Origin of the sequence: Duganella vulcania, assembly GCF_009857655.1 — a bacterium.
GTDB classification, from domain to species: domain Bacteria; phylum Pseudomonadota; class Gammaproteobacteria; order Burkholderiales; family Burkholderiaceae_D; genus Rugamonas; species Rugamonas vulcania.
Window position 1 is genome coordinate 1 of record NZ_WWCX01000047.1, and the last position, 54,038, is coordinate 54,038.

General features: G+C 64.1%; 34 protein-coding genes, 4 tRNA genes, 1 pseudogene and 1 riboswitch. Of the genes and pseudogenes, 12 read left to right on the forward strand and 27 right to left on the reverse strand.

The features are described from left to right. On the forward strand, positions 1-1,390 hold a 1,390-nt coding region (locus GTP90_RS21835; protein ID WP_161085519.1), incomplete at its 5' end, for a GGDEF domain-containing protein. A 1-nt stretch (position 1,391) separates the two neighbouring features. Here the strand turns inward: GTP90_RS21835 and GTP90_RS21840 are convergent. The 4 genes from GTP90_RS21840 to GTP90_RS21855 all read right to left on the reverse strand — a co-directional run bounded on the left by GTP90_RS21840 (position 1,392) and on the right by GTP90_RS21855 (position 6,282). Beyond that, positions 1,392-2,309, reverse strand: coding sequence for a hypothetical protein (locus GTP90_RS21840; RefSeq protein ID WP_161085520.1), 918 nt, complete (start codon positions 2,307-2,309; stop codon positions 1,392-1,394). Continuing rightward, positions 2,306-2,761, reverse strand: coding sequence for a DUF6932 family protein (locus GTP90_RS21845; protein WP_161085521.1), 456 nt, complete (start codon positions 2,759-2,761; stop codon positions 2,306-2,308). Before GTP90_RS21845 ends, GTP90_RS21840 begins: the two co-directional genes overlap by 4 nt. Before the next feature lie 87 nt (positions 2,762-2,848). Then, complete coding sequence (locus GTP90_RS21850) at positions 2,849-4,435, reverse strand: serine hydrolase (RefSeq protein WP_161085522.1); 1,587 nt, start codon at positions 4,433-4,435, stop codon at positions 2,849-2,851. 2 nt (positions 4,436-4,437) lie between these two features. Continuing rightward, on the reverse strand, positions 4,438-6,282 hold the full coding sequence (locus GTP90_RS21855) for a M1 family metallopeptidase (RefSeq protein ID WP_161085523.1): 1,845 nt from the start codon (positions 6,280-6,282) through the stop codon (positions 4,438-4,440). 90 nt (positions 6,283-6,372) lie between these two features. Continuing rightward, a riboswitch (yybP-ykoY riboswitch) is annotated at positions 6,373-6,558 on the forward strand. Positions 6,559-6,567: 9 nt separating this feature from the next. On the opposite strand from GTP90_RS21855, the gene GTP90_RS21860 reads away from it, so the two are divergent. Beyond that, a complete protein-coding gene (locus GTP90_RS21860) occupies positions 6,568-7,143 on the forward strand; it encodes a TMEM165/GDT1 family protein (RefSeq protein ID WP_161085524.1) in 576 nt (191 codons plus the stop codon). Positions 7,144-7,251: 108 nt separating this feature from the next. Next, entirely contained in the window at positions 7,252-7,518 is a 267-nt protein-coding gene (locus GTP90_RS21865; protein WP_161085543.1) for a PEP-CTERM sorting domain-containing protein, read from the forward strand. Positions 7,519-7,524: 6 nt separating this feature from the next. Here the strand turns inward: GTP90_RS21865 and GTP90_RS21870 are convergent, their stop codons facing one another. The 3 genes from GTP90_RS21870 to GTP90_RS21880 all read right to left on the reverse strand — a co-directional run bounded on the left by GTP90_RS21870 (position 7,525) and on the right by GTP90_RS21880 (position 20,779). Continuing rightward, positions 7,525-9,681: a CehA/McbA family metallohydrolase gene (locus GTP90_RS21870; RefSeq protein WP_161085525.1), complete on the reverse strand. Its 2,157-nt coding sequence runs from the start codon at positions 9,679-9,681 to the stop codon at positions 7,525-7,527. A 206-nt stretch (positions 9,682-9,887) separates the two neighbouring features. Next, positions 9,888-18,560, reverse strand: coding sequence for a glycoside hydrolase family 94 protein (locus tag GTP90_RS21875; protein WP_161085544.1), 8,673 nt, complete (start codon positions 18,558-18,560; stop codon positions 9,888-9,890). Positions 18,561-18,736: 176 nt separating this feature from the next. Further along, on the reverse strand, positions 18,737-20,779 hold the full coding sequence (locus GTP90_RS21880; protein WP_161085526.1) for an aminotransferase class V-fold PLP-dependent enzyme: 2,043 nt from the start codon (positions 20,777-20,779) through the stop codon (positions 18,737-18,739). A 120-nt stretch (positions 20,780-20,899) separates the two neighbouring features. Between GTP90_RS21880 and GTP90_RS21885 the strand changes: the two genes are divergently transcribed. After that, positions 20,900-21,376, forward strand: coding sequence for an Lrp/AsnC family transcriptional regulator (locus GTP90_RS21885; protein WP_161085527.1), 477 nt, complete (start codon positions 20,900-20,902; stop codon positions 21,374-21,376). Positions 21,377-21,429: 53 nt separating this feature from the next. Continuing rightward, complete coding sequence (locus GTP90_RS21890) at positions 21,430-22,593, forward strand: HPP family protein (RefSeq protein ID WP_161085528.1); 1,164 nt, start codon at positions 21,430-21,432, stop codon at positions 22,591-22,593. 59 nt (positions 22,594-22,652) lie between these two features. Here the strand turns inward: GTP90_RS21890 and GTP90_RS37060 are convergent, their stop codons facing one another. Continuing rightward, positions 22,653-23,312: a PEP-CTERM sorting domain-containing protein gene (locus tag GTP90_RS37060; RefSeq protein ID WP_254451990.1), complete on the reverse strand. Its 660-nt coding sequence runs from the start codon at positions 23,310-23,312 to the stop codon at positions 22,653-22,655. Positions 23,313-23,525: 213 nt separating this feature from the next. Here GTP90_RS37060 and GTP90_RS21900 point away from each other — a divergent pair, with 213 nt between their 5' ends. Beyond that, a complete protein-coding gene (locus tag GTP90_RS21900) occupies positions 23,526-25,343 on the forward strand; it encodes a DUF885 domain-containing protein (RefSeq protein WP_161085529.1) in 1,818 nt (605 codons plus the stop codon). A 38-nt stretch (positions 25,344-25,381) separates the two neighbouring features. Here GTP90_RS21900 and GTP90_RS21905 read toward each other — a convergent pair whose 3' ends face one another. Beyond that, a complete protein-coding gene (locus GTP90_RS21905; RefSeq protein ID WP_161085530.1) occupies positions 25,382-25,840 on the reverse strand; it encodes an acyl-CoA thioesterase in 459 nt (152 codons plus the stop codon). Positions 25,841-26,040: 200 nt separating this feature from the next. Between GTP90_RS21905 and GTP90_RS21910 the strand changes: the two genes are divergently transcribed. Then, positions 26,041-27,447, forward strand: a complete 1,407-nt coding sequence (locus tag GTP90_RS21910; protein WP_161085531.1) for a sensor histidine kinase — start codon at positions 26,041-26,043, stop codon at positions 27,445-27,447. On the opposite strand, the gene GTP90_RS21915 is transcribed toward GTP90_RS21910, so the two are convergent. After that, positions 27,444-28,052 (reverse strand): helix-turn-helix domain-containing protein, encoded by a 609-nt coding sequence (locus GTP90_RS21915; RefSeq protein ID WP_117012696.1) that lies wholly within the window; start codon positions 28,050-28,052, stop codon positions 27,444-27,446. The genes GTP90_RS21910 and GTP90_RS21915 overlap by 4 nt on opposite strands. A gap of 168 nt (positions 28,053-28,220) precedes the next feature. On the opposite strand from GTP90_RS21915, the gene GTP90_RS37635 reads away from it, so the two are divergent. Continuing rightward, entirely contained in the window at positions 28,221-28,418 is a 198-nt protein-coding gene (locus GTP90_RS37635) for a DUF433 domain-containing protein (protein WP_161085532.1), read from the forward strand. An 86-nt stretch (positions 28,419-28,504) separates the two neighbouring features. Here the strand turns inward: GTP90_RS37635 and rpoC are convergent, their stop codons facing one another. The 13 genes from rpoC to GTP90_RS21985 form a co-directional block, all read right to left on the reverse strand. Next, the gene (gene rpoC / locus GTP90_RS21925; protein WP_117012695.1) at positions 28,505-32,737 is read right to left on the reverse strand and encodes a DNA-directed RNA polymerase subunit beta'; all 4,233 of its coding nucleotides are present in this window, start codon (positions 32,735-32,737) and stop codon (positions 28,505-28,507) included. A gap of 74 nt (positions 32,738-32,811) precedes the next feature. Continuing rightward, a complete protein-coding gene (gene rpoB / locus GTP90_RS21930; RefSeq protein ID WP_161085533.1) occupies positions 32,812-36,918 on the reverse strand; it encodes a DNA-directed RNA polymerase subunit beta in 4,107 nt (1,368 codons plus the stop codon). A gap of 265 nt (positions 36,919-37,183) precedes the next feature. Next, positions 37,184-37,558: a 50S ribosomal protein L7/L12 gene (rplL, locus tag GTP90_RS21935; RefSeq protein WP_161085534.1), complete on the reverse strand. Its 375-nt coding sequence runs from the start codon at positions 37,556-37,558 to the stop codon at positions 37,184-37,186. Positions 37,559-37,625: 67 nt separating this feature from the next. After that, positions 37,626-38,162, reverse strand: coding sequence for a 50S ribosomal protein L10 (gene rplJ / locus GTP90_RS21940; protein ID WP_161085535.1), 537 nt, complete (start codon positions 38,160-38,162; stop codon positions 37,626-37,628). 261 nt (positions 38,163-38,423) lie between these two features. After that, complete coding sequence (gene rplA, locus GTP90_RS21945) at positions 38,424-39,119, reverse strand: 50S ribosomal protein L1 (RefSeq protein ID WP_117012693.1); 696 nt, start codon at positions 39,117-39,119, stop codon at positions 38,424-38,426. Between the two features lie 2 nt (positions 39,120-39,121). After that, entirely contained in the window at positions 39,122-39,553 is a 432-nt protein-coding gene (rplK, locus tag GTP90_RS21950) for a 50S ribosomal protein L11 (RefSeq protein WP_117012692.1), read from the reverse strand. Positions 39,554-39,673: 120 nt separating this feature from the next. Continuing rightward, entirely contained in the window at positions 39,674-40,288 is a 615-nt protein-coding gene (gene nusG, locus GTP90_RS21955; protein ID WP_117012691.1) for a transcription termination/antitermination protein NusG, read from the reverse strand. After that, positions 40,288-40,671 (reverse strand): preprotein translocase subunit SecE, encoded by a 384-nt coding sequence (gene secE, locus GTP90_RS21960; protein WP_008444107.1) that lies wholly within the window; start codon positions 40,669-40,671, stop codon positions 40,288-40,290. The genes nusG and secE overlap by 1 nt, the downstream gene beginning before the upstream one ends. A 36-nt stretch (positions 40,672-40,707) precedes the next feature. Beyond that, positions 40,708-40,783 (reverse strand) — tRNA-Trp (locus GTP90_RS21965). A gap of 66 nt (positions 40,784-40,849) precedes the next feature. After that, positions 40,850-42,040: an elongation factor Tu gene (gene tuf / locus GTP90_RS21970; protein WP_117012690.1), complete on the reverse strand. Its 1,191-nt coding sequence runs from the start codon at positions 42,038-42,040 to the stop codon at positions 40,850-40,852. Positions 42,041-42,146: 106 nt separating this feature from the next. Then, positions 42,147-42,221: transfer RNA gene (locus tag GTP90_RS21975), tRNA-Thr, on the reverse strand. A gap of 30 nt (positions 42,222-42,251) precedes the next feature. Continuing rightward, a tRNA-Gly gene (locus GTP90_RS21980) sits at positions 42,252-42,325 on the reverse strand. Between the two features lie 69 nt (positions 42,326-42,394). Beyond that, positions 42,395-42,478: transfer RNA gene (locus tag GTP90_RS21985), tRNA-Tyr, on the reverse strand. A 207-nt stretch (positions 42,479-42,685) separates the two neighbouring features. Here GTP90_RS21985 and GTP90_RS21990 point away from each other — a divergent pair. Next, a complete protein-coding gene (locus GTP90_RS21990; protein ID WP_161085536.1) occupies positions 42,686-45,958 on the forward strand; it encodes an EAL domain-containing protein in 3,273 nt (1,090 codons plus the stop codon). Here GTP90_RS21990 and GTP90_RS21995 read toward each other — a convergent pair. Together GTP90_RS21995 and GTP90_RS22000 are read right to left on the reverse strand one after the other, a co-directional pair. Next, a complete protein-coding gene (locus tag GTP90_RS21995) occupies positions 45,945-47,471 on the reverse strand; it encodes an HDOD domain-containing protein (protein WP_161085537.1) in 1,527 nt (508 codons plus the stop codon). The genes GTP90_RS21990 and GTP90_RS21995 overlap by 14 nt on opposite strands. 49 nt (positions 47,472-47,520) lie before the next feature. Then, entirely contained in the window at positions 47,521-49,104 is a 1,584-nt protein-coding gene (locus GTP90_RS22000) for a DUF3369 domain-containing protein (protein ID WP_161085538.1), read from the reverse strand. 240 nt (positions 49,105-49,344) lie between these two features. On the opposite strand from GTP90_RS22000, the gene GTP90_RS22005 reads away from it, so the two are divergent. Both GTP90_RS22005 and GTP90_RS22010 read left to right on the forward strand, forming a co-directional pair. Then, a complete protein-coding gene (locus tag GTP90_RS22005) occupies positions 49,345-49,824 on the forward strand; it encodes a chemotaxis protein CheW (RefSeq protein WP_161085539.1) in 480 nt (159 codons plus the stop codon). Between the two features lie 20 nt (positions 49,825-49,844). Further along, positions 49,845-51,584, forward strand: a complete 1,740-nt coding sequence (locus GTP90_RS22010; protein ID WP_161085540.1) for a methyl-accepting chemotaxis protein — start codon at positions 49,845-49,847, stop codon at positions 51,582-51,584. 3 nt (positions 51,585-51,587) lie between these two features. Here GTP90_RS22010 and GTP90_RS22015 read toward each other — a convergent pair whose 3' ends face one another. Together GTP90_RS22015 and GTP90_RS22020 are read right to left on the reverse strand one after the other, a co-directional pair. Further along, complete coding sequence (locus GTP90_RS22015) at positions 51,588-52,589, reverse strand: J domain-containing protein (RefSeq protein WP_161085541.1); 1,002 nt, start codon at positions 52,587-52,589, stop codon at positions 51,588-51,590. Between the two features lie 115 nt (positions 52,590-52,704). Beyond that, entirely contained in the window at positions 52,705-53,856 is a 1,152-nt protein-coding gene (locus tag GTP90_RS22020) for a class I SAM-dependent methyltransferase (protein WP_161085542.1), read from the reverse strand. A gap of 57 nt (positions 53,857-53,913) precedes the next feature. Here GTP90_RS22020 and GTP90_RS37065 point away from each other — a divergent pair. Further along, positions 53,914-54,038 (forward strand): annotated as a pseudogene (locus GTP90_RS37065) (SDR family oxidoreductase); the annotation flags it as partial.

The following is a 54,038-nucleotide window of genomic DNA, read 5'->3' on the forward strand; positions in this document are numbered from 1 at the left end:
GGCGCCGCTGCACGCTGCGCTGGCGGCGGCGCGTCAGACGGTCGACCAGCTGGCCGCCCTGCCACCGCCCGAGCGCACCCCGGAACGCCTGGACGCGGCGGTCGAGCGCATGTTCGCGCTGGTGCCGCTGGCGCTCGACGCGGTGACCGGCTACACGCGGGCCTCGGAGCAGATCTACCCCAGCATCGCCCGCATCCTGATGAAGGCGCGCCTGACGGTCGAGCTGCGCGAGTACGCGGGCCGCCTCGGCTCGGCGCTGACGGTGCCGCTGGCGGCCGCCCGTCCGCTGGCCGAGGACGACCATGAGCGCCTGCAGTTCCTGCGCGGCCGCATCGAGCAGCTGCGCCAGCTGATCAAGCTTCCCGGCAGCGACATCGACAGCGAGCCGCGCGTGCTGGCGGCGGTGGCGCGCATGGACCAGGTCTACTTCGGCGCCGGCCAGCGGCTGGTGGCCGAGATCGAGCAGGCCAGCCGCGCCGGCCGGCCCTACGGCATGGACACCGGCCAGTTCGCGCAGCGCTATGTGCCGAACATGGCGCCCATCCTGGCACTGCGCGACGTGCTGCTGGACGAGGCGCGGGCCCAGGCCCTGCGCGACTTCGAGACCGCGCGGCGCGAACTGATGCTGGCCGTGATGGTGGGCGCGGCCATCCTGCTGGCGCTCACGCTGCTGCTGCTGATCGTGCGGCGGCGCGTGGTGATCCCGCTGCTGCGCGCCACGCGCGCCGTGGTCCGGCTGGGCAACGGCGACTTCTCACCGCCGCCCACCGGCGCCCGCCGCGACGACGAGATCGGCGACATGCTGCGCGCGCTGGCCACGCTGCGCGCCAACAGCATGGACCGCCAGCGGCTGGAGCAGGAGCGCGTGCGCCTGATCGAGGAGCTCAGGCTGCGCGCCGACACCGACTACCTGACCGGCATCCTGAACCGGCGCGCCTTCACCGCGGCCGGCAACCTGCGCCTGCGCGGCGCGCGCGAGCACAATGAATCGCTGGCGGTGATCCTGTTCGATGTCGACCACTTCAAGTCGGTCAACGACTCCTACGGCCACGACGCCGGCGACCAGGTGCTGATCCGCATCGCCGAAGTGGTGCGCGACAGCCTGCGCGACGGCGAGATCGTGGCGCGCTACGGCGGCGAGGAATTCGTGGTGATGCCGGCGTCCTGCGGCATGGAGGCGGCGCGCACGCTGGCCGAGCGGCTGCGCGAGGCGATCGCGCGCGAGCCGCTGACGCTGAGCGACGGCCATATCCTGCGCGTGACGGCCAGCTTCGGCGTGGCCGTGGCGCACGGCCCGCACGCCGCGCTCGACGACCTGTTCCACGCGGCCGACCTGGCGCTGTACCGCGCCAAGCACAATGGCCGCAACCGCGTCGAGAGCCAGGTCTGAACTACGAATCGGCCAAGCCGATCATCAGCCTCTTGAGCACATCCTTCTTCGTGACGGCGTTCCAGTATTTGGTGGTGCGAACCAACAGCGTCGCCGATTTCCTGATCGCCAAGCGCTGTACCGCTTCGGTTTGATCCAACGGGAACCTGACCTGCACCTTGCCCTGCTGGGTACGGATTTCCAGGCGTCCGGTATCGGTGATGCCGGATACAAAACCAGAAATTTTTTCGTCGTAAATTTCCGGCTCCGCGACGGCATCCAAAAGTACTTTCAAGCGAACAATTTCATCCGTGCTTCCCTGCCAGGTAAAGCACCGCGTTGGCGATTGCCAGGAGAACTCCGCAGATAGCCCGGCCGCTTTAATCGCCTTCATCGCATCGCCAAAATGAGCGGCGGCACGACCGCCCATCGCATCGACCGCATCATAAAAAGTATCATTATCTGCAGCAAGCAGATTGAACGTTTGCGTCAAGGTCGCATGCAGCAGACTCTCACCCGACAAATCAGCGGCTGCGTTTCCGGTTAATGATATTCGGGCGGATCCCCGCGACAATCCGGCCAATTTCAAATTCAAAGTGTCCGCTATCTCGCCGCCTATGCGCCCGTCTACAGCGCCGTGACGGATACGGTAGGCCGCAGCTTTCCAGGCCTTCAACAACGGCTCGGCAATACGAATAAAGGCTTCCAGCGAGATCGCCCCGTCGGCCTGGGGGCCGATAAATCTCAAGTCAAGCAGCTCACCGGCTTGCGCGGCACACGCTAATTGCAAATCCTGCGCAGCGTCCGTGGCGGCCTGCTTCTGATTTCTGGCTGTGGCTTGCAACCAGAAATCAGCGGGGTTCTGAGCCGCCTGCGCCGATGATTCACGCGCGAATCCGGCGAGCGTCTGAGCGTGCTTCTTCAGGAATTCAATGCTCATATGCTTAGCTCCACAAAACCCTTGGCACTCTTACCATCGTGCTGAAAGCCAAATAGTCCGCGCCAATAGGCCTCACGCCCTAATTTTTGGCTCGGTTCCGGGCTTTCCATATAAAAATCGATTCCGAAACGGGCACCAACTCCCACCCGGTCAATCAGCGGCAGGACTTGCTGCTTTTCCATATCGCTTAGCGGCACTGTGAACGAGGGATTCCACATGATGCAGTCGATGTCATCTGGCGCAAACTTGGAAGTCAGGTATGAGCCGTCTATCCACAGTATAGCGCTTACATATTTTGTCTGGAGATTTGAGACCCACTGTTGAAATAGCAGGAAAAGACGCTGTCGCTGGTCGTCATCGGGGAACGGGGAAACAGCCAGTTGCTCCAGTTCCGGAAGCGTCATTCGATGTATGCCGGCGGTCAACAACGGTGGAGAGTCTGGTTTAGGCATGTGGCCTCCTGGCGCGGATAACTTGGACTAGCTTAACCGCGCCAGCGCTCAGGATTTCGTTAAATATCAACCGGTCCTACGCGGTGCCTACTTCGCGGCCGGGTCGGTTTTGGGCGGCTTGACCGGCGTGAAATTCAAATCGCGGAAGTCGTAGCTGAAATCCGTCTCCGTCGAGATGGGCGCCATCTTCATGCGCTCGATGCTGGCGTCGGGATTCAGCGCGAACGTCACGTAGGCGTCGGCGTTGAGGTTGCGCTGCTGCCAGCGCACGATGAAGGTGTCGTGCTGGAAGTGCTCCAGCTCCCCCGTCAGGTCCGGCGTGCGGGTGAAACTCATGATGCGCTTCCTGCCCTCGGCGCGTATCGTCACCTTGCCGTACCACGGGTCCTCGTACTCGCCGTCGTAGGACGCCAGCGGCAGCGACGGCGTCGACTTCGCGGCGCGCGCGCCGGCCTCCTTGCCCTGCCGTTCCAGCTCCTCCTTGTGCGCCGCCGCTTCCTGGTCCGCGTACAACTTGATCCAGTCGCTGGCCGGCACGTCCAGGTACTGGTCCAGGATGCGCCAGTACAGCGACGCCATCGCCGGGCTGTTTTCGGCGTTGGTCAGGATGGCGATGCCCAGCTTCTCTTCCGGCACCATCAGCACCGTCGAATAAAAGCCCTGCAGCGCGCCGCCATGCATGGCGATCTTGCGGCCCTTGTAGTCGCGCAGGCTGAAGCCCAGGCCATACGCCGAGAAGTTAGGCTTGGTCGCGGCCAGCGCAGGTTTCGGTTCGCGGATGCGTATCGGCGTCTGCTCCGACCACATCTCGTTCAACTGCTTGGCGCTGATCAGCTGCGTGCCGTTTTCCAGCTTGCCGCCACCGAGCAGCATCGTCATCCAGCGCGCGATGTCCTCGGCGTTGGTGTTGATGCCGACCGCGCCCACCGCGTTCTCCACCGGCATCGGCTTGACCACCGCAGCCTTGTCGTCGATCTTGCTGTGCGGCGCGGAGTAGTCGCCGCTGGCCAGCATCTCGGCGACGTTGGTGGTGGTGCCGTTCATGCCCAGCGGCGCCAGGATGCGGTCGTGGATGGCCGCGCCCCACGGCTTGCCGGCCTTGGCGGCGACGATCTTGCCGGCCACGATGTAGAGCAGGTTGTCGTAGGCGTAGCTGTTGCGGAAGCTGGTGGCCGGCTTCACGTAGCGCAGCCGCTCGATGATCTCGTCGGTGCTGAAATTGGTGGTCGGCCACCACAGCAGATCGCCCGCGCCCAGACCCAGGCCGCTGCGGTGCGTGAGCAGGTCGCGCACCGTCATCGCGCCGGTGACGTAGGAGTCGTACATCTGGAAGTCCGGCAGGTGCTTGGTGACCGGATCGTCCCAGGCGATCTTGCCCTCGTCGACCAGCATCGCCAGCGCGGCGGCGGTGAAGGCCTTGGAGTTGGAAGCCACTTCGAACAGGGTCTTGCCGTCCACCGGCGTCGGGTCGCCCAGCTTGCGCACGCCGTAACCCTGGGCGGAGATCACCTTGCCGTCCTTGACGATGGCGATCGCCATGCCGGGCACGTCGAAGGTTTTCAGCGCGAGCTTGACGTCGGCGTCGAGGTTGAAGTCCGGCGCGGCGGCCAGCGCCGGGACGGACACCGCCAGCACCAGCAGTGCGGTCGTCAGAGTACGGGAGATTTTCAGCATCGTCATTTTTTAAATTGTTTGTCGACCGATCCCTGGGTGACCGGGTGATAGTGCTCGCGCGCCTTGGCGTAGACCGCATTGGCCCATTCGCGGTCGCCCGGATTCTTCAGCAGCGCGGTGTACAGCGGCACCACGAACTTCTGGCGGCCCACGCTCATCAGGAAGGTGTTGAGCGGCTCGCGCACGTTGTAGCCGGCCTTGATCGAGGCCAGGTAGAAGCGGTAGGCGATTTCATTGTTGCCGCTCTTGCCCAGCGCGAAAGCCTGGTCCAGCTCCTGCAGCTGCGTGGCGTTGGCCTTGCCGTCGATATCGTTCAGGAAGTGCATCCACTCCAGCGCGATCCAGGCCTTGCCGTTCAAGTCCTTGGTCGGCAGCTCGCCCTTGAGCCACGCGGTGCGCTGCGCGTCCAGCGCGGCCAGGCGCGGCGAGGCCGCGTGCTTGGCGCTGGCCGGAATGCCGGTGCCGTACAGCCACTCGTCAAGCTCCGCCTGCGTCATCACGTCCGGATGCGCGTCCAGCAGATTCTTCTTCAGGTAGGCCACGAATTCGTCGGTGGTGGCGGACTTGAACGCGTGCTGGTCGAACCAGCCGCGCAGGAAGGGATCGAACACCTCGCGGCCGGCGCGCTGCTCCAGGGTGCGCAGCAGCCACGCGCCCTTCGGATAAACCAGGCCGCTGTCGGTGTAGCTGGCGGCGCTGGTGTCGGGGTCGCGCGTGACCAGGGCCTGCTTGGCCGCCGGGATGGAAGGCAGCGAGGCCAATGCCTCCTCCTGCTCCACCTGCAGGTTCATCTCCGCCACTTCCTCGCCGTACAGCTTCTCGACGATGCGGGTGGTGACGTAGGTGGTGAAGCCTTCGTTGAGCCAGAAGTGCTTCCACGAGGCGTTGGTCACCAGGTTGCCGGACCAGGAGTGCGCCAGTTCGTGCGCGATCAGGTCGACCAGGCTGCGGTCGCCCGCGATCATGGTCGGCGTGAGGAAGGTCAGGCGCGGGTTCTCCATGCCGCCGATCGGGAACGACGGCGGCAGCACGATCATGTCGTAGCGCTCCCACCGGTACGGGCCGTACAGGCCCTCTGCGGCGCTGATCATTTTCTCGGTGTCGGCCAGCTCGTAGGCGGCGGCGTCGATGCGCGCCGGCTCGGCGTAGACGGCGGAACGCGGGCCGAGATTGCGCACCTCGATCTCGCCGATGGCGATGGCCAGCAGGTACGAAGGAATCGGCTGCGCCATCTTGAACTTCCAGCCGCCGGCGCCGGTCGCGTTCTGGTCGTTCTCGGCGCTCATCACCACGCGCATGCCGGCCGGCGCCTCGATGCGGGCGCTGTAGGTGAAGCGCACCGCAGGCGTGTCCTGCACCGGCGCCCACGAGCGGGCGTTGATCTCCTCGGACTGGCTGAACATGAACGGACGCTTGCCGGACATGGTCTGCTGCGGCGACATCCACTGCAGCGCGGCGGCCGACGGCGCGGTGCGGTAATACACGCGCACCTTCTGCGGCTGGAACGCCAGCGCGATGCGCAGCGCCCGGCCCTTCTCGGCGTCCGGCTTGTCGAGCATGAAGGAGGCGGCGCTCCAGCGGCCGTTCGGGTTGAGCACCTGCACCTTGGCGATATTGAGTTCGTTCGTGTCCAGCACCAGCGTGCGGGCGGAGGGATCGATCCAGTTCAGCGTCAGCTCGGCGTAGCCGGCCAGCGTCTTGTGGCCGAAGTCGGCCTTCAGGTCCAGATACAGGTCGCTGGTGCGCACCTGGTCGTAGCGCGCGTAGCTCAGCGGGTCGGCATGGGCGACGCCCAGCGCCGCGAGGGCGGCCAGGACGAACGCGGACAGTTTTTTCTTGATAGGCATGGCGGTCTTTTCAATGTTGACTGAAGCGCGAAGCAGAATAGCATAGCCATGTATCGGAGATGTGTACATCCGCACACCTATGCTATCATTCGCTCCGTAAGTGGGGAGTAGTCGGCTTGCGCCGTCGCGGCGCAAGAACCTGTGTCAACATAATCGGTCCGCAGACCGTGGTGCAGGTGGTTGAAAAACTTGACGAGACCATGATCGAGGTGCGGCCATGATGGGCCGGAGTCGCGCCTGGATCATTGGTTAATCGTTTCCGGCCCGCGTACTACTAAAAATCCCATGGAAGCCTTCCTCGTCTCTACCGGTATCGTCGCCCTCGCGGAAATCGGTGATAAAACCCAGTTGCTCGCCTTCTGCCTGGCCGCCAAGTTCCGCCGCCCGCTGCCGATTGTCGCCGCGATCTTCGTCGCCACCATCGCCAACCACGCCTTCGCCGCGGCGGTCGGCGCCTGGATCACCAGCCTGCTGGGCCCCGACATCCTGCGCTGGGTGCTGGGCGCTTCGTTCCTGGCGATGGCCGCATGGACGCTGGTGCCGGACAAGATCGACGACGACGACATGCCGCTGGCGAAATACGGCGTGTTCCTGACCACGCTGATCGCCTTCTTCGTCGCCGAGATGGGCGACAAGACGCAAGTGGCCACGGTGGCGCTGGCGGCGCGCTATCACAGCCTGGTGGCGGTGGTGTGCGGCACCACGTTCGGCATGATGCTGGCCAATGTGCCGGCGGTCTACCTGGGCGACCGCATCGCCCACCGCGTCTCGCTCAAGCTGGTGCACGGCATCGCGGCGCTGGTGTTCGCCGTGCTGGGCGTGGCGACGCTGCTGGGCGCGGGGTCGAGCCTGGGCGCGTAAGGTCAAGTTCTTTATGTCCCGCTCCGTGTGTTACCGCACGGATGCGGGGAAATTAACAATCTACTATACTTGCCACTTCATTATTGGCAGGGACAAGGAATGCGATTGATGTGCAAAATTGCGGCGCTGGTGTTGTGCGCCTCCGCGTTGAACGTTCAGGCTTATGCGGCGGAGCCGGCGCCGGTGGCCGCACACGCCACCAGCGGCGCCACCAGCGCTTCCGGTATCGCCAAACCGGCCAAGCCGGCGGCCAAGAAGGCCGACATGGTGTCGGTGCCGGAGCCGGTGAGCTACAAGCTGATCTTGCTGGGCGTCGCGGTGCTGCTGCTGTTCGCGCGCAGCGGCAAGAGGCGCGAACAGCCCTGGACCAAGTAAGCGCGCTTACTGCACGTTCAGCGTGACGTCGTCGATCAGGAACGCGGTCGACACCGTCGAACCTTCCACACCCTCGAAGTAAATCCTCACCGTCTGGCCTTTGTAGGCCGACAGGTCGAAACTCTTCTGCACATACGTGCTGCCCTTGTTCAGATTCGAATACGTCGCCAGCGTCGCCAGCACCGCGTTGGCGCCGCTGCGCACCTGCACCTTGAGCGTGTCGTAGGCGTTAGTGGTGGTGGTCTCGTCGGAGGCCACCTTGAGCCAGAACGCCAGCGTGGCGCTGGTGGCGTCGGCCGGTATCGTCACGGTCTGGTACAGCGTGTCGGTGTGGGCGCTGCCGTAGCCGTCCAGCCAGGCCTTGTAGCTGCCCGCATGCGCGGCCTGGCTCGAGTCGTCGCTGATCACGCCCGACGTCGCGGTCCATGACGCGGCGCCCGACTCGAAGCCGCCGTTGACGATCAGCTGCGTGGCGGTTGGCGGCGTGGTGGTGCCGCCGCCGCTGTTCTGCGTGACCCACACCGGCGCCGACCACAGGATGTTGCCGTCGTTCTGGGTGACCTTGGCGTAGTAGAAGTGTTCGCCCACGGCCGGCGTGATGGTGGTGCTGGCGGTGGCCGACAACTGCGTCACCGTACCGTTGCGGCCGGGGACACCCTCGTACATCTTCACCGACGATACCGTCTTGCCGCTGCTGCTGGCGAAGTTGGCCACCAGGTTCAGGGTGCCGCTGTTGGTGAAGCGCTCGCCCATCACGTGGCCGTTGGCGGTCAGGATCAGCTGCGAGGTCTTGTCCATGGTGGCGAACACGCGGCGCGCCTTGATGGCGGCGATCATGCTGGCGGTGGTCAGCGGGGTGCCGGTCGGCAGCAGCACGCCGGTGCGGTTGGTGTAGGACGCGCCCCAGTTGGCGCAGTGGTTATCCTGGTCGCTGGAGAAGGCGACGTGGTAGCCCGCCTCCAGCGCCTTGTTGCAGGCGCCTTCGTAGGTGCTGCGGCCGGTCTCGGTCTCGCTGGTGTTGGTGGAGAAGGCCGAGGTGTTGAGCACTTCGCACAAGGCCATCGCCTGGTCGCCATCGGCGGTGTAGCCCAGCGCCGTGCCGTTGACCAGGAACTGGCCGGACGATTCCGGATGATTGAACTGGCCGATGTAGCCGCGCTGGCGCATCAGCGTGTACAGCGCGGCGTAGTCGTTCTTCGGCGTCAGCGTGTCGGCGATCAGCTGGCCGCTGCTGTTGCTCTCCCATCCCAGCAGCTCGGTGGTGTTGAAGATGTTCATATGGCCGCCGTTGTTGATCACGCCCCACTCCAGCCCATACATGCCGAGGAAGTTGGCGTGCGCGCTGTTGAAGTTGGCGGCGGCGGTGAGGCCGGACTGGAACAGCGCCTTGGCGGTGGCCGGATCGGCCGAGGCGTTGGTGCCGTCGGAGCCGTCGTACATGTGATTGTGCTCGGAGGCCATCAGGAAATCGAGGCCCTTGTTCATCGCGTACTGGTAGGCGTCGGCCGGTCCAAGGGCCGCGCTTTGCGGCGCCTGCGCGCCGGTGCAGCTGCCCAGCGGGCCGCCGCCGTCGCTGTGGTTGGTCTGGCTGTGCAGGTTGCCGAGGTAGATGGTGTACGGCAGCGACGATGTCGCGGCCACGCTTTGCGCCACCGGGCCGGCCTGGCGCATCGGCCGCGCCCGCGCGGTGTTGGTCGGCAGCGCCTTGAAGGCCGGCATGGCCTGCGCCGGATTGCGGCCCACCGAGATGTCCCAGCTTTGTTCGACCGTCTCGTCACCGGTGGCGGCCTGCATGCGCGCCAGGTAGACGCCGTCGGTCAGGATCAAGCCGTCGGCGCGGCCGTCCCACGCGATGCTGACGTCGACCGGCTTGCCGGCGATGCGCTGCACGCCCTGCCACTGCTGGACCACCACGCCGTCCGGGCTGACCAGCTCCAGGCGCCAGCGCACGTCCTGCTCGCGCTCCAGCAGCGGGAAATCGAAGGCGAGCTTGAAGGTACGGGCTTCCGGCCGGTCCTGGTCGGCGCCATCGGCGGCGAAGGGCGCGTGCAGCGTGGCCTCGAACTCGTGGTGATCGGCCTTGGACGCGTGGACCGCGCCAATCGCGCCGGAGGACAGCATCAACATCATCGCAAGCCGGGACAGCATCTTAGATTTGTTCATCGGGTTCTTTCTCTCTGCGGTTGGGGATCCAAAATATTGGCAACTATGCATGACAGGAAGATGACGAACCAATTCGAATTTGCTTGGCTATTCAGAGGTCTTTGGAATAAATGCGGTGGCCACTGGGCGCGCATGCGACAACGGCGCGAAACTAAATTTTCGCGCCGTTGTAGCGATGATGAAAATGTCCAGAATGGGACACTCTGTTAAGAATTTAACTTGGCCGGCATGAGCAGTTCGACCTTATGGATGCTGGCGGTATCGTGCAGGTCGATCGCCAGCGCCAGCTGGCGCACGCCGTTCACCGTCAGCACCGGCGCGGCGGTTTCCGCCGACTTCACCACGCGGATCACATACGAACCTTCGCCATGGCGGTACGTCAGCGTGAAGTGATCCCACTCGGCCGGCATGCGCGGCGCCAGCGTGATCTGGGTGGCGGTGCGGGTCAGGCCGAGCAGCGACTCCAGGATCAGCCGGTACATCCAGCCGGACGAGCCGGTGTACCAGCTCCAGCCTCCGCGCCCCACGTGCGGCGCCACGGCGTAGACATCGGCCGTGACCACATAGGGCTCGACCTTGTAGCGCGCCATGCCTTCCGGCGTGCCGCCGTGCTGCACCGGGTTGATCATGCGCGCCAGCTCCCACGCGCGGTCGGTCTCGCCCAGGCGGGCGAAGGCCATCGCGGTCCAGATGGCGGCGTGCGTGTACTGGCCGCCGTTCTCGCGCACGCCTGGCACGTAGCCACGGATGTAGCCCGGGTTCGGCCCGGCCTTGTCGAACGGCGGATCGAGCAGCTGGATGATGCCGGAGTCGCGCCGCACCAGGCGCTGGTTGACCTGCTCCATCGCGCCGCGCACCCGCACCGGATCGGCGGCGCCGGACAGCACGCCCCAGCTTTGCGAGATCGAGTCGATCTGGCATTCCTCGTTGGTGTGCGATCCGAGCGGCGTGCCGTCGTCGAAATAGGCGCGGCGGTACCACTGGCCGTCCCACGCGTTCTGCTCGACGTTGTGCGCCAGCTTCTTGGCCTCGCCGCGGCATTCGGTGGCGAAGTCCACGTCCTGCATCAGCTCCGCCACTTCGGCGAAGCGCTGCAGCACCTCGCACAGGAAGAAGGCCAGCCACACGCTCTCCCCCTTGCCATGCTCGCCCACCTTGTCCATGCCGTCGTTCCAGTCGCAGGAGCCGATCAGCGGCAGGCCATGCTCGCCGAAGCGCAGGCCGTTGCGGATGGCCCGCACGCAGTGTTCGTACAGCGTGCCGCTTTCGCTGGAGCGGCCCGGCATGTCGTAGTAGGAGTCCTCCTCCGGCTTGACGGCGCGGCCCTCCAGGTAAGGCATGCTTTCGGCCAGCACGCCGGTGTCGCCGGTGGCGATGACGTAGCGCCAGGCGCCCAGCGGCAGCCACAGGTAATCGTCCGAGCAGTGGGTGCGCACGCCGCGGTCCGACGGCGGATGCCACCAGTGCTGCACGTCGCCCTCCAGGAACTGGTGGGCGGCGCACAGCAGCAGCTGGTCGCGCAGCAGCTGTGGTTGCGTGTGGATGGTCGCCATCGCGTCCTGCAGCTGGTCGCGGAAGCCGAAGGCGCCGCCGGACTGGTAGTAGCCGCTGCGCGCCCACATGCGGCAGGCGATGGTCTGGTACATCAGCCAGCCGTTGGCCAGCAGGTCCAGCTCCGGTTCCGGCGTGTCGATGCGCACCGCGCCCAGGGTTTTCTCCCAGTGCGCGTGCACGGCGGCCAGCGCCTCGTGCGCGGCGCCTGCGCTGCGGTGCTTCTGCGCCAGGCTGCTGGCGTCGGCGTTGCGGCGGCCGGCCACGCCCAGCACGAAGACGATCTCGCGCTCCTGGCCGGGCAGCAGGTCGAACGGCACCTGGATGGCGGCGCAGGCGTCCAGCCCCGCGCCGATCTTGCCGGACAGGCGAGAGCGGCGCAGCGCCGCCGGCGCCGCCAGCGTGCCGTTACGGCCCAGGAATTCGCTGCGGTCGGCGGTGTGGGTGCGCAGCGTGGCGTCGCAATTGAAGAAGGCCACGCGGCCGGTGAACTCGGTGTTGTACGGGTTCCTGGCGAACAGCGCGCCACTGACCGGATCGGCCTCGGTGACGATGTGCATGCCGGACTTGGAACGCATGTCGCCCAGCACCCACTCGACGTAGCCGGTGGCCGACAGGCGCCGCGTCACCAGCGAATCGTTGCGCACCTTGAGCACCGTGTACTTGATCGGCCCGTCGGTGGCGACAAAGGTGGTCATCTCGGTGGCGATGCCGGTTTCGGTATGTTCGAACACGCTGTAGCCGAAGCCGTGGCGCGTGACGTAGACGCCGTTGCCGCGCGCCGGCAAGGCGGTGGGCGACCAGAAACGGCCGCTCTGTTCATCGCGCAGGTAGAAGGCCTCGCCGCTGGCGTCGCTGACCGGATCGTTGTGCCACGGCGTGAGGCGGAACTCGTGCGCGTTCTCGTGCCAGGTGTAGGCCTGGCCGCTTTCCGAGACCACGCAGCCGAACTGCGGGTTGGCCAGCACGTTGGACCACGGCGCCGGCGTGCGCTTCGCATCGCTGGTGGTGATGACGTATTCGCGGCCGTCCGGCGTGAAGCCGCCGATGCCGTTTTCCAGCATCAGCGCGCGCACCGCCGGCGTGGCGGGGCCGGCGTCCGCGTAGTCGCCGCGGTTGTCCGTCATCAGCGGCGGCATGCGCATGGCCGGCGCGCCGGGACGCTTGATCTGCTCGGCCAGCGTGCCGCGGCTGTCGCTGAGGATGGCGCGCGCCACCGATTGCAGCAGCACGCGGTCCTCGTTCGCGATCTGGTCGGCCAGGCGCACGAAGATGCCGCCCGGCCGGTCGATGGCCTGGGCGTCGATGCCGGAGGCGATCAGGCCCATGATCTGCTCGTGCAGCAGCTGGCGGTAGCCCGACTGGTCCTCGTACCAGATCACCAGGTCCACCACCAGCCCTTTCAGGCGCCAGTAGGCGTGCGCCTGCACCATCTGGCGCGCCAGCTCGATGTTGGCCGGGTCCTTGATCTGCAGCAGCACGATCGGCAGGTCGCCGGAAATCGCGTACGCCCACAGGCCGGACTGGCCGCGCTGGTTCTTGACCAGCGTGCCGGCGTCGGCCCGCAGCGCGGCGTTCGGGTAGATGACCGAGTTGGCGAGGCGGCCGTACAACTGGGCGTCGGCCTCGCTGGCGTTGAGCTGGCGCAGCACCACCTGGCTGTGGGTCCACGCCAGTTCGAACACGCGGTCGGCCAGGTGGCGGTCCTGGTATTTGTCGATCAGGTGCAGCGCGGCGTCGCGCTGCTCGGTCATGCCGGTGACGATGTCGACGATGGCCGTCTGGTCGGGCTGCAGCGTGATGGTGTGGCGGATCGCCACCACCGGATCGAGCACCGATCCTTCGGCGCCGCTCAACGGCGCCTGCTCCAGCATGGCGTTCGGCGCGGCGGCGGTGTTGCCACGGCCGATGAAGCGCGAGCGGTCGGTCTCGAACGAGACTTCGGTGACGGCGGCGTCGTGCACCATCATCGAGTGCATCAGCCACGGCATCACGTCGGCCTGCCCGCGCGGACGGCGCGTGCACAGGATGGCTTTTTCATCGCGCAGGATTTCGGTCTGCACGAACAGTTTGCTGAAGGCCGGGTGGGCGGCGTCGGCGGCGGCCGGCGCCATCACCACTTCGGCAAAGCTGGTGACCTCGATGGTGCGCACGCGGTCGGACTTGTTGGTGATGCGGGTGCGGCGCAGTTCGATGTCGTCTTCCGGCGAGACCACGATTTCGGTGTACAGGTCGATGTTGCGGTCGGAGCGGCGGAATTCGGCGCGGCCCTCGGAGAAGATCACCTCATGCTTGCGCGGGTCGACCAGCGTCGGTTGATAGGTGGTGGACCAGAAGCGGCCGTCCTCCATGTCGCGCACGTAGCAGAAGTTGCCCCAGTTGTCGCGCGTGCTGTCCTCGCGCCAGCGGGTCACGGCCAGGTCCTTCCAGCGGCTGTAGCTGCCGCCGGCGTTGGTGACCATGACGTGATAGCGGCCGTTGGACAGCAGCTGGGTTTCCGGCATCGGCGTGGTGTGCTGGCTCAGGATGCGCATCGGCATGGCCTGCTCCGGCGCGGTGGAACGGATCGCCGCCATCTCGGTGGTGTTGGAGTAGAAGGCGCCCGCCTCCGGACTGCGTTCCTGCAGCACCAGCAGCGTCGATTGCAGCAGCGGATCGGATTCGAAGCGGCGCTGCATCGGGCGGTCGTGCAGCAGGTAGCTCAACGCCAGCAGTCCCATGCCCTGGTGGTGCACCATGAATGAGCGGATCACGGCGGAGGCCTGGCCGCGCGGCAGGCGCGAGGCCGTGTAGTCGACCGCCTCGAAGAAACCGTAGCGGCCCATGTAGCCCAGGCCCGCCATCTTCTGCAGGTTGAGGCAGGCCGCTTCCGGCCGCACCATCAATCCCAGCATGGTGGCGTAGGGCGCGATCACCAGGTCGTCGGCCAGGCCGCGCTTCAGGCCCAGGCCCGGCACGCCGAAGGCGCGGTACTGGTAATTGAGGCTGGCGTCGACCGTGTTGTAGCCGGATTCGGAGATCCCCCACGGGACGTTGCGGCGCTTGCCGTAGTCGATCTGGGCGTCGATCACCGCGCTGTAGGTCTGGTCGAGCAGCGTGCTCGGATAGTTGGGCATCACCAGCAGCGGCATCAGGTACTCGAACATCGAGCCGCTCCAGGACAGCAGCACCGGCTTGCCGGCGACGATGCACAACTGGCGGCCCAGCGCGAACCAGTGCTCCTGCGGCAGCTGGCCCTGGGCGATGGCGACGAAGCTGGCCAGCCGCACCTCCGACGCCAGCAGATCGTAGTAGCTGGCGTCCAGCCGGCGCTCGGAGACGTTGTAGCCGATGGCCAGCAAATTGGTGGTCGGATTGAACAGGAAGCCATATTCCATCTGGGCGTATGCGCCGCAGCGCTGCGCCAGGGCGGCCAGTTCGCGCATGCGTTCGTGGGCTGCGGCTGCGCCCTGCGCGCACAGGCCGGCCAGCGCCAGCTGGCGATCGCGTTCGGCCGGGGCCAGGTCGTTGGCCAGCACAGCGGCCGGCTGGTCGATCATGGCGGCCAGTTCGCGCAGCGTCGGCACGCGCGTCAGGCTGGTGTCGAACACCGCGTCCGCCGGCAGGTTGACCCAGGGCGTGAGCAGCGTCAGGTCCGCCAGCGCGGCCTGGCATTGCCGCACCAGCGCGGCGGACCACATGGCCGCTTCGCCGTGGGTCTCGCCTTCCGCCGGCGGCGGCAGCTGGCCGGCGGCGGCGGACACGCGGGTCAGCCAGGCATGCAGCTGCTGCAGGTTGCCGGCGTCCGGCGCGGGCGCCAGCGCGGCCAGCAAGGCGTTCAGCGCGGACGTCTCGGCGCCGGCCTGCGATTGCTGCAGCACCTGGCAGGTGGCGGCGATGCCGTCCACCGTTTGCTGTCCGAGGATGGGCTGGTCGTACAAGCCGGTCAGGCCGGCCTGCAGGGTGAGCAGGTGGCCGGCCAGGTTGCCGCTGTCGACGGTGGAGATGTAGATCGGGTGCAGCGGCTTGAGGGTCTGCGTGTCGTACCAGTTGTAGAAGTGGCCCTGGTGGCGTTCCAGCTGGTCCATCGTGGCCAGCGTGCTGGCGGTGCGCTCCATCATCTGGCCGACGGTGATGTAGCCGAAATCGCTGGCGCTCAGGTTGGCCAGCAGCGCCATGCCGATATTGGTCGGCGAGGTGCGGTGCGCCACCACGTGCGCCGGATGCTCCTGCATGTTATCGGGCGGCAGCCAGTGGTCTTCCGGGCCGACGTAGCGCTCGAAGTAGGCCCAGGTGCGGCGCGCCAGCTGGTGCAGGAAGCGCTCCTGGTCCGGCGTGAGGCGGGCGTGCCGGCGCACGATCGGGCGGCTGATCCGCTCCGCCACGGCCGGCGCCAGCAGCCACGCCAGCAGGAACAGCGCGGCCGGCGCCAGGCTGGTTGGGCGCCAGCCCAGCAGCGCGCCGCCGACGAACAGCGCCAGCACCGGCGACACCCACATGGTGCGCCATACGCCGGCCGCGCCGTCGGCCGCGCGCGTCAGCGCCGAGGCCCGCCACTCCAGCAGGTGCTTGTGCGAGACCAGCAGGCGCCAGCCGCTGCGCAGGATGGCGTCCAGGCTGAAATATGCCTCGTACGGCAGGAACACCAGCATCAGGATGGCGTGCGCGAACTGCATGCCGCCGCGCCGCAGCGCGGCCCGTATGTGCTGGCTCCACAGGGTGTCCTCCGGCCGGTGCAGCAGGTCGTGCGCGGTGCTGGCCAGCGGCGGCACGAAGATCACGGCCAGCACGGCGCCAGCCCACAGCCACGGGTCGGGCAGCCAGCGCCACGCGGTGATCAGCGACAGCACCAGCGCCGGCGCGGTCAGGCTGCGGCGCAGGTTGTCGAACAGCTTCCAGCGCGACAGCAGCGACAGCGGATTGCGTTCGCGCTTGCGGTTCGGGCCCGGCACGCGGCCGAACAGCCACGAGGCCAGCTGCCAGTCGCCGCGGGTCCAGCGCTGGCGGCGGCTGACGTCGTCGCTGTAGCGGGCCGGATAGGCTTCGTACAACTGGACGTCGCTCAGCAGGCCGGCGCGCAGGTAGCAGCCTTCCAGCAGGTCATGGCTGAGGATGCGGTTGTCCGGCAGCCGGTTGCCCAGCACCTGCTCGTACACATCGACATCGTAGATGCCCTTGCCGATGAAGGAGCCTTCGAAGAACACGTCCTGGTACACATCGGAGACGGTGCGGGTGTAGGGATCGATGCCCGGCTCGCCGCCGCACAGTTTTTCGTACAGCGAGGCGTTCTCGCTCGGCAGGCTGACGGTGACGCGCGGCTGCAGGATGCCGTAGCCCTCCACCACGCGGCCGCGCGCGCTGTCGATGCGCGGCTGGTTCAGCGGGTGGCGCATGGCGGCGATGAACTGGCGCGCGGCGTCGCGCGGCAGCTGGGTGTCGGTGTCGAGCGTGATGACGTACTTGATGTCTTCCAGTTCGCCGACGTCGCCCACCACCAGGCTGAATTTGTCGCGCGCGCCGCCGCGCAGGAAGCGGTTCAGGTCCTGCAGCTTGCCGCGCTTGCGCTCCTCGCCCATCCACACGCCCTCCTGCGGATTCCAGCGGCGCGGGCGGTGCAGCAGCACGAACGGCGACGCGGCCTGGCCGTTGGCATGGGTGGCGTACTTACGGTTCAGCTGCTCGACGCAGCGGCGCATCTGCTCCATCAGCGCGGCGTCGGTGGGCAGGGTTTCTGCGGCGGCGTCGGCGAAGTCGGTCAGCAGGCAGAACACCAGGTTGGGATCGCGGTTGGCGAGGAAGCGCACCTCCAGCTGCTCGCACAGCTCATCGACATTCTCGCGGCTGTAGACCAGCGTCGGCACCACCACGATGGCGCGGGCGTCGGTCGGCACGCCGTCCTTGAAGTCCATGCGCGGCAGCGGATTGGGGCGGGTCACCAGCGTGGCGATCCAGTTCACCAGGCTCAGTGCCAGCTGGCTGCTGCCCGCCAGCGCCAGCACGCCAAGCAGCACGATCACCGGGCCGTGCACGCCGTTGCGCGCGGCGCGCTCCAGCAGCAGCGCGGTCGACACCAGCGAGATGGCGGCGATGGCGCCAAGGTAGGACGTCAGCGGCGAGGCGCGCGAGGTTTGCTGCAGCGCCTCCAGCCACGGGCGGCGCATGCCGGTCTGCTTTTCCAGCGCGGCCAGGCCGCCGCCGATCAGGTAGAAACCCACGTGGCCGTGGCGCTCATCCCCGCCTTCGAAGTGGGCCTGGGCCAGCTGCAAGGCCTGCTGCGCCACTTCGACTTCGGAAAAGCGCGAGCGCTTGGCGATCTTCTCGATCGCGTGGCGGTACTGGTCGCGGGTGGCGAATTCCATGCGGCCGTAGATGCCGGCCGGGTCCTGGCGCAAGGTCTGCTCGACCACGCTCATGGTCTCGACGAACTCCTGCCAGTCCATGGTGCCGAGGAAGCGCAGGCTGCCGATGCTGTTGGCGATCGAAACCTGCTCGGCCGCCTGCTGCTGGATCTCGGCCTGGATCTGCTGCTCGATGGTCTGGTCCGATTCGGCCAGGCGGTGCGTGATCCACGACAGCGCCAGCGTCAGCGCCGGGCTTTGTCCCTGCAGGCGGCGCGCCAGTTCGGCCACGAAGGCGCTGGTGATGGGCGGGTTGGAGCGCGCCATGTCGGCCACCATCAGTATCAGGCCGCTGGGATTTTTTTCCGCGACGTCGGTCATCTGGTCGGCCCAGGTGTTGGCCAGGTCGCGGTGGATGCGGTTGTCGGCCACGCGCGCGGCCACGCGGCGCAGGTTCTCGATCAGCGCCAGGCGCAGCATGATGGGAATGGCCCACAGCTCGCCCAGCTGCAGCGTGGCCACTTCCTGGTAGGCGTCGACGAAGCGGCACAGCGATTCGGGATCGACGCGGCCGTCGCCGTGCGCGATGATCTCCAGCGCGATCTTGTACACGCGCGGCGTGCCCTCCGGCGCGCCCTTGCCCAGGCGCGGCAGCTGCTGGCTGTAGTTCTTGGGCAGGTGGCGGCGGGCGATGCGGATCTGGTCTTCGATCAGGTAGAAATTATCCAGCAGCCATTCGGAGGCGGGCGTGATCTGGCGGCCGGCCTTGACGGCGGCGGTCAGCTCGTCGCAGGTGGAGTCGATGACGGCGGCGTTTTCCGCCAGCCGCGCCAGCAGGCGGTCGCGGCCGCCGCGCTTGCTCAGTTCGTGATGCGTGGCCAGCGTCTTGCCGTGCGCGGCCATCTGCGCCGCGCTGAACAGCTCGGCGCGCAGCGGCAGGTCCTGGTCGTCTTCGTCGGACAGCAAGGAGCCGGAGGGGGATTCGCGAAAGCCCAGCGTGATGCCGGGCATGAGGGGGGCGGACTTGTTCAACGTGGACCTCGCTTCAATTCTGCGAATAGGAAATTATCTCCTTAGGCATGCTACGGGGGCGCACGGCACGCGACTGTGCGCTGACGTACATAAAGAATTTCCACGAAAAAAAAGGCCGCTTGCGCGGCCTTGTAAAGGAAGAAAGCTATAGCTGATCAGGCCGCCTTTGCGAGCGGCGCCAGCGCCAATCCGCCGTTGAGGCTGTATGCCTGCGCATGGCCGAGCCGGCGCAGCAGCTGCGCGGCCTTCTGGCTGCGGTTGCCGCTGCGACAGAAAAATATCAGTGGCGCATGCTCGCCGCGCAACCACTCGCTGGCGTGCTCGGCCAGGCGGCCCAGCGGCACGCTGAGGGCCTGGCGTCCGCCCGGAGCGGGCGCGGCCGTGGCGGCGAACTCATACGGCTCGCGCACGTCGACCAGTTGGGCGTCGGGATGGGCTTGCAGGAAGGCGTCCAGCGCGGCGCTGTCGAGTTGCATGTCCGAAGGCGCGCCAGCAACGGCGCGCGCTACCATGCCGACGCAGAACTGGTTGTGTTCGTCGCGGGTCGGGCACAGCAGCGTCTGCGCGCAGGTCAGCGGACGCAGCGCGTCCACGGCGGCGCGTGCGCTGAAGGCGAAGCGCACCGCTTGCGGCGCCAGCGTGTCGCCGTCCGCCACGCCCAGCAGGTAGTGGCGCGCGGCGCCATCCACCACGCGGGCCAGCGTCTGCGCGCCGAGCTTGATGGCGGCCGCGGCAGGCCAGCCGTAGGCATCGGTCGCGGCGCGGTGGTCGAAGTGGCGCCCGAGCGCTTCGATCAGCACGCTTCTATCGGCGCCGGTCGTGGTGCTGACGATGGCCTGCACCTGGTAGTTCTGGCAGCGCACATAGGATTCGATGCGCCCGGTCATTTCCGGCAAGGGATCGATGACGATGCAGCTGCGGCTGGCGGCGTCCAGCACCAGCCAGCTGCACGCGCCCTCGACGCCCAGTTGCAGCAAGCCGTCGTGCGGGACCGCGGTGCGTTCGGACGGGATCAGGCAGCTCGCGCGCAAGGCCGCGCCGCAACGCTCGATGCGGCGGCAGGCGTCGTTGATGGTGGCCTCGTCGGCCAGAGGTCCGAAGGACATGCGGATGGCGCCGGCGCTGCGCCACAGCGGCGCGTGCATGGCGTCCAGCACGTAGCTGGGCGCGGCCTTGGCCGCCGAGCAGGCGCTGCCGGAGCTGACGCGCACCTGGGCGGCGTCGAACACGTCCATCAGTTCGCGGCTCGACAGGCCGGGCACGGAAAAGTTCAGCGTGGTCGGCAGCGATTTGTCGAAGGGGTGGTTGAACACCACGCCGGGCAAGGCGGCGCGCAGGCTCTCGGCCAGGCGGGCGCGGTAGCTGGCCAGCTGGTGATGGCTGCGGAAGGTGTCGCCGCGTTCCAGCGCGGCCAGCACCACGCCCAGCGCGGCGATGCCGGCCATGTTCTCGGTGCCGGAGCGCTGGCCGCTCTCCTGGCCGCCGCCCATGATCAGCGGCGTGAACGGCGCGCCGGCGCGCACGTACAACATGCCCACGCCTTTGGGCGCGTACAGCTTGTGGCCGGAGAACGGCGCGTAGTCGATGCGGGTGGCGGCCAGGTTCAGGTCCAGCTTGCCCAGCGCCTGCACGCAATCGACCAGCCAGTAGGCCGGGCTGCCAGTGTCGGCCAGCACGGCTTCGATGGCGGCCAGGTCGGTGATGACGCCGGTTTCGTTGTTGGCGGCCATGGTGCACACCAGCCCGGCCTGCGGCGCCAGCGCGCGCAGCTGGGCCAGGTCGTGCGCGCCGTCCTGGTCGACCGGTAGTTTTTGCAGCGTCAGGTTCAGGCCCAGCAGGCGGTTCCAGTGCGCCAGGCTTTCCGGCACGGCCTTGTGCTCGGTGGCGCCGTAGACCAGCAGGCTGCCGATGGCCTCGCCCCGCTCGCGGCGTTCGCGCAGCGCGACCAGCGCCGACAGCACGGCGGTCTGGATGCCTTCGGTGGCGCCGCTGTTGAACATCAGGCGGCCTTCGCCCACGCCCAGCAGGCGGACCGCGCAGGCGCGCGCCTGGTCCAGCAGGACTTTGGCCTTGAGGCCGGTGCCATGGCTGCTGCTGGGATTGCCGTAACGCTGGCCCATGGCGTCGGCCGCGGCGGCGATGGCGGCCGGCAGCACGGCGGTGGTGGCGTTGCCATCGAGGTAGATTTCGGTCGTCATGAGAATGCCTGTGTAATCGATGCCTACAGTTTACTCAGCCGCGCTGAAACAGATGTACTAAAATACCCCGGATACGCGCCCTACCCAGCATTCTTATGCTTAATTTCAGGAAATAATAGAATGAATCCACTCGATCGCTACGATTATGCAATTTTGTCTGCATTGCAAGGCGACGGCACGCTGTCGATCGCCCAGCTCAGCGAGCGGGTCGGGCTGTCCACCACGCCGTGCTGGAAGCGGGTGCGGCGGCTGGAGGAGGAAGGCTATATCGAGAGCCGCGTGGCCATCGTCAACCGCCGCAAGGTGGGCTTGCCGGTGACGGTGTTCGTCAGCGTGCGAACCAGCCAGCATGACGACAAATGGCTGGCGCGCTTCGCCGCGGCCGTGGTCGCCTTGCCGGAAGTGCAGGAGTTTCATCGCATGAGCGGCGACATCGATTACCTGTTGAAGGTGGTAACGAGCGATATCGAAGGATATGACAGGTTTTACAAGAAGTTGATCAAGGTGGCGCAGCTGTCCGGGGTGTCGTCGGCGTTTTCGATGGAGCAGATCAAGGTCACCACGGCGTTGCCGCTGGAACTGGTTTCGCACCAATAACGTGCGCGAGCGTGGGATAATAATTGTCCCATATCAAATACTTGATTAAGCCCATGCGCGCACTGCTCGACCGCTGGTTGCCCAGCCCCACCACCGCCAGCCGCCGCGAACAACTGCGCGCGGCCGGCGGCGCCCTGTTCGGCCTGCTGCTGACCGCGTTGCTCGGACAATCCATGGCGCCCGGCGCGCTGTTCCTGGTCGCGCCGATCGGCGCCTCGTCGGTGCTGCTGTTCGCGCTGCCGGCCAGCCCGCTGGCCCAGCCCTGGTCGGCCATCGGCGGCAATGTGGTCAGCGGCTTGATGGGCGTGCTGTGCGTGCGCTATTTCGGCGACGTGCTGTCGACGCCGCTGCTGTGCGCGCTGGCCGCCAGCACCGCGATCGCCGCGATGTTCGCGCTGCGCTGCCTGCATCCGCCCGGCGGCGCGGTGGCGCTGACGGCGGTGATCGGCGGCCCGGCCATCCACGCGGCCGGCTTCGCCTTCCCGCTGGTGACGGTGCTGGTCGACACGACGTTGCTGGCCGTCATGGCCATGCTGTACAACAACCTGACCGGAAGGCGCTATCCCCATGCGCAGCAAAGCGCGCATCCGAACCCGCACGCGACCAAGGATGCCGTGCCGACCGTGCGGCTGGGCTTCAAGCCGGAAGACCTGGACGCCGTGCTCAAGCAATACAACCAGGTGCTGGACATCAGCCGCGACGAGCTGGAATCGCTGTTCATGCAGACCGAGCAGCGCGCCTACCAGCGCCGTTTCGGCATCATCAGCTGCGCCGACATCATGTCGCGCGACATCATCAGCGCCGAATTCGGCACCGGCCTGGAAGAAGCCTGGCAGCAGATGCGCCTGCACCGCGTGGCCGCGCTGCCGGTGCTCAACCGGGCGCGGCGGGTGATCGGCATCGTCACGCAGACGGATTTCCTGGAGCACGGCGGGCTGGACGACTATCACAGCATCCGCCATCAACTGCAGCGATTCCTGCGCAAAAGCGGCGTAACGCACACCGAAAAAGCCGAAGTGGTCGGACAGATCATGACCCAGCATCCGACCACCGCGCGGCTGGACACGCCGATCGTCGACCTGGTGCCGCTGATGGCCGACTCCGGCTTCCACCACATCCCCATCGTTGACGAGGAACAGCGCTTCGCCGGCATCATCACCCAGTCGGACCTGGTGGCGGCGCTGTACGAGAGCCGCTTCGCCGAAGCGGCGGCCTGAAATAAAAAAGGCCGCGCCCGAGGGCAGCGGCCAGGCTGTGCTGCTTTGTTATGCTTGAATCAGGAGGCGGCCTTGCGGCGGCGGGCCACTGCGCCCAGCAGGCCCAGTCCGGCCGCCAGCATGGCGTAGGTTTCCGGCTCCGGCACGGGGACCGTGATGCCAGCCCCTACTGTGGCGCCGTAGTAGTACTCGCTGTTGGGGGTAACGAAGCTGATATCGGTATAACTCCCGCTAAACTTCAGCAAACCATTCCCTTCGTAGCCGGTGACGGTCAGGCCGCTGCTGAACAGCGTGCCGCCGCCCCAATGCCCGGCGCCCTGGCTGAGGATGGTGAGGCTGCCATTCTGGAACACAAAGCTGACCGGCACGCCGCCCTGGCCCACGCTGAACACGTCGATGTACGGGTCGATCACCGCCTGGCTGAAGTGGAAGTGATTGACGGTGGCATTCCCGCCCATCATCAGGATGGTGCCGTTGCTGCCGGGCGTGTTGGTCACTTCAGCGTTGGTGAACGACGAGGGCACGTCGTAGATATTGGAACTGTAATCGAGGCCGATCGTGTCGCCCGTGTAGGTGACGGCGATCGTCTGCGCGTTCTGCGTCAGCGTGCCGCTGCCGGCGTTGACCCAGGCTGTCCAGCTGACGGTCGGTGTTACCGCCGATGCCGCCAACGGCGCGGCCAAGGCCAGTATCCATGCGGCTTTCATGATTTTTTTCATGTCATCCCTCCCTGTGTATAGTGCGGTGCAAGTTACGCGACCGAGTTCTCAGCATACGCCGGTTTTTTATGTTCTTTGAACAATTGTGCTTGCAAATTTGCAGTTAAAATTTCCTCGAAAAAACAATGTATCGCCGCTACAAAAATTGTCCCAGCCCCGCCCCGCAATGGCTTATGCTAGGCGCCAATTTTGTGACATTCCGAGGACGTAACTATGACGTATCGCCGCAACACCCTTGCTATTCTTGCCCCGATCGCAGCGGCCGTGCTGCTGGCGTTGGCGCCGTGGGCGTCCAGCGCCGCCGCGCCGGCCACCGCTGTGCCGCAAGCAAGCCCCGCGCCCGCCCACAAGGCGCTGCTGGCCCTGGCTGACCAGTACTACGACGCGAGCGCCCGCTTCGAGCCGATCAACGCAACGGAAAACGGCGACAACCGTTTCGACGATCAGCTGGGCCTGGGCATCGCCCCGGCCAAACGTGCCCAGCAGTTCAAGCTGTACCGCCAGTTCGCCGCCCGCCTGAAGACGATCAAGCGAGCCCAGCTGGATAACGGCGACCGCATCAACTACGACATCCTCGGCTACGAGCTGAACCAGTTGCTGGCGATGGAGAAGTTCCCCGAACATCTGCTGCCGATCAACCAGATGGACAGCGTGCCGGTAACGCTGGCCAACTACGCGGGCGGCGAAGCCTCGCAGCCGATCGGCACCGTCAAGGAATACGACGCTTACCTGAGCCGCATCAGCCAGCTGCCGGCCTGGATAGACCAGGCCATCGCCAATATGCGCGAAGGCATGAAGCAAGGCATCACCGAGCCGAAAGCCATCATGGAATCGGGCTTGCCGCAGTTCCAGAAGCTGGTCAGCGCCACGCCGGAAAGCAACATCTTCTACACGCCGGTCACCAAGCTGCCGGCCACCTTTGCCGACGCCGACAAGCAGCGCCTGACCGCCGCCTACCGCAAGACCGTCGGCGAGCAACTGATGCCGGCGCTGGCCCGCCTTGCGACCTTCCTGGAAAAGGAATACGTGCCGGCCTGCCGCACCACCACCGGCCTGGGCGCGTTACCGAACGGCGCCGCCTGGTATCAGGCACGCGTTGCCGGCGCCACCACCACCTCGCTCAAACCCGATGAAATCCACGCCATCGGCCTGAAAGAAGTCGCGCGCATCCAGGCCCAGTTCGAAGTACTGGGTCCCAAGCTGGGCTACACCGGCCCCGCCTCGGGCCTGCCGGTCTGGGTGGCGGCGCAGCCGAAGTTTTACCCGTTCAAGACCGAGGACGAAGTCCAGGCCGTCTACCGCAAGCTGAACGATGTGCTGGACACCAAGCTGCCACTGATGTTCACACTGCTGCCAAAAGCCAAGCTGGACCTGCGCCTGGAACCTGAACTGAGCCGCGCCACCGCGTCGGACCACTACACGGCGCCGGCCGGCGACGGTTCGCGCCCGGGCGTGTTCTGGTCGGTGGTGAACGATCCGGCCAAGTACGGCAGCACCGGCATGACTACGCTGTTCCTGCACGAGGGCAAGCCCGGCCACCACTTCCACATCGCGTTGATGCAGGAGCTAAACCTGCCTAACTTCCGCAAATATGGCGGCAATAACGCCTTTACCGAGGGCTGGGCGCTGTATGCGGAAACACTGGGCAAGGAAATGGGCTTGTTCGACGACCCGGCCCAGTACTTCGGCCACCTGAACGACGAGCTGCTGCGCGCCACCCGCCTGGTGGTCGACACCGGCATGCATGCGCAAGGCTGGACCCGCGAGCAAAGCATCCAGTACATGCACGACACGCTGGGCTATGACAATTCGGCCAAGACCGAAACCGAACGCTACATGGCCTGGCCGGGCCAGGCGCTGGGCTACAAGATCGGCTCGCTCAAAATCGTCGAACTGCGCCAGCGCGCGGCCAAGGCGCTGGGCGACAAGTTCAGCCTGCCGAAGTTCCACGCGGTGGTGCTGGGCGACGGCACGCTGCCGCTGGCGCTGCTGGAGGAAAAAGTCGACCGCTGGATCGCCGCACAGAAGTAATCGCAACAGGGCGGGCCGCGCTGGCCCGCCCTTCCCTGCTACTTGGCGTAGCGTTTGATGCGGGCGATCACCAGTTCGGGCAGGGCCGTGATCTGCTTTGCATGGTTGGCAAAGACGATCTGCTGGCGCCCCACCGACACCGGCTTGCCATTCGCATAAAAGCGGAACTCCAGCCAAAATGAGCACTTCCTCACGTCAAAAGCATTCAACTCGCAATGGATTTCCTGGAAGGGGAAAGTCTCCTGCAGGTAGTCCTGCTCGGCGCGCTTGGTGATGAACACGCCCTCGCTTTGCAGCATGTCGCGCGAAATGCAATCAAAGAACCACTTTTCCCGGCAGATGCCCTGCCACTCGAAATACCGCGCGAAATAGGTATTGCCGTAGGCGTTGGAGTCCTTGAGGAAAATCGTCAGGGCGTGGGTGAAAGTCTGCTTGGCGTTGATGGCGTTCGCAGCGGTGATTTCGGACATTTCTACTTCGGTGGCGTGCAGCAGCATGGGAATTCCCCTTTAAGATGAGTTGGATCGCCCTGGCCTGCGGCCGGGAACGTTTGCCCGCAAGGCGGGCAGGGACACTTAAAGGGCATTTCTCATGTGCTTGTTTGATAAAACGCAAACACCCATTCAATACTCAAGCGAGCTAGATCAACACGCGCAATACTTCGACCTAATCGTACACAGTTCGTCGGAAAAAGCGCATGCATTCCCTACTGCCCGCCGTGGTCTCCCTGCTCTTCCTTTGCTACGGCGCCTACGTGCTGCATTCGCGCGGGGTGAGCCGTATCAGCCTGACCTTCTTCCTGCTGTGCGCGACCACGTTCTGCTGGCAATTCACCTGGGCCGTGCTGTTCCAGATCCACGACGAGGATGAGGCGTTGGCGCTGGCCAAGCTTGGCTATCTGCTCATCCTCTTCCTGCCGACCACGCTGTACCATTTTGTTGCCGAGTTGACGGCGCAACGCAGCGAGCGGCGCTGGGTGGACCTGTCCTATGTCGGCGCCGGCTTGCTGGGCGTCGTCATGCTGAGCACAGACTGGCTGATCGCCGGCGTGTATCCGTATTTCTTTGGCTTTTACCCCAAGGCGGGGCCGCTGCACGCGCTGCACCTGCTGCAAACCTGCCTGGTGGTTGGGCGCGGCCTGTGGCTGCTCTACCGGCGCCAGCAACTGGCCGTGTCGACCGAAAGGAGCCGGCTGCGCTACTGCCTGGTCAGCCTGCTGATCTATTTCTTCGCCTCGGTCGACTATTTGTGTAACTACGGCGTGCAGTTCTATCCACCAGGGGTGCTGTTCGTGGCGGCCAGCCTGGGCCTGATCGCCCAGGCCATGGTGCGGCACAACCTGCTGGCCGACCCGATGGAGGTGGCCGCTACCATCGCCCACGAGATGCGGACGCCGCTGGCGACCATCCGCAACCAGTCGCGGGTGCTGGCCAAATGCCTGCCGGATCTTCTGGCCGGCTATCAAAGCGCGGTGGAGAATCACCATATCCAGCCGCTGCTGCAGCCGGCGCAATTGAATTACCTGAGCAAGCTAACCCAGCATATCGAAGCGGAAATCAGTCGCTCCAATTTCATTGTCGATATGATGCTGGCATCCGCCCGCGCGGGCAGCCTGAACAGAAACGACTTCGCCAATCATTCAATCAAGAAATGCGTGGATGAAGCCTTGGCCTGCTATCCATTTGAAAGCTCGATGCGCGACAAGGTCGTGGTGAAAGCGTCCGAGGATTTTACGTTTTTCGGCTCGGATGTATTGCTGGTCTACGTGCTGTACAACCTGTTTAAAAACGCTTTACACGCCATTAAATCAGCCGGCCGGGGCGAGGTTGAAATTGCCTTCTTTACCAATGGAGATAGCAGGCAGTTATTGGTGACGGATACCGGAGCGGGAATACCGGACGATGTATTGCCGCATGTATTTGAGCCTTTTTATAGCACGCGGCATAATGGCGGCGGCACCGGCATGGGATTGGCATTCTGCCAGCGGGTAATTACCGCGTTTGGCGGTAAAATACAGTGCGAATCCCGGGCCGGGCATTATACGCGGTTCTCCGTATTATTCCCGCAGCGCCAGGTATGGACTGGCGACCAGATACCGGATTAATTTACGGCGACTTCTTCGCCGCTGATCTTTTCCAGATCGGTTTCATCGCCCAACACGTATATTTTCTGTTCTCGCAACACCTGGAGAATAAAAGGCTGCTGCTCGCGCAGGCGGCGCTTGAAGTCCGGAATGGAATACAGGTTGGGATTGATTTTACGCCGCAACAAACGCTCGGCGACCGGTAGGCGGGATAATAACTCGCCATAGCTGGTGTTATCGCCGATCAGCATTAATTCCACGGGCGTATCCATGCCCTCATGTTCCTTGGCGGTGGCGCCATAAACAAAGGCCACATTCAGCACGTGCTGCAGCGGCGCCAGCGCCGAATTCAACACACTCACCAGGCCGAAGGTTTTCTTGACCAGGTTGCTTAATTCCCCAAACACGATGCATTCCTTGTTGGGCTTAAAGCGGCGCACGTTGCCGATGCGCTCGGACACGATGACGCCCGACTCATGCAGCCGTTTCAGCTCCCGCTGGGCCGAGGCGCTGCCCAAACCGGTCAGGCGCATGATCTCGTTCAAGTGGAATCCTTGATTGACACGTACAAATAGCAAACCCAGCAGCTTCTGCTGGGCAGGGGTGAAGAGTGCTTGAGCGATCATGAGCCAAATCTTAGCATGAACACACCACGGTCTGGCGTGTTAAACGTACGGTTTCCGAGTCAACTTGCATCCGGCTAGGTTCAAGGCCTTCCCTGACGCCAGGCACGGTCGGTGTGCGGGGCCCGGGTTGCCCATAGTGAATACACGCGCATAGATTGGGAGGTTGCGATGAAGCCAAACCTGAACCAGCGGATTACCGAGGACGCGGCTCAATGCGGCGGACGAGCTTGCATACGCCATCCGAGATTCAGCGACATTTTAAATCCGCTTGCGGCTGGCGAAAGCCACGAGCAGATATTGATTGATCACCCTTTTCTCGAAAAGGACGATATATATATGCCGCGCTCGCTTATACGGCGGAGTTAATGGAAAAAGCACCAGCCACCGAATAATTAGAATAAAAAAAACGGCACCCGAAGGTGCCGTCTTTATTTGCGGGACTAAAAGCTGAATTACGCTTCGCCGTCGTGCGGAATAACCGATTCGGTCGTTTCCACATCGCTGCTCGACATCGAGGCTTTCTCGGCCAGCAGCAGAGCTTGACGCTCTTCCACTTCCCACTGCTCTTTCTCTTTGCGAGCGCGGTGGAATGCCAGACCGGTGCCGCCTGGAATCAGACGGCCAACGATGACGTTTTCTTTCAGGCCACGCAGACCATCGCGTTTGCCCATGATTGCGGCTTCGGTCAGAACGCGGGTGGTTTCTTGGAACGATGCGGCCGAGATAAACGAATCGGTCGACAGCGATGCCTTGGTAATACCCAGCAGAACGTTTTCGTAGGTTGCAGGGATCTTATTCTCTGCAATCACGCGATCGTTTTCATCCAGCAGTTCCGAACGCTCAACCTGCTCGCCAACGATATAGTTGGTGTCGCCGGCATTAACGATCTGAACGCGACGCAGCATCTGGCGCACAATCACTTCAATGTGCTTGTCGTTAATCTTCACGCCCTGCAGACGGTACACGTCCTGCACTTCGTCAACGATATAACGCGCCAGCGCTTCGATACCCAGCAGACGCAGAATGTCTTGTGGATCGGCCGGGCCGTCGACAATCATCTCGCCTTTGTTCACGACCTGGCCGTCGTGGACCAGCACTTGCTTGTCCTTGGTGATCAGGAACTCGTGCTTGTTGCCGTCCATGTCCGTGATTTCCAGACGCTGCTTACCCTTGGTTTCTTTACCGAAGGCAACAGTACCGGTGACTTCCGCCAGCATACCCGCGTCTTTTGGCGAACGTGCTTCGAACAGCTCGGCAACGCGCGGCAGACCACCGGTAATATCGCGGGTCTTCTGCGATTCGGTCGGGATACGCGCCAGCACTTCACCGACGGACACTGCCTGGCCATCTTTCACCATGATCAGCGCGCCGACCTGGAAGCCGATCGCCACAGCGTGTTCAGTGCCGGCGATCTTCACTTCGTGGCCGTCTTCGTTCAGCAGCTTGACCTGTGGACGCAGGGTCTTGGTCAGCGAGCCGCGACGTTTCGCATCGATGACCACCAGGGTCGACAGACCGGTCACTTCGTCCACCTGACGGGCAACGGTCACGCCTTCTTCGACGTTCTCGAAACGCACCGTACCGGCGTACTCGGTGATGATCGGACGGGTCAGCGGATCCCAGGTCGCCAGAGCCGTACCGGCCTTGATGACCATGCCGTCCTTGACGATCAGGGTCGCGCCGTACGGCACCTTGTGACGCTCACGCTCACGGCCGTGGTCGTCGGTGATCAGCACTTCGCCCGAACGGGAAATGACGATTTGCGCGCCCTTGCCGTTGGTGACGTAACGCATGGTCGAGGTGAAGCGGATGGTACCGTTCGACTTCGCTTCCACCGACGATGCCACTGCCGCACGCGACGCCGCACCACCAATGTGGAAGGTACGCATGGTCAGCTGGGTACCTGGTTCACCGATCGACTGCGCAGCGACCACACCGACGGCTTCGCCGGCGTTGACCAGCATGCCGCGGCCCAGATCGCGACCGTAGCACTTGGCGCACAGGCCGAAGCGCGTGTCGCAAGTCAGCGGAGTGCGAACCTTGACTTCGTCGATCGACAGACGCTCGATCTCTTCGACCATGTCCTCGTCCATCAGCGTGCCGGCTTCGTACAGCGTAGCCTGGGTCTCTGGGTTGACGACGTCGTTGACCACCACGCGGCCGAGGATACGGTCGCGCAGCGCTTCAATCACCTCACCACCCTCGACCATCGCCTTCATCAGCGTGCCGTTCGAGGTGCCGCAATCATCTTCGATGACAACCAGATCCTGGGTCACGTCGACCAGACGGCGGGTCAGGTAACCCGAGTTCGCGGTCTTCAGTGCCGTATCCGCCAGACCTTTACGAGCGCCGTGGGTCGAGATGAAGTACTGCAACACGTTCAGGCCTTCGCGGAAGTTCGCGGTAATCGGCGTTTCGATAATCGAACCGTCCGGTTTCGCCATCAGACCACGCATACCTGCCAGCTGGCGAATCTGCGCTGCGGAACCGCGGGCGCCCGAGTCGGCCATCATGTAAATCGCGTTGAAGGATTCCTGGGTGGACTTGGTGCCGTCACGCTTGATGACGTCTTCCACTTTCAGTTGGTCCATCATGGCCTTGCCGACTTCGTCCGAGGTCTTGCCCCAGATGTCGACCACCTTGTTGTAACGTTCGCCGGCGGTGACCAGACCCGAAGCGTACTGCTGCTCGATCTGCTTGACTTCGGACTCAGCGGCCGAAATCAGCGTCACTTTTTGAGGCGGTACCAGCATGTCGTCCACGCAGATCGAAATACCGGCGCGGGTCGCCAGGCGGAAGCCCGACTGCATCAGTTGGTCAGCAAACACCACCGTCGCGCGCAGGCCGCACTTACGGAAGGACGTGTTGATCAGCTTGGAAATCTCTTTCTTCTTCAGCGCGCGGTTCAGCACGGAGAATGGCAGGCCTTTCGGCAGGATTTCCGACAGGATGGCGCGGCCGACCGTGGTCTCGTAACGGGTCACGGTGCGAACGAATTCGCCCGTCGCTGGATCTTTTGGATTCTCAACGATACGTACGGTGATACGGGTGGTCAGTTCCACTTCCTTGTTGTCGTAGGCACGGATGACTTCCGACACGTCAGGGAACAGCATGCCTTCGTTCTTGGCGTTAATCGCTTCGCGGGTCGCGTAGTACAGACCCAGCACGATATCCTGCGAAGGAACGATCGACGGTTCGCCGTTCGACGGGAACAGGATGTTGTTCGAAGCCAGCATCAGCGTGCGGGCTTCCATCTGTGCCTCGATCGACAGTGGAACGTGAACTGCCATCTGGTCACCGTCGAAGTCGGCGTTGAATGCCGCGCAGACCAGTGGGTGCAGTTGGATCGCCTTGCCTTCGATCAGGACCGGCTCGAAAGCCTGGATACCCAGACGGTGCAGCGTAGGCGCACGGTTCAGCATGATCGGATGTTCGCGGATCACGTCTTCCAGGATGTCCCAGACGACCGGTTCCTGGATCTCGACCAGCTTCTTGGCGGCCTTGATCGTGGTAGCCAGGCCCATCAGTTCCAGCTTGTTGAAGATAAATGGTTTAAACAGCTCGAGAGCCATCAGCTTCGGCAGACCGCACTGGTGCAGTTTCAGCTGCGGACCCACCACGATGACCGAACGGCCCGAGTAGTCGACGCGCTTACCCAGCAAGTTCTGACGGAAGCGGCCGCCCTTACCCTTGATCATCTCAGCCAGCGATTTCAGCGGACGCTTGTTGGCGCCGGTCATCGCTTTGCCGCGACGGCCGTTGTCCAGCAGCGAGTCGACCGCTTCCTGCAGCATGCGCTTTTCGTTGCGCGTGATGATCTCTGGAGCGCGCAGCTCCATCAGGCGTTTCAGACGGTTGTTACGGTTGATCACGCGGCGATACAGATCGTTCAGATCCGAGGTCGCGAAACGGCCGCCGTCCAGCGGGACCAGCGGACGCAGTTCCGGCGGCAGCACCGGCAGCACTTCCATGATCATCCACTCAGGCTTGATGCCCGAACGCTGGAACGCTTCCAGCACTTTCAGGCGCTTGGCGTATTTCTTGATCTTGGCTTCGGACTTCGATTCCTTCAGTTCCACGCGCAGGGTCTCGGCATCGCGGTGGATGTCGATCGAGCGCAGCAGTTCGCGGATACCTTCAGCGCCCATGAAGGCGGTGAAGTCGTCGCCGTACTCTTCGTACTTGGCGGCGTAGTCGTCTTCCGACATGATCTGGCACTTCTTCAGCGGGGTCATGCCTGGATCGGTCACCACGTATGCCTCGAAGTACAGCACGCGTTCGATGTCCCGCAGGGTCATGTCCAGCACCATGCCCAGGCGGGATGGCAGCGACTTCAGGAACCAGATGTGGGCGGTTGGCGAGGCCAGCTCGATGTGGCCCATGCGCTCGCGGCGCACCTTGGCCAGCGTGACTTCGACGCCGCACTTTTCGCAGATCACGCCGCGGTGTTTCAGGCGCTTGTACTTACCGCACAGGCATTCGTAGTCCTTGATCGGGCCAAAGATCTTGGCGCAGAACAGACCGTCGCGCTCAGGCTTGAAGGTACGGTAGTTGATGGTTTCCGGCTTTTTAACTTCGCCGTAGGACCACGAACGGATTTTTTCAGGCGAAGCGAGACCGATCTTGATCGCGTCAAAGGTCTCGTTCGTCTGTACTTGCTTGAATAAATCGAGCAGTGCTTTCATGTATCACTCCAGGTAGTGATGAATTCTTTAAACTGCCCCGCCGGCAACGACCGGCGGGGCCCGTGCGTGATGTCTTAGTTGCGTTCCAGGTCGATATCGATACCCAGGGAACGAATCTCTTTCACCAGCACGTTGAACGATTCCGGCATACCGGCGTCGATCACGTGGTCGCCCTTGACCAGGTTCTCGTACACTTTGGTACGGCCGTTCACGTCATCCGACTTAACGGTCAACATCTCTTGCAGCACATACGATGCGCCGTATGCTTCCAGTGCCCACACCTCCATCTCACCGAAGCGCTGGCCGCCGAACTGGGCTTTACCGCCCAGTGGCTGCTGCGTCACCAGCGAGTATGGACCGGTCGAACGCGCGTGCATCTTGTCGTCGACCAAGTGGTGCAGCTTCAGCATGTGCATCACGCCGACGGTGACCTTGCGCTCGAACGCTTCGCCGGTGCGGCCGTCGTACATCGTGACCTGATTCTTCGATGGGGTCATGCCCAGCTTGGTCGCGATATCGTCCGGATACGCCAGGTCCAGCATGCGGCGGATTTCCGACTCGTGCGCGCCGTCGAACACCGGCGTAGCGAACGGAACACCTTTCTTCAGGTTGTTCGCCAGCTTCATGATCTCTTCGTCGTCGAACTGGTCCAGATCTTCCGGACGGCCGTTCTCGTTGTAGACGGTGGTCAGGAACTTGCGCATCTCTTCGACCTTGATCTGCTGTTGCAGCATCTCGCCGATACGGATACCCAGGCCCTTCGCTGCCCAACCCAGGTGGGTCTCGAGAATCTGACCCACGTTCATACGGGAAGGAACACCCAGCGGGTTCAGCACCACGTCGGCCGGCGTACCGTCGGCCATGTATGGCATGTCTTCCACCGGCACGATACGGGAAACCACACCCTTGTTACCGTGGCGGCCCGCCATCTTGTCGCCCGACTGCAGGCGGCGCTTGACGGCCAGGTAGACCTTGACCATCTTCTGCACGCCAGGTTGCAGTTCGTCGCCCTGGGTCAGTTTCTTGCGCTTCTCTTCGAAGGCCAGGTCGAACTGGTGGCGCTTCTCGTTGATCGATTCCTTGATCGCTTCCAGCGCGGTAGCCGATGCGTCTTCCGCAGGGCGGATGTCGAACCAGTGGTACTTGTCCAGATCAGCCAGGTATTCCTTGGTGATCTTGGCGCCCTTGGCCAGCTTCTTCGGACCGCCGTTGACGACTTGGCCGATCAGCATTTTTTCCAGACGCTGGAAGGCATCGCCTTCCACAATGCGCATCTGGTCGTTCAGGTCCAGGCGGAAACGCTTCAGTTCATCGTCGATGATCTGTTGCGCGCGCTTGTCGCGAACGATGCCTTCACGGGTGAAGACCTGGACGTCGATCACGGTGCCGATCATGCCCGATGGCACGCGCAGCGAGGTGTCTTTCACGTCCGATGCTTTTTCGCCGAAGATCGCGCGCAGCAGCTTTTCTTCCGGCGTCAGCTGGGTTTCGCCCTTAGGCGTCACTTTGCCGACCAGGGTGTCGCCCGCTTGCACTTCCGCGCCGATGTAGACGATACCGGACTCATCCAGACGAGCCAGCTGGTTCTCAGCCAGGTTCGAGATGTCGCGGGTGATTTCTTCCGCGCCCAGCTTGGTATCGCGTGCCACGACGGACAGCTCTTCGATGTGAATCGAGGTGTAGCGGTCGTCCTTGACGACGTTTTCCGAGATCAGGATCGAATCTTCGAAGTTCAGACCATTCCATGGCATGAAGGCCACGGTCATGTTCTGGCCCAGCGCCAATTCACCCAGGTCGGTCGATGCGCCGTCGGCGATCACGTCGCGCTTGGCCACACGGTCGCCCACCTTGACGATAGGACGCTGGTTGATGTTGGTGTTCTGGTTCGAACGGGTGTACTTGATCAGGTTGTAGATGTCCACGCCGACTTCGCCAGCTTGCGCTTCGTCGTCGTTGACGCGGATCACCACACGGCCCGCATCGATGTAGTCGACGATACCGCCGCGCAGCGCCTGCACGGTGGTGCCCGAGTCGACTGCCACGGTGCGTTCGATGCCGGTACCGACCAGTGCTTTCTCTGGGCGCAGGCAAGGTACGGCCTGGCGCTGCATGTTGGCACCCATCAATGCGCGGTTCGCATCATCGTGTTCGAGGAACGGAATCAGCGACGCTGCGACGGAAACGATCTGGCCCGGCGCCACGTCCATGTACTGGATGCGCTCTGGGGATACCAGGATGGTTTCGCCGGCTTCACGGGCCGAGACCAGCTCGTCGCTCAGCATGCCTTCGTCGTTGATGGTCGCGTTCGCCTGAGCGATGATGTAGCGGCCTTCTTCGATGGCGGACAGGTAGTCGATCTGGTCGGTGATCTTGGAACCGTCGACCTTGCGGTACGGGGTTTCCAGGAAGCCGTATTCATTCAGGCGGGCGTACAGCGCCAGCGAGTTGATCAGACCGATGTTCGGGCCTTCAGGCGTTTCAATCGGGCACACGCGGCCGTAGTGGGTCGGGTGCACGTCGCGCACTTCAAAGCCTGCGCGTTCGCGGGTCAGACCGCCAGGGCCCAGGGCGGAGACACGGCGTTTGTGCGTGATTTCCGACAGCGGGTTGGTCTGGTCCATGAACTGCGACAGCTGGGACGAACCGAAGAACTCGCGGATTGCGGCCGAGATCGGCTTCGAGTTGATCAGGTCGTGCGGCATCAGGTTGTCCGCTTCGGCCTGGCCGAGGCGTTCCTTGACGGCGCGCTCAACGCGCACCAGGCCGGCGCGGAACTGGTTCTCGGCCAGTTCGCCGACGCAACGTACGCGGCGGTTACCCAGGTGATCGATATCGTCGACTTCGCCGCGGCCATTGCGCAGTTCCACCAGGATCTTGATCACGGCCAGCACGTCTTCGTTCGACAGCGTCATGGCGCCGGTCAGTTCATCGCGGCCGATGCGGCGGTTGAACTTCATGCGGCCCACGGCCGACAGGTCGTAACGGTCGGCGCTGTAGAACAGGCCGTTGAACAGCGCTTCGACGGAGTCTTCCGTTGGCGGTTCGCCAGGACGCATCATGCGGTAGATCGCGACACGGGCGGCCATCTGGTCGGCGGTGTCGTCGATGCGCAGGGTTTGCGAAATGTAGGCGCCCTGGTCCAGGTCGTTGGTGTACAGCGTCTGGATTTCGGAGATGTTGGCTTCGCGCAGGCGGCCCAACACGTCTTCGGTCAGCTCATCGTTGGCGGACGCGACCACTTCGCCGGTCTCCGGATCAACGATGTTCTTGGCCAGCACGCGGCCCAGCAGGTAGTCTTCCGGCACGGAGATGTGCTTGATGCCGTTCGATTCGATGTCGCGCACGTGCTTGGCGTTGATACGCTTGTCCTTCAGGACCAGCGTCTTGCCTTCCTTGTTGACGATGTCGAAACGCGCGACTTCGCCACGCAGGCGCTCGGCGACGAATTCCATTTCCGCGCCTTCGGAGCGCAGGTTGAAATTGTCGAACACGAAGAAGTTCGCCAGGATCTGCTCGTGCGACATGCCGATCGCCTTCAGCAGGATCGTCACTGGCATCTTGCGGCGGCGGTCGACGCGGAAGAACAGGATGTCTTTCGGGTCGAACTCGAAGTCCAGCCACGAACCGCGGTAAGGAATGATACGCGCGGAGAACAGCAGCTTGCCCGACGAGTGGGTCTTGCCGCGGTCGTGCTCGAAGAACACGCCAGGGGAGCGATGCAGCTGCGAAACGATAACGCGCTCGGTACCATTGATCACGAACGAACCGGTGGTGGTCATCAGGGGCAGTTCGCCCATGTAGACTTCCTGTTCCTTCATCTCTTTGACAACCGGCTTGGTCGGCGATTCCTTGTCCAGGATCACCAGGCGCACCTTGGCGCGCAGCGGCGACGCGAACGTCAGGCCACGCAGTTGGCATTCCTTGACGTCAAAGGCGGGGTCGCCCAGGACGTACGACAGGAATTCGAGACGCGCAAAGCCATTGTGCGAAACGATAGGGAAAATCGAGGTAAAGGCCGACTGCAGGCCGTCGTTCTTGCGTGTCGACGGTGCTACGTCTTCTTGCAAGAAACTATGGTAGGACTCGAGCTGGGTAGCCAGCAGGAACGGAACGTGGTGAACGTTGGCGCGCTTCGCGAATGATTTGCGAATGCGTTTCTTCTCAGTAAATGAGTAGTGCATGGACACTCCGTGAGTGACAGAAAGGATAAAAAATTCAGGTTTTGCCAGTGCACTACTAGCCACTTCAGCAACAAGATCGGCTGCATGTCACACAGACGAAACCTGAAACTTCTACCATTTCCAGCTGATTCGATAAAACTGCGGCGTTGGACAAACGCTACAAATACGACGAGGACGACAAAGGAGCCAAAGCCGGATTTCCTCCCTTTCAGAAGGAAATCCGCAGCTTTGGCTCGAGGCGCTAACTAGCCGCCGTACAACTTGATTACTTCAGGTCGGCCTTGGCGCCAGCTTCTTCCAGCTTCTTCTTAGCGGCTTCAGCGTCAGCTTTCGACAGGGCTTCTTTAACGGTCTTAGGAGCGCCATCAACCACGTCTTTGGCTTCTTTCAGGCCCAGACCGGTGATTTCGCGAACTGCTTTAATAACGCCAACTTTGTTTGCGCCGACTTCGGTCAGAACAACGTTGAACTCGGTCTGCTCTTCAGCAGCCGCGCCAGCAGCGGCGCCGCCAGCTGCTGGAGCAGCCATTGCAGCGGCCGAAACGCCGAATTTTTCTTCGAAAGCTTTGACCAGTTCGTTCAGGTCCATTACGGACATTTCGCTAACTGCGTTCAGGATGTCGTCTTTGCTAATTGCCATTTGAAACTCCAATAATTTTTTGATTCGTTAATACATCAGATTGGTACTTGAGAAAAAAACCGGCGGCTTACGCTGCTGGGGCTTCTTCTGCGGCCACTTCGGCAACAGCTGGAGCACCTTCGGATTTTTTCGCTGCCAGAGCAGCCAGACCACGTGCAAAGCCCGACACCGGAGCCAGCATAACGCCCAACAGCTGCGAAATGAGAACTTCACGGGAAGGAATGCTCGCCAACGCTGCAACAGCTGCTTTATCCAGCTGCTTGCCTGCGTAGTTACCTGCGGTGATGACCAGTTTGTCGTTGGTTTTAGCGAAGTCAGCGATGACTTTAGCTGCTGCAACGGCATCGTCCGAGATCGAGTAGATCAGGGGACCGGTCATGCTGTCTGCCAGGCTGGCGAACTGCGTGCCTTCGACGGAGCGACGAGCGAGGGTGTTTTTCAACACTCGCAGGTACACGCCTTGAGCGCGCGCTTTGGCACGAAGTTGCGTCAAGTGAGCAACCTGGATGCCACGATATTCGGCCACGACGATAGTTTGCGCAGTTGCTACTTTTGCGGAAACTTCGGCGACAACGGCCTTTTTGTCATTCAGATTGAGACCCACGGTCAACCTCCTTAAATGATGACGGGCAAACTGCCTGTCATCGGTTCGAACAACGGCGTCCGAGGTTTAGGAGTCCAATGGACTACGAAACTTGATCGGGTACACCATCTGCGTTGGGTGAAAAATTCAATTAACCGGTTGCCTGCCTGATGCACCCGGCCCAACGGTCTTTGATTGCCTGGCCGTTCCCGAAGAAACGACCAGCCCAAAGAACTGCCCCATATCGCGCGACGGCGACACAGGGACTTAAACTTTTACGACTTAAGCAGCCAGGGTAGCCTGGTCAACACGGACGCCAGCGCCCATGGTCGACGACAGGGAAACCTTGCGCAGGTAAACACCCTTGCTGGTAGCTGGCTTGGCTTTGTTCAGTGCGTCGATCAGGGCAACCAGGTTGCTCTTCAGATCTGCGTCAGCGAACGATTTGCGGCCGATGGTCGCGTGGATGATACCGGCTTTGTCGGTACGGTACTGAACTTGACCGGCTTTCGCGTTTTTCACGGCGGTAGCGACGTCAGGGGTTACGGTGCCGACTTTCGGGTTAGGCATCAGGCCGCGTGGGCCCAGGATCTGACCCAGGGTACCAACGATACGCATGGTGTCTGGCGAAGCGATGACGATATCGAAAGGCATGTCGCCGGCTTTGACGCGCTCGGCCAGGTCTTCCATACCAACGACGTCGGCGCCGGCTGCTTTAGCCTGCTCTGCTTTTTCGCCCGAAGCGAACACAGCAACGCGAACGGTCTTGCCGGTGCCGGCTGGCAGCACGACGGAACCGCGAACGACCTGGTCCGACTTCTTAGGATCCACACCCAGTTGTACCGACACGTCGATCGATTCGTTGAACTTGGCGGTAGCCAGTTCCTTGATCAGAGCGACAGCGTTGTCGAATGCGTAGGTCTTGGTGCTATCAACTTTGGCTTTGATAGCTTTAGCGCGTTTGGACAGTTTTGCCATGATTACAGACCTTCCACCGTGATGCCCATCGAACGTGCGGAACCAGCGATGGTGCGTACAGCAGCATCCATGTCGGCAGCGGTCAGATCTGGGGTTTTCAATTTAGCGATTTCTTCAGCTTGAGCGCGGGTCAGCTTGCCGACTTTGTCGGTATGTGGCTTGGCCGAACCTTTAACAACGCCCGAGTGCTTCTTGATCAGGAAGGTTGCTGGTGGGGTCTTCATCACGAAGGTGAAGGACTTGTCAGCGAACGCGGTGATCACGACTGGGATAGGCATGCCTGGTTCCATACCTTGGGTCTGCGCGTTGAACGCTTTGCAGAATTCCATGATGTTCAGACCGCGTTGACCCAGAGCTGGACCGATCGGTGGGGATGGGTTTGCTTTACCAGCTGGCACTTGCAGCTTGATAAAACCAATGATTTTCTTTGCCATGATGGCTCCTATCTTGGATATGAGTAGTAGCGCCCCACCATGCGTTGTGCAGGGCGGGGCTCCTCTTTGCCAGATTTGTCAGGTTTTTACACCGTCGCCCGTTCTGGCGAACGGTCCTGCTTATACTTTTTCTACCTGGCCGAACTCAAGTTCCACCGGAGTAGCGCGGCCGAAGATGGTGACCGACACGCGTACTTTGGATTTTTCGTAATTGACTTCTTCGACATTGCCGTTGAAATCGGTGAACGGGCCATCCTTGATGCGGACTTGCTCGCCCACTTCGTACAGCACTTTTGGCCGTGGCTTCTCGACACCCTCTTGCATCTGCTGCATGATCTTGTCGATCTCGCGCGCTGGAATCGGGGTCGGCTTGTTCGATTTGCCGCCGATGAAGCCGGTCACCTTGTTGGTGTTTTTCACCAGGTGCCAGGTTTCGTCGGTCATTTCCATCTCGACCAGCACATAGCCAGGGAAGAAACGACGCTCGGTGACGGACTTTTGACCGTTACGGACTTCCACCACTTCTTCGGTCGGCACCAGGATCTGGCCGAACTGGTCCTGCATGCCCGCGCGCTCGACGCGCTCCATCAGGGCGCGCTGGACGCTTTTTTCCATGCCGGAGTATGCGTGTACAACATACCAGCGCTTATTGCTGACAGGTACGCTGATTGGCGCTGCGCCAGCATCTTGTGCCGGAACTTCGCCCGGCACCTCGTCTTGCACATTTTCGCTCATTATTTTCGTATACCCAGAATGACGTCGTACAACAGGAACTCGAGTGTCTTATCCGTGCCCCACAGGAACAGCGCCATCACCAGCACGAAGGCAAACACGATGCCGGTGATCTGGGTAGCTTCGCGACGAGTAGGCCAGACGACCTTTTTCGTTTCGCGTACGGCTTCTTTGGCGAAATTCAGGAATTCACGGCCAGTCGTCGAGGTCCACAAGAGCAGAACGGCAAAAGCCAAACCAGCTACAAGTGCGCCTGCGCGTACGAGAGCTGGTTTGTCTGACAGGTAATAAAACCCGACCACACCTGCGATTGCAACGGCTATTGCCAGAGCAACCTTAATCTTGTCATTCGACGTGCTGACGGTCTGCACGGATTGATTTGACATTTATATTTACTTTCGGTGCCCTGCACCTGAAAACAGTGGCAGGGACGGAGGGCATCGAACCCCCAACCTTCGGTTTTGGAGACCGACGCTCTGCCAATTGAGCTACGTCCCTACGTAAAACTACAAAGGATATCGATTATACCACCAGAGACGCCCCTGGTGGTATTACCAGTATTCCTTAAGCGATGATCTTCGCTACAACACCTGCACCAACGGTACGGCCACCTTCGCGGATTGCGAAGCGCAGACCTTCTTCCATCGCGATCGGGTTGATCAGCTTGACGGTGATCGACACGTTATCGCCTGGCATAACCATTTCTTTGTCCGCTGGCAGTTCGATCGAACCGGTCACGTCAGTCGTACGGAAGTAGAACTGTGGACGATAGTTGTTGAAGAACGGGGTGTGACGGCCGCCTTCGTCTTTCGACAGAACATAGATCTCGCCGGTGAAGTGGTTGTGTGGCTTGATCGAGCCTGGCTTGGCCAGAACTTGACCACGTTCCACGTCTTCACGCTTGGTGCCGCGCAGCAGCAGACCAACGTTGTCGCCAGCTTGACCTTGGTCCAGCAGCTTGCGGAACATTTCCACGCCGGTGCAAGTGGTTTTGACGGTATCTTTGATGCCGACGATTTCGATCTCTTCGCCGACTTTGATGATGCCGCGCTCGATACGACCGGTCACAACGGTACCGCGACCCGAGATCGAGAACACGTCTTCCACTGGCATCAGGAAGGCGCCGTCCACTGCGCGCTCTGGCGTAGGGATGTACGAATCCAGTGCTTCAGCCAAGGCCATGATGGCTTGCTCGCCCATTGGGCCGGTGTCGCCGTCCAGCGCCATACGGGCCGAACCTTTAACGATCGGCAGGTCGTCGCCTGGGAAGTCGTACTTCGACAGCAACTCGCGCACTTCCATTTCAACCAGTTCCAGCAATTCTGCGTCGTCGACCAGGTCGCACTTGTTCAGGAACACGATGATGTATGGAACGCCAACTTGACGGGCCAGCAGGATGTGCTCGCGGGTCTGTGGCATTGGGCCGTCAGCTGCGGAGCAAACCAGGATCGCGCCGTCCATCTGCGCTGCGCCGGTGATCATGTTTTTGATGTAGTCGGCGTGGCCTGGGCAGTCAACGTGAGCGTAGTGACGGCCAGCGGTTTCGTATTCGACGTGAGCGGTGTTGATGGTGATGCCGCGTGCTTTTTCTTCTGGAGCAGCATCGATCTGGTCGTATGCTTTAGCTTCGCCGCCGAATTTCTTCGACAGAACAGTTGCGATCGCAGCGGTCAGGGTGGTCTTGCCGTGGTCGACGTGGCCGATGGTGCCGACGTTAACGTGCGGCTTGGTCCGCTCGAATTTCTCTTTTGCCATTTTAGACTCCTAACGATTTGGTGTGATTGCCTGGGCTAGCGCCCGACTGTCTTTGATAGTGCTGCGTATTAAATATGCTGCCGGTGCTGCGGGATACTGCGAATTCTGGTGCCCTTGACGTGGATTGAACACGTGGCCTCTCCCTTACCAAGGGAGTGCTCTACCACTGAGCTACAAGGGCTTATGGGGTACATCTGCATTGCAACAACACTGGAGCGGGTGAAGGGAATCGAACCCTCGTCGTAAGCTTGGAAGGCTTCTGCTCTACCATTGAGCTACACCCGCGAGGATTGTTCAATTCTTACTTCATCTACTTGCGTAACTTCTTGCATACCCAGTCTTCTTGCAAAAACTTGGTGGAGGGGGCTGGATTCGAACCAGCGTACTCGAAAGAACAGATTTACAGTCTGTCGCCTTTAACCACTCGGCCACCCCTCCGCGAGGAACCGCAGAGTATGAAGCAACTTCTTTGACCTGTCAACCCTGCATCGCGTTTTTTTACTGCCTATTTCACGCTGTGCGGATGAACCGTCTGCTTCGGGGCGAGATTTTAACTGCACCAACTGCAAAAGTGCAAGTGTTGTTTTTACGTTGCACGAAATCCTATACAATCGTCTGACAATACTAAGACCTGGAGCCCCGCAGTTGAACAACCGTAGCGGTAGTTTGCGCAGCCTGGTGCTGGCCAATCTGGGCCTGTTGGCCTGTTACTTCGTCGCCGGCCGCCTCGGCCTGCTGTTGGCGCTGCCGCCCGGCTACGCCTCGCCGATCTTCCTGCCGGCCGGCCTGGCGCTGGCCAGCTGCGTGATCGGCGGCGCCCGCCTGTTGCCGGCCGTGGCGCTCGGCTCGCTGGCGGTCAACCTGGTCTATCCCTTCCTCAGCCCCGGCGGCGTCAGCGCCACGGCATTCGCCGGCGCCTGCTTCCCCGCGCTGGGCGCCCTGCTGCAGGCCTGGGGCGGCAGCGCCCTGTTCCGCCGCTATATCGACCCGGCCATCGGTTCCGGCCGCGACGTGGTGCGCTTCGTCATGCTGGCGGCCGGCGTCACCGTCATCAACAGCACCGTCGCGCTGACCGGCATGACCGCGCTCGGCATCCTGAGCTGGGACACCGTCGCGTTCGACTGGCTGGCCTGGTGGATGGGCGACACCATCGGCATCCTGCTGGCCGCGCCGCTGACCTGGATCGTCATCGGCCGCCCGCGCGCGCTGTGGTCGCGCCGCCGCCTGCTGGTCGGCCTGCCGCTGCTGCTGTCGGCGGCCGCCTTCATCGCCATCTACCTGCAGGCCGACCGCTGGGAAAACAACCAACAGATGCAGACCTTCCGCCTCAAGGCGCAGCAGACCGGCGACCTGCTGCAGGCCCAGTTCAGCGAACACGAGCGCTTCATCTACGCGATGGCCAAGGCCCTCAACGATCCGCGCCGCGTGCTCAGCGCCGAAGACTTCGGCAACCTGGCGCACGGCTACCTGGACCAGCGCCCCGAGCTGCTGTCGATGGCCTGGCTGACGCCGGTGGCCGGCGGCGAACGCGCCGCCTTCGAGGCCTGGGGCCGGGCCCAGGTGGCGCCCGACTTCGCGATCCGCGATCGCGGCCCCGGCGACGCCCTGGCGGTGGCCGCCCCGCGCGAGCGCTACTTCGCCGCCACCTACATCGAGCCGGCCAACAACCGCGTGTTCCAGGGCCAGGACTTCCTGTCCGATCCGCCGCGCCGCGCCGCGCTCGAGCGCGCCATCCAGTCCGGCCAGCCCACCGCCACCGAGCCACTGCAGCTGCTGCGCATTCAGGCCGGCGCCGGCCTGCTGCTGCTGCAGACGGTCTACCCCAACAACAACCGCCACCAGGCCATCGGCTCGCTGCTGATCTCCATGCAGTTCGACGCCTACCTGGACCAGGCGCTCAAGCGCTCCGAGTTCGGCCACTTCCTGATGCGCTTCGAGGACATGGACGACGACGGTCCGCGCCACACGGTGCGCGACAGCCTGCATCGCGCCGCCGGGCCGGGCGACTTCCAGCGCCAGCTGCACTTCGGCGGCCGCATCTACGAGCTGACCTTGGCGCCGACGCCGGAATACCTGCGCCAGCAGCGCGGCTGGCAAAGCTGGACGGTGCTGATCTGCGGCCTGCTGCTGACCGGCCTGCTGGGCACGCTGATGATGCTGATCAGCGGCGAGCGCGCCCGCATCCAGGCCCAGGTCAAGGACAGCACCTCGCGCCTGCGCGAGCGCGAGGCCAGGCTGCAAGCGATCCTGAACAAGGCGGCCGACGCCATCCTCACCATCGACGGCGACGGCCTGCTGATGTCGGCCAACGCCGCGGCCGGCCGCCTGTTCGGCTACGCGCCGGAGAACATGACGGCGCTGCCGCTGGACCGCCTGATCCCGGTCGGCGTGGGCGAGGCCGCCGGCCTGGACGCGGCCGGCCTGCTGCGCATGATCGCCTGCGGCGTCACCCACGAATACGAGCTGACCGGCTGGCGCAGCGACGGCAACGAGTTCCCGCTGGCGATGTCGGTGAGCGAGGTCGAGCTGCCGGACGAGCACCTGTTCGTCGCCATCCTGCACGACCTGACCGCGCAGCAGATGGCGCAGGAGCGCATCCACCGCCTGGCCCACCACGACACGCTGACCGGCCTGGACAACCGCCTGTCGCTGAACCTGCGGCTGGACCAGCTGCTGGCCCAGACCCGCCGCGCGGGCGGCGCGGCGGCCGTGCTGTTCATCGACCTCGACCACTTCAAGAAGATCAACGACACCCACGGCCACCAGACCGGCGACCTGCTGCTGGTGGCGGTGGCGCAGCGCCTGCAGGAGCTGCTGCGCGAGGTCGACACCATCGCCCGCCTGGGCGGCGACGAGTTCATCGTGGTCACCTCCGGCAGCGTGACGCCGGACGAGGCCTCCAACATCGCGGTGCGCATCGTCGAATCGCTGGGCGCGCCCTACCACCTGGAGGGCAAGACCGTGCACAGCGGCGCCAGCGTCGGCGTCGCCATGTTCCCGTCCGACGGCGAGGACGGCAGCACGCTGCTGCGCCACGCCGACACCGCCATGTACGCGGCCAAGAGCCAGGGCCGCGGCAACTTCCAGTTCTTCTCGGCCGAGATGAACAGCGCCACCCACGAGCGCCTGATGCTGGAGAACCGCCTGTGGCAGGCGCTCGAGCACAACGAGTTCGAGCTGTACCTGCAGCCGCAGGTCGAGCTGGCGAGCGGGCGCATCATCGGCGCCGAGGCGCTGCTGCGCTGGCACCATCCCGAGCTGGGCATGGTGGGGCCGGACCGCTTCATCCCGATCGCCGAGGAGTCCGGCCTGATCCTGCCGCTGGGCGACTGGGTGCTGCAGCGCGCCGCCCGCCTGCTGGCCTCGTGGCGCACGCCGGAGCTGGCGCACCTGCGGCTGGCGGTCAACCTGTCGGCGCGCCAGTGCCACGGCGCCGGCCTGCTGCCGCTGCTGGACCGCCTGCTGGCCGCGCACGGCATCGACCCGGCCCTGCTGGAGCTGGAGATCACCGAGTCGGCCGCGATGCAGGATCCGGAACGCAGCCGCGCGCTGCTGGTCGAGCTGCGCTCGCGCGGCATCAAGGTGGCGATCGACGACTTCGGCACCGGCTATTCCTCGCTGAGCTACCTGAAGCTGTTCGAGATCGACCGCATCAAGATCGACCGCGGCTTCGTCAAGGACATCGAGAGCGATCCGGACGACGCCGTGATCGTGGCCGCCACCATCGCGCTGGCGCATTCGCTGGGGCTGGGCGTGGTGGCCGAGGGCGTCGAGACGCTGGCCCAGCGCGACTTCCTCAACGCCAAGCAGTGCGACGAGGCGCAGGGCTACCTGTACGCGCGGCCGATGCCGGTGGCGCAGTTCGAGGCCATGGTGCGCGACGAGAGCGCCGCCGACGTCGACCTCAGCCCGGCGTGAGCGCCACCAGCACCTGGCCCTTGAGCGCGCGGATCAGCGAAGTCTCGTCGGGCGGCACGCCCTCCGGCGCCGGCAGCGCGCGGTCCGCGTAGAACAGGCCCAGCTGCACCGAGTTGACCACCAGCGGCAGCACGATGAAGCTGCGCGCGTCCGGCAGCAGCTTGCGGTGCCACTCCGGCAGCAGCGCGCGGATCTTGGGCGCGCTGGCGTCGGCGATCATCAGGTCGGCGTTGTTCTGCATCGCCAGGTGGAACAGGTCGTCGCCGGTGGCGGACGGAAACACGAAGCCGGCCTGGCGCTCCACGTGGCGCTCGCCGAACGCCACCCGCGCCCGGTACTGGCCGCTGCGCACGTCCTTCAGGCACACGGTGGCGAAGCGGAAGCCCATGCCGCGGTACAGCGTCTCCAGCACCGCCTGGATGATGTCGTTGACCTTGCCGTGGCCGCCGGCGCGCATCTGCGTCACCTCCTGCACTCCGGCCAGCAGCAGCTCGCGCGCGTTGTACGGCTTGCCGCTTGGATGGCTGCCCTGCGGCGCCTCGCCCGCGCCCATCGCCGCCTGCGCCAGCACGCCCGGCAGGCCGGGGCCGTCGCCGGGATCGGCCTGCACGCCCATCTGCAGGCTCTCGAGCAGGCTGTCCATGTCGCGCGAGACGGTGGCGAACAGCTGCGCCAGGCGCTCCTGGTCCAGGTTGAGCGCGGCGCCGTAGCGCTGCTCCAGCGCCCTGCCCTCGGCGCTGTCGGCGCGCAGGCGGCGCGCCAGCAGCCGCGCGGTCTCCATGCTGAACGACACCACCTGCCGCATCCACTCCTGGCGGCCGGCGGCCGGCTTGCACGGGCCCGGCGGCAGCGGCGCCAGCGCGCGCACGATCACCTCCGGGATCTTCCATTCATGCAGGATGGCGGCCGACAGGCTGTCGTAGCTGCAGCCAAGCACCTGCAGCGCGGCCTGCGCCTCGGTCACCTTGCCGGCCGCCGCCAGCACGCCGATCTCGCGGAACAGCGCGTGCTCGTGCGAGGCCACCACCAGCGCGCCGATGTTCTTGAACAGCGCGCCGATGGCGGCCTCCTCGGCGCCCTGGTAGACGCTCAGGCGCGCCATCTCGCGTCCCACCAGGCTGGCGCACAGCGCCGCCTCCAGCTCGATGCGCACGCTGTGCGCATGCTTGCTGTTGGCCAGCGTGTCGACCAGCAGCATGGCCATGGCCGTGGTCTTGACGTTGTCGAAGCCGAGCAGGGAAATCGCGCGCGAGATGGTGGTGACGGCAGTGCCGCCGGCCGCGCGGTAGGTCGGCGTGTTGGCCAGCCGCAGCACCTTCTGCGTCAGCGCCACGTCCGACAGCACGTAGTAGGCCAGGCTCTGCGTGCCCTGGTCGTCGGAATCGGCCAGCTGCACCACCCGCGCCACCGAGGCGCCCAGCGCGAACATGCCCTCGTCGCCGCTGAGCTTTTTCAGCAGCGCGCCGCGCACCGGGCGCGCTTCGCTGTCGGACGGATGCGGATTCGATGGCATGGCTCACTCCTGGCGTCCGGCCGCGCGCCCGCGCCGGCCCTGCCTGGTCCTAGTCCGGCGTGTGGCCGATGGTGGGGTCGCGCTCGATCAGGTCCAGCAGCGCGGCCACCACCTCGGGGTCGAACTGCTTGCCGGAGCGCTCGGTGATGTAGGTCATCACCTCGGTGTGCGGCCACGGATCCTTGTACGGGCGCTCGTGCAGCAGCGAATCGAACACGTCGACCACGGCGACGATGCGGGCCGACACCGGGATCGCGCGCCCCACCAGCTGGTTGGGATAGCCGTTGCCGTCGAAGTGCTCGTGGTGGCCGCCGGCGATCTCGGCGCCGTAGGTCAGGTAGCTGACGCCGTCGACCATATTGGCGGCGCGCTCCAGGATGGACTTGCCGACCGCCGCGTGGGTCTGCATCTCGGCCCGTTCCTCGGGCGTGTGGATGCCCGGCTTGAGCAGGATGTGGTCCGGCGTGGCGACCTTGCCGACGTCGTGCAGGATGCTGGCCAGGCCGATCATCTCCAGCAGCTGCGGCGTGAGCTCGTCGGCATACACGCCGCGCGCGGCCATCCGCTGGGCCAGCGAGGTCGACAGCATCTGCACGCGCCGCACATGGCCGCCGGTGCCGCTGTCGCGGAACTCGGCCAGGTCGGCCAGCGCCACCACGGTGGCCTCCTGCGCCTTGCGCAGCTGGCCGAACATGTACAGGTTGTCGAACGCGGCCGCGATGCGCTGGCAGAACACCTCCAGCAGGTCGCGCTGGATCTGCGCCAGCGGCCACGGCGGCGTGACCGAAATGGCCACCTCGCGGTTTTCCTGCGTGTGGATGAACAACACATTGGCCGGATGCTCGAACTGGCTCTTCTTTTCCGCGAAGGCCTTGGCGATGGTCGGCCACAGCGGATGGCTGGCCGGCATCAGCTCGGACTCGCCCAGCGCCGCGTAGCCGCCGGTGGCCGCCACCACGCTGGTGACGCCGGTGTCGCCCTGCATCAGGCACAGCACGCCGTCGGCGCCGACGTCGAGGATGGCGCTCACCTGGTTGAGCACGCCCGAGGCGAACTCGCGCAGCGAATGAATCTGGTACAGGTTGGTGGCGCCGGCCAGGATCTTGCCCAGGCCGATGCGGCTGCGCTCGAGCATGTTCAGGCTCTCGTACGCGCGCAGCGCCGAGATCACCGTGGTGAACAGCTTCTGCGTGGTCAGCTCGGTCTTGGCCTTGTAGTCGTTGATGTCGTATTCGATGATGACGCGCTGCTCGGGCGCCTGGCCCGGCTGGCCGGTGCGCAGCACCACGCGCACGATGGCGTTGTGCAGCTCCTCGCGGATGCGGCGCGCCAGCAGCAGGCCGGCGTCGTCGGTTTCCATCACCACGTCCAGCAGCACCAGCGCGATGTCGGGCGTGTCGCGCAGGAACTCGTAGGCCTCGCGCCCGCTGTAGGCCGAGAACAGCTCGAGCTCGCGGCCCTTGAACGAGACGTTGCGCAGCGCCAGCCGCGTGACCGCGTGCACGTCGACGTCGTCGTCGACAATGAGCACCCGCCACAGGCGCTGTTCCGGCGACCCCGTTCCGTCAACTGGCGCCGGCTCCTCGTCTTCCTGGATCAGCCAGTTGTCGTCTGCGGCGTTGGAATCGGTCATCACATCTCCTGGCGCTAAGCCCGTGGCTGTCTTAGTCCTAGCATAATCAGATTCCCCCCCTGTGACAACCCCCTTCGAAATTGATAGCAACAGGCGTGCGTTTTTCGCCCATGCCGGGCTTTGCCGCGCTCGTCAGCGGGCCGCGAACCTGATACGCTAGCGCCGTCATTGTAAGGATTGCGGCGCGGTCGCCGACCAAGGCGATATCGCGATCAGATCAATATTTCAAGGACCACCATCATGCAAGAAAACGCATCGGACATCGCCGGACGCGAGTTCCTCGCCTTCACCCTTGGCGCCGAGGAATACGGCATCGACATCCTCAAGGTGCAGGAGATCCGCGGCTATGAGGCGGTCACCCGCATCGCCAACGCGCCCGAGTTCATCAAGGGCGTGATCAACCTGCGCGGCATCATCATCCCCGTGGTCGACATGCGCATCAAGTTCAAGCTCGGCGAGCCGGTGTACGACCAGTTCACCGTGGTCATCATCCTCAACATCGGCGGGCGCGTGGTGGGCATGGTGGTGGACTCGGTGTCGGACGTGACCACGCTCATGCCCGACCAGGTCAAGCCGGCGCCGGAGATGGGCACGGCCTTCAACTCCGACTACATGATCGGCCTGGGCACCATCGACGAACGCATGCTGATCCTGGTCGACATCGACAAGCTGATGTCGAGCGACGAGATGGGCCTGACCGACGTCGCCGCCGCCAGCTGACCCCTTAACCTGCCCGCCCCATGAACCTGACCAACTTCAAAATCAAAACCCGCCTCGGCGCCGGCTTCGGCGTGCTGGTGCTGCTGATGCTCATCATGATAGCGACCGCCATCGGCCGCTTCGGCGCCATCAGCCAGAGCGCCAAGGGCATCGTCGAGCGCGACTGGCCGAGCGCCTCGGCCGCCGCCACCATCGACGCCGCCGCGCGCGAGGACGCGCGCCGCGTGCTGGCCCTGTTCGTCATCACCGACAAGGCCCAGCGCGCCAAGAGCTATGAGAAGATCGACCAGGACAAGAAGACCATCGACGCCGCGCTGGCCACGCTGGGCCAGCTGACCGAGACGCCCGACGAGAAGGCGCTGCTGGCCAAGATCCAGGCCGCGCGCGCCACCTACAACACGGCCTTCCTGAAGGTGGCCGACCTGGTCGAGGCGGACGATCGCGACAAGGCGTCCGAGCTGATGAACCGCGAAGCCTTCCCGGCGCTCGACACGCTTGAGGAGCTGACCGGCGCCATGGTCAAGCAGCAGAAGACCGACATCGAGGACGGCGGCAAGGTCGCCACCGGCCACATCGACTTCTCGCGCACCATGATGATCGTGCTGGGCGTGGTGGCGCTGATCGTCTCGGCCGCGCTGGCGGTGTGGATCACGGCCTCGATCACCGGCCCGCTGGAGGAGGCGGTGGCGATCGCCAAGTCGGTCGCGGCCGGCGACCTGAGCACCCACATCGAGGCGCGCGCCAGCGACGAGACGGGCGAGCTGCTGGAGGCGCTGCAGCACATGAACACCAGCCTGGCGCGCACCGTGCACGAGGTACGCAGCAGCACCACCACCATCAACCGCGCCTCGGCCGAAATCGCCAGCGGCAATATGGACCTGTCGGGCCGCACCGAGTCGCAGGCCAGCTCGCTGGAGGAAACCGCCAGCACCATGGAGGAGCTGACCTCCACCGTCAAGCAGAACGCCGACAACGCGCGCCAGGCCAACCAGCTGGTGATCTCGGCATCGTCGGTGGCCACGCGCGGCGGCGAGCTGGTGGCCCAGGTGGTCGACACCATGGGCTCGATCAAGGCCAGCTCCAGCAAGATCGTCGACATCATCGGCGTGATCGACGGCATCGCCTTCCAGACCAACATCCTGGCGCTCAACGCGGCGGTAGAAGCGGCGCGCGCCGGCGAGCAGGGGCGCGGCTTCGCGGTGGTGGCGTCGGAGGTGCGCAGCCTGGCGCAGCGCTCGGCCACGGCGGCCAAGGAAATCAAGGTGCTGATCGACGATTCGGTGGAGAAGGTGGACGGCGGCAGCGCCGTGGTGGACGAGGCCGGCCAGACCATGGGCCTGATCGTCACCTCGGTGCAGCAGGTGGCCGACATCATGGCGGAGATCACCTCGGCCAGCCAGGAACAGAGCATGGGCATCGAGCAGGTCAACGAGGCGATCTCGCAGATGGACGAGATGACGCAGCAGAACGCCGCGCTGGTGGAGCAGGCGGCAGCGGCCGCGCAAAGCATGCAGGACGAGGCGGCCACGCTGTCGGCCTCGGTCAGCGTGTTCAAGCTCGATAGCAGTTACGCGGCGCCGGTGGCCAGGCCGGCAGCGGCGGCCCGTCCGGCCGTCGCCAAGGCGGCCGCCACGGCGCCACGGCTGGCGCCAGCCGGCAAACCGGCGGAAGCCAAGCCGGCAGCCCGTCCGGCCGCGAAGCCGGCAACCAAGACCGCCAAGCCCAAGGCCGATCTGAATTCGGAGTGGGAAGAGTTCTAGGTACTAATTGTTGACCGGCGCCGGCTCCGCCTTGGCCGCCGCTGTGCGGCTGGCGGGCGCGCAGCCGCTCTGGTTGGCGCCCACGTCCAGGTTCTGGTAGCGGATCTCGTATTTGCCGTTGGCGAGCTTGTCGACCACCAGCTTGTCGTGCGCCTGCACGTAGGCGTAGCGCACGTTGGAATGGCGCTCGGTGTCGTAGATCTTGATGAACACCGCCGACGCGTTGCCGGCGTTGTCCAGCGTCAGCTGCATGTCGTCGCCACGGTTGGCGACCGGGAAGCCGGTCATGTAGCCGGACTGCGTTGGCCACGGCTCGCCGTTGGGCGCGACCAGGGTCTGGGTTTCGCTTTCGCAATCGGCGCTGGCGTTCGGCAGTATCACCTGCGACAGCGCCTGCACCTTGATCGCCGCCGGCCGGCTGCTGTTGGCCTCCGGGTAGTACGGCTGGGCGCCGGCCCAGGCCTCGCGCATCTCGGCCTTGGGATCGCGCGCCACGGCACGCGCTTGCGCGCCCCTGCCATTATCGGCCTTGCCGCCCCACGCCGCCGCCAGCGCGGACGACACCACCTGCGTTTCGGACATCATGGTCACGCCGGCCACCCAGCCCACCATCAGGCTGGCCGCCAGGCCGCCCCACCACTTCCACGCGCCGCGCCGGCGCGCACGCGGCAGGTCGTCGACCGGCTCCGGGCTCCAGGCCCGCTCCGCGCCGTCGTGGCGGTGCTTGTCGCCGCGCTGGCCGTCCTCGTGGTGGGTGCTCTCCAGCCATTCGATTTCCCATTCCTCGGCCGCGATCCATTCGTCGTGCTCCTTGCGGCGCTGGGTGTCGGACAAGGTGTCGTAGGCGCTGTTGAGAATGGCCATGATGCGCGCAGCCTTCTCATCCCCCGGATTTTTGTCCGGGTGGTATTTTTGACTGAGCGCCTTGTAGGCGGCACGTATGACTTCCTGCGGCGCCATGCGCGACACCTTCAGGTTGTCATAGTGAGTGTGTATCTTTGCCATCGTTCCAATAATTGTCCGGCGAGCGTGCGTTATTCATCATAGCCGATCTGGCGCGCCGTAACCCAGCGATCAAACAAGGTTTGGCCTTGCTGTTCTGACCACTGTAACATTTAATCTACAGGCGGTGGGTGCGGTCATGGGCGGCGATGGCGTCCGGCAAGGCGACGTTCTTGCCGATCACCAGCACCTTGAACAACTCGCCCATCTCGGCCGGCGACAACAGCTTTTGCAAGGCCTTGGCCTGGGGCAGGTAGCGCATCGCGTCGGACGGGTCGGTGCGCAACAACAGCTCGCCGGCGCCGGCGCCAATCAGGAAGCCGGCCTGGTTCAGGTAGGCCAGCACGTCGGCGCCCGCCTCCTGCGCGGCCAGCGCCATCGCCGTGAAATCGACGTGGGCGGTGATGTCCTGCAGGCCCGGATAGTAGAACGGGTCCGGGTGCGCATGGTGGCGGTAATGGCACATCAGGGTGCCTGTGGCGCGCTGTTCCAGGTAGTACTCGTGCGCCGGGAAGCCGTAGTCGAACAGGAAGGCGGCGTTGGCGCGGCCGTTGCGCAGCATTCGTGCCAGCGTCGCCATGAAGCCGCAGGCCACGCCGTGCACCTCGGTCACGTAGCCGACCGGCAGGCTGTCGTGGTCCTGGATCTGCAGCGCGATCTGCGCCAGCAGCTCGGGGCCGGCCGGGACCTCGAGATAATCGAAGCGGCCGTCGCGCACCGTCACCCGCAGTTCCTGCCAGCCTTCCGGGTGCCTGGTGATCAGCTGGACCGGCATGGCGTCGAGCACCTCGTTGCCGACCACCACGCCGTCGAAGGCGTCGGGGAATTCGTCCAGCCACTCCACCTGCGGGAAATCGCGCAGCTTGTCCTGCTGGCGCGCGCGCAGTTCGCCGGACAGCTCGACGATGAAATAACGCTCGATCGCCACGCCGGCGGCGGCCATCTCGGTCAGGATGTCGAAGGCCAGCTTGCCGGTGCCGGCGCCGAATTCGAGGATCCGCGGCGCGCTTTGGGCGATAATAGCGGCTGCGGCCTGGGCCACGGCGGCGCCGAACAGCGGCGTAAGCTCGGGCGCGGTTGTAAAATCGCCATCTTTGCCGAGTTTGGCGGAGCCGCCGCTGTAGTAGCCCAGGCCGGGCGCGTACAGGGCCAGCTCCATGTAGCGGGCGAAGGAAATGGCACCGTCGTTGCGCGCGATTTCGGCGGCGATCAGGTGCTGCAGGGCGTGGGACGCGGCCAGCGCGTCACTGGTAGGGACAGGTAGGGACATAACCGGCATTGTAGCGAATCGGCGCGCCGGGCCGCCATTTTGACATTCAGACAGCACATGACGACAGCAGAACAAACTCCAGCCGGCGCACACGTTGCGCCCGTGGCGCTCGTGACCGGCGCCGGCCGCCGCATCGGCCGCGCCATCGCGCTCGGCCTGGCGCGCGCCGGCTGGGACGTGGC

What these genes read in the sequence shown, in the direction of transcription:
- GTP90_RS21840 (WP_161085520.1), bottom strand. Translation starts at nt 2,309, where the DNA reads ATGAGCATTGAATTCCTGAAGAAGCACGCTCAGACGCTCGCCGGATTC.
- GTP90_RS21845 (WP_161085521.1), bottom strand. Translation starts at nt 2,761, where the DNA reads ATGCCTAAACCAGACTCTCCACCGTTGTTGACCGCCGGCATACATCGA.
- GTP90_RS21850 (WP_161085522.1), bottom strand. Translation starts at nt 4,435, where the DNA reads ATGCTGAAAATCTCCCGTACTCTGACGACCGCACTGCTGGTGCTGGCG.
- GTP90_RS21855 (WP_161085523.1), bottom strand. Translation starts at nt 6,282, where the DNA reads ATGCCTATCAAGAAAAAACTGTCCGCGTTCGTCCTGGCCGCCCTCGCG.
- GTP90_RS21860 (WP_161085524.1), top strand. Translation starts at nt 6,568, where the DNA reads ATGGAAGCCTTCCTCGTCTCTACCGGTATCGTCGCCCTCGCGGAAATC.
- GTP90_RS21865 (WP_161085543.1), top strand. Translation starts at nt 7,252, where the DNA reads ATGTGCAAAATTGCGGCGCTGGTGTTGTGCGCCTCCGCGTTGAACGTT.
- GTP90_RS21870 (WP_161085525.1), bottom strand. Translation starts at nt 9,681, where the DNA reads ATGAACAAATCTAAGATGCTGTCCCGGCTTGCGATGATGTTGATGCTG.
- GTP90_RS21875 (WP_161085544.1), bottom strand. Translation starts at nt 18,560, where the DNA reads ATGCCCGGCATCACGCTGGGCTTTCGCGAATCCCCCTCCGGCTCCTTG.
- GTP90_RS21880 (WP_161085526.1), bottom strand. Translation starts at nt 20,779, where the DNA reads ATGACGACCGAAATCTACCTCGATGGCAACGCCACCACCGCCGTGCTG.
- GTP90_RS21885 (WP_161085527.1), top strand. Translation starts at nt 20,900, where the DNA reads ATGAATCCACTCGATCGCTACGATTATGCAATTTTGTCTGCATTGCAA.
- GTP90_RS21890 (WP_161085528.1), top strand. Translation starts at nt 21,430, where the DNA reads ATGCGCGCACTGCTCGACCGCTGGTTGCCCAGCCCCACCACCGCCAGC.
- GTP90_RS37060 (WP_254451990.1), bottom strand. Translation starts at nt 23,312, where the DNA reads ATGAAAAAAATCATGAAAGCCGCATGGATACTGGCCTTGGCCGCGCCG.
- GTP90_RS21900 (WP_161085529.1), top strand. Translation starts at nt 23,526, where the DNA reads ATGACGTATCGCCGCAACACCCTTGCTATTCTTGCCCCGATCGCAGCG.
- GTP90_RS21905 (WP_161085530.1), bottom strand. Translation starts at nt 25,840, where the DNA reads ATGCTGCTGCACGCCACCGAAGTAGAAATGTCCGAAATCACCGCTGCG.
- GTP90_RS21910 (WP_161085531.1), top strand. Translation starts at nt 26,041, where the DNA reads ATGCATTCCCTACTGCCCGCCGTGGTCTCCCTGCTCTTCCTTTGCTAC.
- GTP90_RS21915 (WP_117012696.1), bottom strand. Translation starts at nt 28,052, where the DNA reads ATGATCGCTCAAGCACTCTTCACCCCTGCCCAGCAGAAGCTGCTGGGT.
- GTP90_RS37635 (WP_161085532.1), top strand. Translation starts at nt 28,221, where the DNA reads ATGAAGCCAAACCTGAACCAGCGGATTACCGAGGACGCGGCTCAATGC.
- rpoC (WP_117012695.1), bottom strand. Translation starts at nt 32,737, where the DNA reads ATGAAAGCACTGCTCGATTTATTCAAGCAAGTACAGACGAACGAGACC.
- rpoB (WP_161085533.1), bottom strand. Translation starts at nt 36,918, where the DNA reads ATGCACTACTCATTTACTGAGAAGAAACGCATTCGCAAATCATTCGCG.
- rplL (WP_161085534.1), bottom strand. Translation starts at nt 37,558, where the DNA reads ATGGCAATTAGCAAAGACGACATCCTGAACGCAGTTAGCGAAATGTCC.
- rplA (WP_117012693.1), bottom strand. Translation starts at nt 39,119, where the DNA reads ATGGCAAAACTGTCCAAACGCGCTAAAGCTATCAAAGCCAAAGTTGAT.
- rplK (WP_117012692.1), bottom strand. Translation starts at nt 39,553, where the DNA reads ATGGCAAAGAAAATCATTGGTTTTATCAAGCTGCAAGTGCCAGCTGGT.
- nusG (WP_117012691.1), bottom strand. Translation starts at nt 40,288, where the DNA reads ATGAGCGAAAATGTGCAAGACGAGGTGCCGGGCGAAGTTCCGGCACAA.
- secE (WP_008444107.1), bottom strand. Translation starts at nt 40,671, where the DNA reads ATGTCAAATCAATCCGTGCAGACCGTCAGCACGTCGAATGACAAGATT.
- tuf (WP_117012690.1), bottom strand. Translation starts at nt 42,040, where the DNA reads ATGGCAAAAGAGAAATTCGAGCGGACCAAGCCGCACGTTAACGTCGGC.
- GTP90_RS21995 (WP_161085537.1), bottom strand. Translation starts at nt 47,471, where the DNA reads ATGCCATCGAATCCGCATCCGTCCGACAGCGAAGCGCGCCCGGTGCGC.
- GTP90_RS22000 (WP_161085538.1), bottom strand. Translation starts at nt 49,104, where the DNA reads ATGACCGATTCCAACGCCGCAGACGACAACTGGCTGATCCAGGAAGAC.
- GTP90_RS22005 (WP_161085539.1), top strand. Translation starts at nt 49,345, where the DNA reads ATGCAAGAAAACGCATCGGACATCGCCGGACGCGAGTTCCTCGCCTTC.
- GTP90_RS22010 (WP_161085540.1), top strand. Translation starts at nt 49,845, where the DNA reads ATGAACCTGACCAACTTCAAAATCAAAACCCGCCTCGGCGCCGGCTTC.
- GTP90_RS22015 (WP_161085541.1), bottom strand. Translation starts at nt 52,589, where the DNA reads ATGGCAAAGATACACACTCACTATGACAACCTGAAGGTGTCGCGCATG.
- GTP90_RS22020 (WP_161085542.1), bottom strand. Translation starts at nt 53,856, where the DNA reads ATGTCCCTACCTGTCCCTACCAGTGACGCGCTGGCCGCGTCCCACGCC.